The sequence below is a fragment of the Azospirillum sp. TSO5 genome, from assembly GCF_003116065.1.
Classification (GTDB): Bacteria; Pseudomonadota; Alphaproteobacteria; order Azospirillales; family Azospirillaceae; genus Azospirillum.
In genome coordinates, this window is sequence record NZ_LGQY01000028.1 from 114,313 (window position 1) to 165,253 (window position 50,941).

The following is a 50,941-nucleotide window of genomic DNA, read 5'->3' on the forward strand; positions in this document are numbered from 1 at the left end:
GGCCTTCACCAGGGTGGTGTGGTCGGCGTGGTGTTTCAGCGTCCAGGGCGACTTGCCCTTCAGCGCCGTCTCGTAAGCGGCATTGGCCAGACCGGCCCACAGGCCCTTCTGGAAGCCGGGGCGGATGTTGCGCACCGCGTAAAGTTCCGGCCAGACCCAGGACTGCTTCAGCCGCTCCGGATAGGCGATGACCTCCGGGCCATTGTCGTTGCCGCCGGTCAGGTGGTCGAACACCGCCTCGGCCGCGACCATGCCCGACTTCATGGCGGTGTGGTTGCCCTTGATCTTCGGCACGTTCAGGAAGCCGGCACCATCGCCGATCAGGAGGCCGCCGGGGAAGGTCAGCTTCGGGATCGACTGGAAGCCGCCTTCCGACAGGGCGCGGGCGCCATAGGCCAGACGTCGGCCGCCCTCAAAGGTCTGGCGGATCGCCGGATGGGTCTTGTAGCGCTGGAACTCCTCGAACGGGCTCATGTGCGGGTTCCAGTAGTCGAGGCCGACGACGAAGCCGACCGACACCAGATTCCCTTCCATGTGATACAGCCACGACCCGCCATAGGTCTTGGGGTCCATCGGCCAGCCGATGGTGTGGACGATCAGGCCCGGCTTCGACTGCGACGGGTCGACCTCCCACAGCTCCTTGATGCCGATGCCGTAGGTCTGCGGCTGGCAATCGCGGCGCAGGTCGAACTTCTCGAACAGGGTCTTGGTCAGCGAGCCGCGGCAGCCCTCGGCAAAGATGGTCTGCTTGGCGTGCAGTTCCATGCCCGGCGTGTAGTTGCCGGTCTTCTCGCCGTCCTTGCCGATGCCCATGTCGCCGGTGGCGACACCCTTCACCGCACCCTTGTCGTCATACAGCACCTCGGCCGCGGCGAAGCCGGGGTAAATCTCCACCCCCAACTCCTCGGCCTGAGTCGCCATCCAGCGGGCCAGATTGCCCAGGCTGATGATGTAGTTGCCGTGGTTGTTCATCTGCGGCGGGGCGAAGGGCGACTTGTAGGCCTTCGTTTCCGTCAGGAAGAGGAAATGATCCTCTTGAGCCTTGGTGGTGAGGGGAGCGCCCTTTTCCTTCCAGTCCGGGATCAGCTCGTCCAGCGCATGCGGCTCGAAGACGGCGCCGGACAGCAGGTGGGCGCCCACCTCCGACCCCTTCTCGATCACGCAGACGCTAAGCTCCTGGCCGCTTTCGACCGCGCGCTGCCGCAGGCGGATCGCCGCACTCAGGCCCGACGGGCCGGCGCCGACGATCAGAACATCGTATTCCATGACCTCGCGCGGTTCGCGTTCCATCACCACACTCCCCCACCGTCTTGTTTTGGTACTGTTTCCCTCGGGACGCCCTATGGTGTTTTGCGGGCGCGTGCTTGTAGCACGGTTTGCGCCGCACCCAAATTGGGTATCTGGACATGTAAGACCACACGATCTGTGGTAAGGTCAAACGATGATTGACGTATGCGACATCCTAGACGCGCTGCGCTGGCATGCCGACATCGGCTGCGACGAGGCCATCGGTGACGAGCCGACCGACTGGGCCACTCTCACCGCCCGGCCGGCGGCGCGGGCGTTGCCTTCGGGCGCACCCGCGGCCGGCATGGCACCCGGTGCCGCCATGGCGCGCGCGCCCGCACCGACTCGGGCACCCGCCCCTGCGACCCCAGCCGCCGCACGTCCGACGGCCCTCTTCGCCTCCCCCGACCAGCCGCTGGGCGCCAGCGAGGCCGGCATCCAGGCCCGTGCCAGGGCCGGAGAGGCGCAGACGCTGGAGGCGCTGGAAGCGGCCCTGCGCAGCTTCGACGGCTGTCCGCTGAAAGCCACCGCAATGAACACCGTCTTCGCCGACGGCAACCCGCAGGCGCCGGTCATGCTGATCGGCGAGGCGCCGGGCGAGGATGAGGACCGGCAGGGCAAGCCCTTCGTCGGGGTCAGCGGCAAGCTTCTGGACCGCATGCTGGCCCAGATCGGGCTGGACCGCGGCAAGGTCTACATCGCCAACATCCTACCCTGGCGCCCGCCCGGCAACCGCAGCCCGACCCAGGCGGAAATCGCCGCCTGCCTGCCCTTCCTGGAACGGCATGTCGAGCTGGTGCGGCCGAAGCTGCTGGTGGCGCTGGGCGGGGTGTCGGCCAAGACCCTCCTGAACCGGGCGGAGGGAATCACCCGCCTGCGCGGGCAGTGGAAGACCTATGAAGTCGCGGGAACAGCGGTTCCGCTGATGCCGATGCTCCATCCGGCGTACCTCTTGCGCAATCCTATCGCAAAGCGGGAAGCGTGGCGGGACATGCTTGCGTTGCAGCAAAGGATCGGCGAAGAAGGCATCAAGTATTCCCAAGACTAAAAACGATGCCACAGCGCCGGCTAAATCGTTCGTATGACTGCGGTCGTCGTGCAGCACAAATGCCGTCAACCCATGCCGAAAGGCACCTTCCCAACGGGCTAGAGCCTTTTTCCCAGGCTTGTTAAGCTGTTGTAACATCTGCCGAATACCAGCCATGACACATTCCGTGCGAATCCGTTGCTTGCGGTTCGCGCGGTCGTGGGGTATCCCGGAGCCATGCTCCGGATATTTTGCAGTGCAGCATACCGGGTCGCGAGCGCGGCCCCGCTGCGGCGGAACCTTCTGGGGGTGCTGGGTCTCACGGTGGCTTTCACCCTGGGACCCGACGGCGCGGTCGGGTTCCGGCCCGCTTGCGCCGCCCTCATCATCCACGCGCCGGACGGTCACGCCGTCGTCCCGCCCGGCGGGGATTCCGTGCCTGACCCCGACAGCCCCATTTTCGGCGAATCGCTTGGCGATCCGGCCGCGGGGCTCCCCGAAATTGCAGCCCCCGAGTCCACCGACGACACCCCGTCGGCGGCCCCCACGGTGAATGAGGCACCCAACCCTGCGGGCGTCCCACTTCTGCTCGCAGCCGACGCCGATGCCCGCGCCGTCCAGCTGGACGAAGAGGATGCCGCCCGTTACCGCCGCATCTTCGCGGCGCAGGAGCGGGCGGACTGGGACGCCGCCGATGCCGAGATGGCGAAGCTGAAGGACCGCCGTCTGGTCGGCTATGTCCTGCGCCAGCGCTATCTCCACCCCGACCGCAAGGCCAGCTACGAGGAACTCGCCCGCTGGATGCAGGATTACGGCGACCTCGCCGGGGCGGAGCGGATCCACAGCCTCGCCCAGAAGCGCCAGCCCGCCGGCCAGAAGGCGCCGAAGCCGCCACGGGGCGAGGAGCGCGTGCGCCTCGTCGGATCGCTGGAGCGGCTGGGCGGCTTGCGCACCGTCGCCAGCAACGAGGACGATGATGATGACAGCGTCACCGTCGCTCCGCGCAGCCGCACCGTTTCCCGCGCCCGCAGCGACCGCGCGGCGGTGGCCCGGGTCGAGGAGCTGCTGCGGTCCGGCCGCACCGCCTCCGCCCTGAGCCTGCTGGGCCAGGACGAGTTCGGCGGCAAGCTCGACACCGTGCAGTATGACGCCGCCCGCGCCCGCATCGCGGCATCCCTCTTCTATTCCGGCGAGACGGCGCAGGCGCTGACTCTCGCCTCGGCCAGTGCCGCGCGGTCGGGCGACATGCTGCCGGAAGCGCACTGGATCGCCGGTCTGGCCGCTTGGCGGCTGAAGCAGACAGACCGGGCCGCCCGCCACTTTGAAGGCATGGCCGCGGCCGGCCCGCGCTCCCCCTGGAAGGCCGCGGCGGCCGACTACTGGGCCGCCCGGGCGCTGGCCCGCAAGCCGGGCAAGGAGAAGGAGGCGGCCGAGCATCTGGCCGCAGCCGCCCGCTATCCGCACACCTTCTATGGCCTGATCGCGCTGCGCACCCTGGACGGGCTGGAAAAAGTGCATTGGCAGGCGCCGGAACTGACCGGCCGCCAGCTGGCGGCGATGGCGGCCAAGCCGGCCGGCTCCCGCGCCATCGCCCTGCTCCAGGCCGGTCAGCGCGAGTTGGCGGGAATGGAGCTGCAACGCATCGATCCGCAGGGCGACCAACTGGTCGAACAGGCGATGGTGGCGCTGACCGACCGGGCCGGCGTGGCTTCGCTGTCCCTGCGGCTGGGCAACGCGGTGGCCGGACCGGACGGTGCACCCTATGCCGCGGCGCTCTACCCGCTGCCGCACTGGAAGCCGCGCGACGGCTTCGCGCTGGACCGCGCGCTGGTCTTCGCGGTTATGCGCCAGGAATCGCGCTTCGACCCGCGTCTGGTCAGCTCCGCCGGGGCGACCGGGCTGATGCAGATCCTGCCCAGCACGGCCCAGCATGTGCGCGAACGCAACGCCGACATCGGCAGCGACGACGCCAGCCGCGACGCGCTGTTCGATCCGTCCCGCAACATGGAACTGGGTCAGCGCTACCTGTCGGAACTGCTGGGCATGCCGGATATCGACGGCAACCTGTTCCTGGCCGCCGCCGCCTACAATGCCGGTCCGGGCAATCTGGCACGCTGGCGGCGGGATCTCAGCGACATCACCGATCCACTGCTGTTCATCGAAAGCCTTTCCTTCGGCGAGACACGCGACTATGTGGAGAAGGTGATGGCGAACTTCTGGATCTACCGGCTGCGGCTGGGCCAGGAGACCGCGTCGCTCACCGCCGTCGCCGATGGGAAATGGCCGACCTACACCCCGGTGGAGGCCCGCCCGACCGAGGTGGCGACCCGTCCGGACTCGCTGCCCGCGGTGAAGCCGGCGACCCCCGTCGCGGTGGAAACGGTGGCGGAGCGGGGAGAGGCCAGCCCGACACCCTGACCGCCGGCGCCCCCTTGTCGGGCTCCGGCCCGACATGAGGACACGCCTGCCGCCATGCCGAAGATCGACGAGAACCGCCCCTTCCTTCCCGTGAACATCGCCGTGGTGACGGTGTCCGACACCCGCAGCGCCGCCGACGACCGTTCCGGCGATGCGCTGGCGGAGCGGATCGCCGGCGCCGGGCACAAGGTCGCCGCCCGCACCATCGTCAAGGACGACATCGCGGCGATCCGCGCGCAGGTCCAGGCCTATATCGCCGATCCGCAGATCGACGTGGTGCTGACCACCGGCGGCACAGGCGTCACCGGCCGCGACGTGACGCCGGAAGCGGTCGAGGCGCTCTATGAAAAGGCGATCCCCGGCTTCGGCGAGCTGTTCCGCTATCTCAGCTATGCCAAGGTCGGCACCTCCACCATCCAGAGCCGGGCGACCGGCGGCGTCGCCAACGGCACCTACATCTTCGCCCTGCCCGGCTCGCCCAGCGCCTGCCGCGATGCCTGGGACGACATCCTGGTCTGGCAGCTCGACAACCGCCACCGTCCCTGCAACCTCGTGGAGCTGATGCCCCGCCTGCGCGAGCATATGGCGTGAGCGGACCGGCTGGATTCTCGATTGAGGCCCTGCACGATGCGCTGACGCGGCTTCCGCGCCTTGCCGACCTGCCGGCCGACGCGCTGGAGCCTATGCCGCTGAAGGGCGTCGCCCACGACCATGTGCGGCTGCGCGGCCGGCGGCTGGTTGCCCGCATCCCGCGCTGGAGCCAACTCGGCCTCGATGCCTGGACAGCGCTGGACCGGCAGGCCACCGCCTTCCAGCGGGCCGAGCCGTCGGGCCACACCCCGCGCTTCGCCGGCCTGCTGCCGCCGGGAGAGGGGCTGCCGCTGGGCGCCCTGGTGGTGGGCGAGGTGGAGGGACGCACCCCCACCCTGCCCGACGACATGCCTGCCATCGCCCGCGCCCTTGCCGCCCTGCACCGCATGGCGCCGCCGGATTTCTACGAACCGCTTCCCGCCCCGCCCGATCCGGTCGCCGCCCTGCTGGCCCAGGTCGAACGACAGGCGGAATGGTTCGACCGTGCCGATCTGTCGACCGAGGCGCGCGCGCTGATCGCGGAGGAGCTTGCCGCCGCCCGCGCCGGCGACCTTGCCCCGCCACGAGAGACCCCGATGCCGCTGACCGCGGTCGGGGTGGACGTGCATCCCGGCAATTTCCTGATCGATGCCCACGGCAAGGCTTGGTTCACCGACCTGGAAAAGCTGCAATACGGCCACCCGGCCAGCGATCTCGCCCATGCCAGCCTCTACACCTCGACCAAATGGGATCCGGAGGTGAATGCGGAGCTGACCCCGGCCGACGTCGACGCCTTCATCGAAGCCTGGACCATCGCGGTTCCGGGCGACCTCGCCAACGAAGTGCGGCCATGGCTGAAGCCGCTGCGCCGGCTGACATGGCTGCGCACCCTGTCCTGGATGGCCCGCTGGTCGGTGGAGGGCGCCACCCTGTCACCCGGCATGCCGGAACATCTCCGTGCCCACATGGACGCCCACGCCACCGACATCCTGCGGCCGGAGCGGATCGAACAGGTGCGGCGAGAGTGGCGGTAGCGATTGCGAAAAGGGGACTCGCACGAAAGTCTCTTGCCCGCGCCCTGCCGAAGATGATGGGATAGCGACTCGGAAAACGAGGTGACGAGAGCATGACGAGTGTGCGACGCCGGTTGCAGCCGATCTCCCTGGCCGTTCTGATGGCCGGGACCACCCTGGTGCCGGCCTTTGCCGCCGGGCCTGGGGCAGGCCTGGCTGCGGATGACGGCACCGGTTCCGCCACCGGCAGCTATCTGGCCGGCCGCTACGCCCAGCACCAGGATGATTGGACGGCGGCGGCGCGCTTCACCGCACAGGCTCTGGACGCCGATCCGGACGACCCCGCCCTGCTACGCCGCACCTTCCTGCTGCGGTTGGGCGAGGGCCGGATCGACACGGCGATCGGCTACGCCAGCCGTCTGCTCGATGAAAAGGGCGAGCCGCAGATGGCGCTGACCCTGCTGGCCGCCGACGCGCTGGCCAAGGGCAAGCTGGACGAAGCCGACGGCTATGCCGCCCGCCTGCCGACCGACGGACTCGGCCGCTTCCTGACACCGCTGACCCGCGCCTGGCTGGCAACGGCCCGCGGCAAGACGGACGAGGCGCTGACGGCGTTGCAGCCGCTGTCCGGCGTGCAGGGCTTCGAAGCGCTCTACAACCTGCATGCCGGGCTGATCCTCGACCTCGCCGGTCGCAACGACGAGGCGGCAGCCCGCTACGCCAAGGTGACGGAGACGGACGCGCCGTTGCGCGTCGTGCAGATCGTCGGCAGCTTCATGTCCCGCACCGGCCGCAAGGATGAAGCCCGCAAGCTTTACGAGGCCTTCCAGGGCAGCAACCCCGACGGGCTGCTGGTGGAGCCGGCGCTGGCCGCGATGGCGAACGCCCCGTCGGATACCCGCCCGGTCCCCGATGCCCGTTCCGGCCTTGCCGAGGCGCTGTTCGATCTGGGCAGCGCGCTGCATCATGAGAATGCCGACGAGCCGGCGCTGCTGTTCGGCCGCATCGCCCTGCACCTGCGCGGCGATCTGGCGCTCGCCCACCTGATGATCGGCGACATCACCGCGTCACGCGACCATCACGAGGAGGCGCTGGCTGCCTATAAGAAGCTGGAGAAGGACCCGCTTCTGGGCTGGACCGCCCGCATGCGCGAGGCCGACAGCCTCGCCCGCATGGAGCGCAACGACGAGGCCATCGCGATCCTCAAGGATCTGGCCGCCGAACGGCCGGAGCGCACCGACGCCATTACCCGCCTTGGCGACATCTATCGCTACGCCAAGCGTTATGCCGAGGCGATCCCCGCCTACACCACGGCGCTGGAGCGGATCGGCACGCCGCAGGAGCGGCATTGGCCGCTGCTGTACGCCCGCGCCATGTGCTACGAGAAGATCAAGCAGTGGCCGCAGGCCGAAGCCGACCTGCAGACGGCGCTGAAGCTGCGGCCGGACGAACCGTCGCTGCTCAACTTCCTCGGCTACAGCTGGATCGACCGCGGCGAGCATCTGGACAAGGCCAGGGCGATGGTGGAGCGCGCGGTGGAACTGCGCCCGCGCGACGGCTACATCGTCGACAGCCTGGGCTGGGCGCTCTACACGCTGGGCGACTATGAGGCCGCCGTCGCCAAGCTGGAGCGTGCTGTGGAGTTGAAGCCGGTCGATCCGACCATCAACGACCATCTCGGCGATGCCTATTGGCGGGCCGGCCGCCGCAATGAAGCCCGATTCCAGTGGATGCGCGCGTTGCGCAGCGCCGACGACGACACCGACAAGGCCGCCATCCAGGCCAAGCTGGACAAGGGTCTGCCGGAGCAGAAGGCCGCCGCAAAGCAGTGAGTGAACGCCCTCTCCCCAGGTGGGAGAGGGTGCTTTCGTGCCCTACACCTTCTCGACTACATAGGGCTTGTACAGGCTGTCGGTCTGCTGGATGTGCTCCACGAACCAGTCCTTCAGCAGCAGGATCAGGTCCATGCGCAGCATCGTGGGATTGTCCCCGTCGAAATCGCGGGCCAGCTTTTCCACCTCGTCGGCGAAATAGCGGTGAGCGGCGAGGTGGCCGTCCAGTTCGGGATAGCCGCAGCGTTCCATCATCGCCTCCTCCCGTGCGAAATGGACGGCGACATAGTCGCGGAGGCTGGCGAGCAGACTGGACAGCTCCTCCCGGTTGGCGGGGGTGATGCCGCTTTCCAGCAGACCGTTGAACAGGTCGAGAAGGCGCCGGTGCTCGTCGTCGAGCACGGGCACGCCGACGCTCATGGACTTGTCCCAGACGACGTAGCTCATCGCAGCGATCTCCCCCCTCGCGACCCGCGATCGCAGGCGCATCCCGCGGACTGAGGCGGTTGCGGCCGGCCATGGCTGGGTTGTGGACATCTTGACAGGGATCCTAAAACCGGCAACCGTGCCCGTCCAAGCGGCAAATCCCCGCAGGGGGCGCGGCAAGATGCGCATCGCGCCAAACCGTCCCCTGCCCAGCGACAGAGTGACCGATGGCCCTGCTCGACGAGATCGCGGAGAAGAAACGGGCGCTGGACGCCGCGCGTCCCCTGCCGCAGGAGGTCGTGCACGGCATCGCCGACAGGTTCGAGCTGGATCTGACCGTCGCCGCCGCGGCGCTGGAGGAGATTCCGCTCAAGCGCGCGGACGTCAAAGCGATCCTGGAGCGCGGGAGCATCCTGCGCCACCGCGGGGTGGAGGAGCAGCGCTTCGTCCTGAACCACCGCGCGGCGCTGGAACTGATGGCCCGCCTGTCATTCGATCCGTCGGGCGCCGTCACCGAACGCACCGTCACCGCCTTTCATGCCGTGCTCTATCGCGGGATCGAGGATGAGGCCGGGAAGTACCGCGACGGTCCGCCGAAGGACGACCCGGCGGAAACCGCACCCGACCCGGCCAAGCTGCGCGTGTCGATGTCGGCGCTGTCGACCTGGATGCGCAAGTCGGACGCCGGCCCCGACACCGCCTTCGAGGCTCATCACCGGCTGAGCGCCATCCGTCCCTTCCATACCGGCAACCGGGCGACGGCGCTGCTGCTGTGCAATCTGATCCTGAACCGCGCCGGCTACCCGCCGGTGGTGGTCCAGGCCGACGACCGCGGCCTGTATCTGGACCTCGTCGAGCGGGCCTGGTCGGTCGGCGACAAGACGCCCTTCCGCGACCTGATGATGAGATTCCTGTCCCAGAGCCTGGATTTCTGCCTGGAATCGGCGGGCAAAGGCGAAGACGAAGCGGACGGGGACGAGACTCCCTAAACCACCGATCCGGCCGGCAGGCGCAGGCGCGACGGCCGGTCTGGACCGCTGTGGATCAGCAGGGTAATCGGCAGCGCATCGACGCGGCGGGTCTCGCCCGGCTCCGCCCCGGTGCCGGGATTGACCGGATAGGCCGGGAAACAGGACCCGGCAAGGCTGAGGCGCAAGGCCGATCCCGGCGCGAGCGTGGCGCAGGCCGCCCGCATGGCGATGGTCAGCGGACGGGTTGGGTCGCCCGGCTCCACCCGCGCATAGCCCTGGGTCAACGGCAGCACCTGCCCGTCGGGCCGCAAGACCGACAGAACGGCGCTGACATCGAAGGATGGCGCATCGGCCTCCACCCACACATCCAGCGCCACACGCCCGGCCAGCATCAGCGGCTCGTCCAGCGGCAGGCTGGTGTAGGTCGCGACGTCCGGGCGACAGTCGATGGCGGCGCGGTCGGGGCGCCCGGCGGCATCCGGCACCGCATGGCCGCCAACTGTCGGTACCGGCCTGCGCGGGTCGTGCACCACGACGTCGAGCGCCTCCAGATCGGGCATTTCCAACTCCAGCCGCCCACCCTGACGGTTGGCGAGGCCGTCGCTGGCCAGATGCAGGACCGCTTCGGCCGCCGGCAGGTTGGACAGGTCGTGCCAGCGCCCGGTTTCGACATCATGCAGGCGGACCGGACCGCCGCGGTCGCCGCCCTCGCCCTTCAGCACCCGGTCGAACCACGCCAGTTGCAGCGTGTCGAGCGTCGGCGCCTGTCCCGGCGCGGCGGCGGGTCCATCGGCGCCCCAGGGGCCGACGACCAGCCGCACCGGCGCCCTCTGGCTTGCGGCGAAACGATCATAGGCATCAAGCATGCCGGCCAGACGCGGGTCGTACCAGCCGCCGATCTGCAGGACCGACACGTCGGCCGGCATGGCGTCCTGCATCGCCTTGGGCGACAGCGCGGCCCAGGACGGGCCGGGCACCGGGTTGGTCAACCAGTCGTCGTAATGGGTGTAGCGGGCGTAGTCGCGCAGAGCCTGCGGCCGCGACGGGATCTCGTCGTCGATGGGCAGGCTGCGCGCCGCGTCCGACAGCAGCCGGTGCCCGGTTCCGTCCTCGACCCGCCGCGCGGCGTCGGCTGCGGTACGCAACGCCCAGCCCATCGCGTCGGCCAGCCGGAAGGCCCCGCCCTCATAGGCCCAGTCGGAGAAGACGTCCCAGCCGGCGAAAGCCGGCGCCACCGCACGCAGGGCGGCCGGCGCTTCGGCCAGCGCCAGCCATTGCGCCATTCCGGCGTAGCCGCAGCCGTACATCGCCACAGATCCCGACGATCCCGGCAGGGAGGCCGCCCACGCCACGGCATCGGCCCCATCCTCCCGCTCCACCTCGAACGGTCGGAAGCGGCCGTCGGAGGTGCCGCAGCCGCGCACGTCCTGCACCACCACCACATAGCCGCGCGCAGCATACCAGCGCGGATGGGCGTAGTGGCTGGTCAGTGCGGTGCGCCGGCCGCAGGGAACGCGCAGGAGAAGCACCGGCCATGTGCCGGCGGCGTCGGGCCGGTAGAGATCGGCATCCAGCCGCACGCCGTCCCGCGTCCGCATCGACACGGTTTCCGGCGGCCGGACCGGCAGCAGGCTGTGGGAGTGGTGGATCACCGGGGCCAGATGGGTCATGGCTGATCGGGCTCGCTCGATGACGAACAACAGATGATGTGTCGTCGTGGCAAAGCCCATGCCAGAGCTGGGACGGCAATCGGCCTAAATTTTAGGGTCGTAAATCCGGGCATGGAAAGCCCGCGCTCCTTGCGGAGAGCGGGCGGAGAGCGGGCTTTCCCAGCTTTCACGGCCATATCGTGGTCGGCGCCAATCAGCGCGAGACCAAATTCCAACCGCCCATTCCTCAGGCCGATGCCGCTTTCACGGGCAGGCCGCCCAATCAGGCGGCAATCAGCTCGAAACGATCGACATCGACCATGCCGCGGTCGGTGATCTTCAGGTGCGGGATGACCGGCAGGGGAAGGAAGGCCAGTTGCAGGAAGGGCTCGGCAAGCGGACAGCCCATGGCGCGGACGGCGGCGCGCAGGGAGCGAAGCTTCACCTCCACCGTCTCGAACGGCTCCAAACTCATCAGCCCGGCCAGAGGCAGGGCCAATTCGCCGACGACCTGCCCGTTGCGCACGGCGACGAAGCCGCCCTGCAGCTCGATCAGGCGGTTGACCGCGACGCGCATGTCGGCGTCGCTCGCCCCGACCACGCAGATGTTGTGGCTGTCATGGCCGACCGACGAGGCCAGCGCACCGTCCGCGAAACCGAACCCCTGGACGAAGCCGCGGCCGATGTTGCGGTTGCTGCCGTGGCGGGCGAAGACGCAGATCTTCAGCAGGTCGCGCGACGGATCGGCCACCATCCGGCCGCCCACCACCGGGACCTCGATCCGCCGGTGTTCGGTCAGGATCCTGCCCGGCTCCAGCCCGATCACCGACTGTACGGAGCCGCCGGCCGGCACGGCGAAATCCTCCTCGGCTACCGGCTCCAGCTTCACCGAATCGAGGCCCACCGGCGTCACCGGCGGGCGACCGTCGAAGCTGTGCGGCCCGACGATCTTGCCGTTGCGGATGACGCGGTTGACCGCGCAGTCCTCCAGATCGTCGAGCAGGACCAGATCGGCGCGATGTCCCGGCGCCACCAGCCCGCGGTCGTACAGGCGGAAGCCGCGGGCGGCCGACCATGTGGCGGCGCGATAGACATGGGCCACCGGCGCGCCGAGGCGGATGGCGCTGCGGATCAGATGATCCATGTGCCCCTCCTCCGCGATGTCCAGCGGGTTGCGGTCGTCGGTGCAGAAGCCCAGGAAGGGCGAGGTCTCCGGCCCGATGACTTTGGCAAGGGCATGAACGTCCTTCGACACCGATCCGTCGCGGATCAGCACCTGCATGCCCTTGCGCAGCTTCTCCATCGCCTCATCCGCACTGGTCGTCTCGTGGCAATTGCGGATGCCGCAGGATAGATAGGCGTTCAGTTCCTTCCCCGACACCAGCGGAGCGTGGCCGTCGATGTGGCGCCCGTCGAAGGCGGCCAGCTTGTCCAGCACGCCGTCCACCTTGTGAAAGACACCGGGAAAATTCATGAATTCCGCCAGCCCCAGCACGCGGGGATGGTCCATGTGGCGGATCAGGTCCGGCGCCTCCAGCCGGGCGCCCGAGGTCTCCAGCTCCGTCGCCGGGACGCAGGAGGACAGCTGCACGAACAGGTCGAGAGCCGTGCCCCCGGCACTGTCGAGGAAATAGCTGAGGCCCCGCTCGCCCAGCACATTGCAGATCTCGTGCGGGTCGCAGATGGCGGTGGTGGTGCCGCGGGGCAGGACGCAGCGGTCGAACTCCTGCGGGGTGACGCAGGTGGATTCGCAATGGACATGAGTGTCGATGAAGCCCGGAACCACGGTCAGACCGCGCCCGTCGATCTCCTCCACCCCGTCATAGGACTCGTAGGTGCCGACGATGACCTCGCCGCAGACGGCGATGTCGCCCTCCGCGATCTCGCCGGTGACGACGTTGAGAAAGCGCGTGTTCTTGATGACCAGATCGGCCTTCACCTCACCCAGCGCCTGCCCGATGCGCGTCTTCAGATGGTCCCGGCTGACCGACATGTCCCACTCCGCCTGTGGTCTATTCAAAGAGGGAAAGTGGCCCGGCGCGCCGTGCCGTGCAAGCGGCTATCGGCCGGCCTGCCGGCGGAACGGCGAGCGGGCCTGTTCCTGCGCGAAGGCGGCGAGAACCTTGGCGTTGTGCAGTTCCAGCCCTTCCGCCACCGCGCGGCGCATGTTGGTGTGCAGGAACCAGTGGCAGGCATGGGAGAGTTTCGGCAGGAACCCTCGCGCCAGCTTGTGCGGGCCGCCGCGCCCGCCGTCCACCCGGTTCAAACCCCGGGCGATCGCCCGTTCGACAGTGCTGTAATAGCAGATCTCGAAATGGACCAGCTGTGCGCCCTCCCTCGCCCCCCAGTTACGGACATAGAGGCAATCGTCTCCTTCCATGGTCAGCAAGGCGCCGATCGCAACTCCGCCGGATTCGGCGAAGGTCAGCGTCACGGCATCACCGAAAGCGGCGCAGAGCCGCAGGACGAAATCCATCGTCAGCGCCTGACGTCTCCCCCGGCGGCTATGGAGGTCGTCCAGCAAATCCAGGAAAATCGCGACATCGGCCTCATCCACCCGGCTGCCCGGCACGTCGCGGATGCGTACTCCGCTCTCGATGATCTTGCGGCGTTCCCACAGCATCACGCTGCGCCGACGGCTCGACAGGGCGGCGGTGAAATCGGCGAAGTCGCCATATCCCGCGTTCCGCCACTCGTAATCGACGGCATGGCGGGTCAACCATCCCGCCTCCTCGAAACGGGCTCGGTCTTCCTCGTCCGGAAAGCTTACATGGATAGAAGACAGGCCATGATTGTGGGCCAGCGAACGCATAGCCCCCGTCAGTGCATCTGCTACGCCGGACGGCGCTCCCTCCCGCAGCAATATCCTGGGGCCGGTCGCCGGCGTGTAGGGGACCTCGATGACCAGCTTCGGAAAATAGCGCCCGCCCGAGGCCTGAAAGCCGTCGACCCAGGCCTGATCGGGCCAGAACTCGTCCGTGGACCGGTCGCGCAGATAGAGGGGCGCTGCGCCAACCGTCTGGCCAGACGCATCCCTTACGATCATATGGGCAGGGCGCCAGCCGTTGTCCGGGCCGGCCAGGCCGCTGTCTTCAGCCGCACTCAGGTAGGCATGGCGCAAGAACGGCCCCTTGCCGGCGGCACAGGCATTCCATTCCAGTGGATCGACCCCGGAAATTCCGAACACCATCGCGACCGACAACGGTTCATCCTGCCGGTCGCCGTCCTGCGCAACCGGTTCCTGCCTCATGAACATGTCATTCCCTGATCATTCCCCGTCGTAAGGCGGCGCCACCGGAAGCCGTACGCTGACCGTCGTGCCTTCCCCCTCGCGGCTGCGGATGTCCAGCGTGCCGTTCAGCAGATCGACGAAGGACCGCACCAGCGGCAGGCCCAGCCCGGTGCCGCCGGAGCGGCGGGACAATTGGCTGTCGACCTGACCGAAGGGCTGCAGGGCGATGGCGATGCCTTCCGCATTCATGCCGATTCCAGTGTCGGCGACCTCGATCAGGATGCGGCCGCATTCCGGGCGGACCCGCAGGGCGACGCTGCCGCCGGCGGGGGTGAACTTCACCGCATTGGTCAGCAGGTTCAGCAGGATCTGCTTCACCCGCACCGGATCGCCCAGCAGGCGGGGGGTTTCGGGGGCGATGTCCTGGGTCAGGGTCAGCCCGCCCTCCTCCGCCCGTTCGGCGATCAGCAGAAGCGAGCTTTCCACGGCGTCGCGCACGTCCATCGGCTGCGGATGCATTTCCAGCTTGCCGGCCTCGATCTTGGCGACGTCCAGGATGTCGCTGATAACCGCCAGCAGATGCTGGCTCGACTTGCCGATTACCTTGGCATAGTCGAGGTATTTGGGATGGCCGAGCGGCCCGACGATCTCGCTCTCCATCATCGAGGAAAAGCCGATGATGGCATTCAGCGGCGTGCGCAGCTCGTGACTCATGTTGGCGAGGAACTCGCTCTTGGCGCGGTTGGCGAGTTCGGCCTGTTCCTTGGCCTGGATCAGCGCCTGTTCGGCGCGGCGGCGTTCCTGGACCTCCTGCATCAAAGCGCGGGTACGCTCGGCCACCCGCATCTCCAACTCGTCGCGGGCCTGACGCAGAGCCAATTCCGCCCGCTTGCGCCGGGTGATGTCCTGGCCGACGCAGAGAATACCCGCCGGCGCGCCGTCGGCTTCCGGCAGCCGGTTCAGGTTCCATAGAAGCACCCGCTCGCTCATGCAGTCCTGCTCGCGCAGGGCCTGCTCGAAATTGCGGACCTCCATCCCCTCGGCGGCGACCTTGAGCTGGGCGGCAAAGGCGCCGGCCGGCTGCTCCCCCATCATCTCGGTCCAGGGGCGGCCGATGGCGGTGCCGGCCTCCAGCCCGAAGGCGCGTTCGGCATCACGGTTGGCCTCCAACACGCGGCCATCGTCTCCCAGCACAAGGATGATGCTGGCAGCCGTGCGCAGCAGGGAGCGGAAGCGGGCCTCCCCGGCCCGTGCCTCGCTCTGGCGCAGTGCGGCTTCCAACTCGGCGATGCGGCGCTCAAGCCGGCGGACAATGTCGGCCGGGCCGCCTCCCGGCGGTGGAGCCGGCTCGGCGAAGAAGATCGGATCGGTCACGCCGCAGCGTTTTCCGGCTGCATCATGTCGCCCAGCTTCGCCAGCAGGAACTCCAAATCCTCCGGCGCCAGATCCTCGTACTGGGTCAGGATGCGTTCGATGACGCGGCGGCGGTGGCGCTCGCGGTCGCCGGGTTCGCCGTCATAGGGGGTTTCCTTCAGCACGTCGATGGCGATGCGGCAGGCCGGCAGCAGGGCCGGCGGCAGCTTCGCCTTGTCATACAGTGACTTCAGCCCCAGCCGTCCGGCATCGTGGATCAGCAGCCGGGCGTTGGTCAGCGGCACGTTCGCCATGCGCGACATCGCCATCTCGAAGAAGGCGATGTCGCCGGTGCACAGCGAGCGGACCAGCAGCGACGGCGTCAGGCGGCCGGTGCGGGCAAGCTGCGTCACCAGACGGTCCAGCGCCCCTTCGTCGCTTTCGCCGGTGAACAGGGCGACGGTCGCCCGTTCACGGCTTTGCAGGATCAGTTCCGACGCGACCTTCGACGGCAGTTCGTGGTGCGAGACCAGATGCTGGCGCAGCCGTTCCGACACGACGGCGACCAGACGTTCGGCGATGGTGATCGGCAACTTGGAGCGGTGGACCAGCGGGTCCTGCACCGCCTCGCTGGCGCCGAAGCGGTCGATGACGCGGCCAAGGCTCTGCTCGCCGAGTTCCGCCCCCTCGTTGGCGACCAGCGCCGCGACCGCGTGTTCGGACCCGCTTTCGATCAGCGCGTCGGCGACCACGGCCGGCACGGTCGGGCGTTGGGCGATGGCGGTGCTCTTCGCCTCCGCACCCGTCCGCACGATCTCGACCAGATCGGCCGGGGTCAGCACGGTGGAGACGCTCAACACCGGGATCGCCACCGCCTCCACATCGCGGGCCAGGGTCAGGGCGACGTCGCGCGGCAGGGACGGGCTGGATTTCAGATTCTCGGCCAGGGTCTGGCGGACGCGCAGGACTGTGTCCGTGACCATCACGCGGATGATGTCCTCCGCCAGCATGCGCTCCGACTGCGACAGCTCCGGGCTGTCGAACTGCTGAGCCAGCTTGGCGGCCAGATCGGTCCGGCTGTTCGGCGACGGGTCGGCCAAAAGCCGCGCCACGTCCTGTTGGGTCAGATGACCCGACTTGAAACCGTCACTCATGGGTGCCGGACCCTTCCTGCCCTGGTCCGTCTCCATATGGGCCGCGGAACGCAAAACCCGCGCGAATGTGGGCGGAGACTTGTCCACACCGTCAAGGATCTTCCGAAACGGTTGAACCTTCCTTAACGCCCTGCGGTCATAAGCCCATGGCCTTTGGCCATAAGTCCGTAGGAGGAGCGGCTCACGGCATCCCGACGAAGCTGGGCGGCTCCGGCAGGATCGGCCGGCGTCGCCGTGCCCCGCGCAGATGCAGCGCCACTGTTGCGATCTGCTCCTCCACCGAGATGTGGCGCTGCGAGGCGACCTCCAACCCGCGGTCTTCGTAGACATAGGCGTCGGGATGGCTTTCCGCCCAGCGCTGGATGGCGGCGTCGCGGTCGCGCAGCAATTCGACGATGGTCGGACGGAACAGCCGCATCATCGCGGTGATCCAGCGGTTGGCCGGCCAGGACGGCCGGGCATGGTCGATCTCGAAAGCATCGAGCATCGCGATCACGTCGTCGGACTTGTACCAGGTCTCCCCGGTCACCCAGCGGTTGGTGGTGAACAGACGCACCGGTTGGCCGGCCACATCCATGGCGATGCCGATCAGGTGGGACAACGCGTCATTGTCGTTGTCCGGGGCCGAGAAATCGGCCAGCGGCGCCGGCCGCAGGCCCGGCGGCATGCCGTGCGGGCGCAGGAAGGTGTGGAAATGCCCATGCTCCCCATTGGGCCGTTCACCTTCGGGATGGCAGTGATAGTAATACTGGGCATGGAATTCGGCGTCGTAGACGTCACCCGGCGGATAATGCTTCCACTCGTACAGCGTGCCGTGGCCGCGCAGAAGCTCCCCCACCACCGTGTCGCCGGTCTTGGCCAGAACGCGCTGGCACAGGCGCACCTCGCGTCCCGCCTCGGCCATCGCCTCCAACTCTTCCCGGGACACGTCCGACAAATCCGTCATCGCCCGATCCTGCGCTGCGCGAACACCCCTATTACGTACGCGGCTATGCGGGCGTGGCAAGGTCTTTTCGATTGCCGCACCTGCGGTTGCAGCCGGGCCTGCGCTTGGCCGTTCAGCTACCGGAAGGGCGGAAACGCTGCGACAGCGACCATGTCACCAGCTCTCCGGTGACCTTGCCCAGCGCTTCGTCGAAGGCGGTGATCACGTCGGTGAAGGAGCGGCCGCGCACCGGTGCCGACGCCTCGAAGGTCTCGCCGGCCTCGATGGTCCGGCGCGGCATGGCGACCAGCTTGGCCGACAGGCGCACATGCACCCGGTCAGGCATGGCGGCACCCGGCGTGGCGTATTCGGCCTGGAAATCACGCAGTTCCGACTTCAGCACATAGTCGGAGCGCAGCCCCACCGTGTCGCGCCCGACCGAGACGATGCGACCGCTGTCCTCGAAGGTCTGGACGATCAGCCCCTGAACCATATTCGGCGCCCGGTCGGCCCAGGACACATCGGCGAAATAGTCGAGCGAGGTCGGCGTGCGGGCCAGGGCGATGCGCGGCGTGTCGATCCCCGCCGCAGCCGACGGCGTCTCCACCAGCAATTGCCAGTCGGCCTTGGGGCCGGGGGCGACGCTGGCCCGCGGGGTCAGGGTGTAGAGATGCGGCGCCGTCGGGTTCAGCGTCGAACAGGCGGCCAGCCCCAGCAGCAGGGCGGTCCCCAGCATCCTGCGCACGACCGCCCCTGCCGATCCGCTGCGCCCCATCGTCGCCCGCCTCATTTCCCACGCACCTCCACGCCCTGCCGCGTCCCGCCGAAAAGGAAGTTCGACGGGTCGTTCTCGATCCGGGTGACCACCCGCGACAGCTGACCCGACAGATCGCGCAGCTGGGTGATCAGCAACGTCAATTCATACAGGCCCGTGGCGGTGAAGTCGCGCACCGGCTCGCGATTTTCGGCGACGAGGCCGTTCAGCGTGTCAGAGGTGCGCTTCAGCGACCGCAGCAGCTCGCGCGTCTCGCCGCCAAGCTGCTTGGCGGTGCCGTCCACCGTCGCCAGCGTGTCGTGCGTCTGAGCCAGCGTGCGGTCCAGCTGAGGCCCGACCGTCTCGAACCCGTTCAGTGTCCGCCGCGCCTGGGCCATCGTTTCCTCAAGGCCGGCGCTGGCACGGGCAAGCTCGGCACTGATGGTGCGGGCATTGGCCAGGATGTCGCCGATCGCCTTTTGGTTCTCGCCGTTCAGCATCTCGCCCAGCTTGGTGATGACCTCCAGCGAGCGGTTGACCAACTGCGGGGCACTGTCCACCACCGCAGTCAGCGAACTGGGCCGCGACGGGATGGTCAGCACCCCGTCGGCATCGGTGGCGGTCAGCCGCTTGCCCCCCACCGTTCCGCCGGAGATCTGGACATAAGCGCCGCCAGTGATGCCCTGCACCTCCAGCGAGGCGATGGAATCGGACATGATCGGCGTGCCGTTCTGCACCTCGATCGTCACCCGGACCCGCGTCACGTTGTCGGGGTCGAGCCGGATGTCCGACACGGTGCCCACCGGCACGCCGCGATAGCGCACCGGGCTTCCCTGCTGCAGGCCGGTGACGGAACCGGTGAAATAGATGCGGTAGGTCTCGCGCGTCTCGTCCAGCTGGACCTTGGCGATCCAGGCGGTGAAGACCAGCAGGCCGGCGACCAGCGCCAGCACGAAGCTGCCGACCAGGATATAGCTGGCGCGGGTTTCCATGACGTGCCCCTACCCTTTCGCAAGACGCCTGGCGTCTTCTTCATGTCGCCGAGCGTCATTGCGCTCTTTCGCGTCGAGAGCCGCGCGGCCGCGCGGTCCGTGAAAGTAATCGTGGATCCACGGGTGCGGATCGGCCAGATGCTGGGCCAAGGTCCCCACCCGGATCTTCTTGTCGACCAGCACGGCGATGCGGTCGCAGATCGAGGTCAGGCTGTCCAGATCGTGGGTGACCATGAAGACGGTCAGCCCCAGGCTGCGCTGCAACCCCTGGATCAGCGTGTCGAAAGCGGCAGCGCCGATGGGGTCGAGGCCGGCGGTCGGCTCGTCCAGGAACAGGATGTCGGGATCGAGCGCCAGCGCACGGGCCAGACCGGCGCGCTTGATCATGCCGCCGGACAGTTGCGCCGGGTGCTTGGTCCCGGCATCGGGCGGCAGGCCGGCCATGGCGATCTTCACCCGCGCCACCTCGGCGATCAGCGACGGGGGCAGGTCGGTGTGCTCCTTCAGCGGCAGCATCACATTCTCCGCCACCGTCATGGAGCTGAACAGGGCGCCGTTCTGGAACAGCACGCCGGTGCGGGCCTGAAGCGCCGTGCGCTCCTCCCGGTCGAGGTCGGCGGTGTCGTGGCCCAGCAGCTCGATCCGGCCGGCGGCGGGGTCGATGAGGCCTAGAATTTCCTTCAGAAGCACCGACTTGCCGGTGCCGGAGCCGCCGACGACGCCCAGCACCTCCCCCCGCTCGACGTCGAGGTCAAGGCCGTCATGGACGGTCTGCGGGCCGAAGCGGGTGACCAGCCCACGCACGCGGATGACGGGAGCTTCGGCCATCACACACCCAACATGGAGAAGAGGACCGAGAAGACCGCGTCGATGACGATCACCAGGAAGATGCCCTCCACCACCGCCTTGGTGGTCATGATACCGACGCTCTCGGCGCTGCCGGAGACCTTCAGCCCCTCGTAACAGCCGACCATGGCGATCACCAGGGCGAAGACGGGGGCCTTGAGCAGGCCGGCGATCACCGTGTTGATGCCGACCGCGCTGTGAAGCTGGCGGATGAACTGCCCGAAGGTGATGTCCAGTGTGGCATAGGCCATCACCGCCCCGCCGAACAGCCCCATCACGTCGGCGTAGAAGGCCAGCAGCGGCAGGGTGATCATCAGTGCCAGCGCCCGCGGCACCACCAGCAGCTCCACCGGATCGAGGCCCATGGTGCCGATGGCGTCGACCTCCTGGTTCACCTTCATGGTGCCGATCTGCGCGGTGAAGGCGGAGCCGGAGCGGCCGGCGACGATGATAGCCGTCATCAGGATGCCGATCTCGCGCAGGACGGAGATGCCCAGCAAATTGACGACATACAGCTCCGCGCCGAAACGCTTCAGCTGGTCGGCCCCCTGGAAGGCCAGCACCACGCCGATCAGGAAGGACAGCAGCCCAAGGATCGGCAGGGCGTTCAGCCCGGTCTGCTCGATGTGGAACAGGACGGAGGTCAGGCGCAGGCGCGACGGGCGCAGGATCAGCCGGGCGAAGGTGACGGTGACGAGGCCGAGGAAGCCGACGAGGTCGAGGATTTCCTTGGCGGCGCTCACCGTCGTCTCGCCGGTGCGGACGATCATGTCGAGGATCGGGTGATGCTCGCGCTCGATCGGATGCGGCGGCGCCTTGCCGGCATCGCGCACGGCATCGAACAGGGCGGCATGGTCCGGCCGCAGCCCGACCACTGCAACCGTGTGGCCCGCCGCCCCCAAGCGGTCGGCCAGCCGGTTCAACAGATAGGCGCCGACGGTGTCGAGCGCCTCCACCCGCGCCATGTCGAGACGCACCGCAGCACCCTCCTGGGGCGTCGGTGCGCGGTCGAGCGCATCGGACGCTGCGGCGGCAGCATCCAGGGTCCAGCGTCCGGCGGCGGCGATCCGCCACCCGCCGTCCTCCGGACCGGCATCGATCCGGACCTCGTCCGCCGTTCCATGCTTCGCTAAAGTCCCAGCCACAGGCTCCGCCGCACGCATCCGCACATTCACCGGTACGTCTGGCCGGTGCGCCTGGAACGTGGCGGAGCATCGCCGGATGGTCAACCCCATGCGGTAAAATGGCGGCACCGCCAAAGCGTCCATTCCCGGCTTTGCGCCGGGGTGGGCAGCCGCTAGAGTGCCGGGCGGCCGACCGGGCCGTTCATGCCGGCATACGATTCTTTACGGACAAGACTTCCGATGAACTTCAAAGACCATATCCGCGGCGTCCCGGATTTCCCGAAGGCCGGCATCCTGTTCTACGACGTCTCGCCGCTGCTGGCGAACGGCGCCGCCTGGAAGGCCGCCATCGACGAGCTGGCCGAGGCGGTGCGCCCGCACAAGCCGGACCTGCTGGTCGGGATCGAATCGCGCGGCTTCCTGGTCGCCGCCCCGCTGGCGCTGGCGCTTGGCATCGGCTTCATCATGGTGCGCAAGCACGGCAAGCTGCCGGGCGACAAGATCGCCCATTCCTATGACCTGGAATACGGCACCGACACCATCGAGGTGCAGGCCGACGCGGTGAAGCCCGGCCAGCGCGTGGTGGTGCTGGACGATCTGCTGGCGACCGGCGGCACCATGGTGGCTGCCATCAACCTGCTGCGTCAGGTCGGCGCCGACGTCCGTGCCGCCGCCTTCCTGGTGGAGCTGACCTTCCTGAACGGCCGCGACCGCATCGACGTACCCAGCATTTCGCTGATGGCGTATGACGAGTGAGGTCCAGGCTTAAGGTCAGTGGCGGGTGCGCCAGCCGTCGATGCTGAAGCGCCCGGCCCCCGACGCCACCAGTGACAGGAAGCCGCCGATGATGGCGAGGTTCTTCATGAACTGGATCTGCTGCATCTTCATGGCGTCGGGTGCCGCCTCCCAATAGCGGTGGGCGATCAGGGTTGCGGCGACGGTGAAGGCCGCGACCGCCAGCGCCGCCAGCCGGGTCCAGGCGCCCAGCACGATGGCAAGCCCGCCGAACGCCTCGACCAGCGCGCCGATGGGGGCGACGATCGTGGCCATCGGCACGCCCTGACTCTCCATTCCGGCGATGAAGCCGCCGAGCGCCATCAGCTTGCCGAAGCCGCTCTGCACGAAGATGGCGCCCAGCAGGATGCGGGCCGCCAGCAGCAGCGCATCCTGCCAGCCGGTGGCGGCTCCGGTCTCGTAGGCGGTGGCATGGTTCGTCATCGCTCGTCCCTTTCCCAATGGCTTTGGAATGGGACGGCGGCAAGGCGGCGGTTATTCCATGAAAAATGCGGGATCAGGCGGTCCTCCATAGGCTGATGATCATGACGCCGGCGACGGTCAGGGCGGCACCGGCCAGCTGCAGCCAGCCCATCGGCTCCGCCAGCGCCAGATAGCCGAAGACGGCGGCGGCGACCGGGCCGATGGCGCCGCTCAGCGCCACCAGATTGGGGCCGACCCGCCGCAGCGCCTCCGCCGTCATCAGAACCGGCAGCACGGTGCAGACCACCGACATCACCACCGACAGCCAATAGACCGGCAGCGGCAGGTCGAGCGCCGACAGGGGGCGTAGCACCAGGAACTGCAGGATGCAGCACAGGCAGGCCGCCGTCATCGCATAGGCGGTGAAGCGCATGGAGCCGATCCGCTGCACCACCCGGCTGCTGCCGACCAGATAGATCGAATAGAGGAAGGCGCCCATGAAGACCAATCCGGCCCCGGTCATGAAGTCGGGATGGCCGGTCCCGACCTCCGACCACACCACCAGGGCGACGCCGGCGTAGGAGACCACCAGCGCCACGACCTCGCGCAGGCCGATCCGCTTGCCGAGGAACAGGGCCGACAGGATCACGACGATGGTCGGGTAGAGGAACAGCAGCAGCCGCCCCATCCCGGCCGAGACATAGCGCAGCCCGAGGAAATCGCAGAAGCTGGCGGCGTAATAGCCGGTGACGCCCAACGCGACGGTCAGGGCAAGGTCGCGCCCGGCGATCGGCGCGCGCTCTCCCTTCCGGCCACTCGACCACAGAGCCATGGCCAGGAAGAAGGGCAACGCGAAGACCATGCGCAGCATGATCAGCGTGACCGGATCGACATTGTAGCGGTAGGCCAGCTTGATGATGACCGGCCGCAGCGAGAAGGCGATCACCCCGGCGACGGCAAGCCCCAGTCCGACCAGCATCTGGACCGGCGGCAGGAACCGCGTCGCGGCGGCTTCGGAGGGCAGGCTGGACTGGGACAAGGCGGCGGTTCCGGTGATTGGTTGAGAGACGCCGGTCAAGCCGGATCGGCCGCGACGGCGGTGCCGGACATCGGCGTCAGTCCGGTGAAGGTCACCCGCGCCTGCTGGCCGATGGCGATGGAGTGAACGCCGGTCAGGGCGCCGGTGGACACCCACTGCCCGGCCTTCAGCGGCCGGCCGAGGCGCGCCGCCATGCCCAGCGCCACCGCGACCGCCGCGGCGATGCCGCCCGGCAGCTTGGCGGCGCTGCCGACGCCGACGCTCTGGCCGTCGATCAGCACCTCGGCGCGTAGGGTATCGGCGCCCTCGACGCCGCCGACGATCTCCTCGCCGACGATCAGGCCGTTGTTGTTGCCGAAGACGGAGGTCGAGGCGGTGGGGCCGAGCGTGTTGACCGGCGCCAGAGGCCCACCCGCCACCTCGATGGCGGCATGGACGGCGGCGATGAAGGCGGCGGCCTCCGCCGGGCTGTAGTCCAGCTTGTCGGCGGGGGCGTCGGCGGCGATGCGCACCGCGAACTCCGCCTCCACGGCGCCGAAACCGCCGGGAATGACCGGGAAGCTCAGCGGGCCGCCATCGGCGGCCGACACCGTGCGGGCGAAGATCGGGCCGATGTAGCGCATGGCGCCAAGCGTCTCCTCCAACGCCGGCGGCACCCGCGCCACCTTCCAGCCGGCGACCTCGTCGGGCCAGGAGGCGGTCGCCGTCGCCTGGATGGCGTAGGCGGTGGCGAGGTCGGCCGGCAGCGGGCCGGGGAAGTCGGCAAGGCCGGCCGCGCTGCGGCGGGCGGCGACGAAGCGGGCCGCAGCCTCGGCGATCACCGGGTCGGCCAGGGTCGGGGCGCTCAGCCCGATGGGGTGCGTGACGGTCATGGGAAGCTTCTCCGCTGAGGGGCGCCGCGACTGTAGCGGTCTCGGCCGGTACGGGAAAGTGCGCCGCACAATGACAGCCCCCGAAAGGCGGGGTGGACGAACCATCCGCTTGCGGTGACACTGGAACCGTCCTTGCCGCGGGAGAGGCCATGCGTTCCGACACCGACGCCGCAACCAAGCTGCTGTTCCGCCGGATCGAATCGCGGCGCGACGATCTGGTCGCGCTGACGCAAGCGCTGATCCGCATCCCCACCGTCAACCCGCCCGGCGACGTCTATACCGACTGCGCCGAGCTGATCGGCCGGCGGCTGGCGGCGCGCGGGTTCGATGTCGAGTATGTGCGGGCGGAGGGGGCGGCCGGCGACAGCGACCGCTATCCGCGCACCAACGTCGTCGCCCGCATCGAGGCGCCGCGTCCGGGACCCTGCGTCCATTTCAACGGCCATATCGACGTGGTGCCGGCCGGCCAGGGCTGGACCGTCGATCCCTTCGGCGGGGTGGTGAAGGACGGCCGGGTCTATGGCCGCGGCGCCTGCGACATGAAGGGCGGCATCGCCGCGTCGATCATTGCCGTGGAATCGCTGCTGGAGGAAGGGCTGCTGACGGCGGGCGCCCTGGAGATCTCCGGCACGGTGGACGAGGAATCCGGCGGCTATGGCGGCGTCGGGCATCTGGCGAAGCTCGGCTATTTCTCCCGGCCGCGCGTCGACCACGTCATCATACCGGAGCCGCTGAACGTCGATCGAGTCTGCATCGGCCATCGCGGCGTCTGGTGGGCGGAGATCGAGACCAAGGGCCGCGTCGCCCACGGCTCCATGCCCTTCCTCGGCAACTGCGCGGTGCGCCACATGGGCGCCGTGCTGCACCGGATCGAGACCGAGTTGATCCCCCGCCTCGCCGCCAAGCGCACCGACATGCCGGTGGTGCCGGAGGGGGCGCGCCAGTCCACCATCAACATCAACGCCATCCATGGCGGCCAGCGCGAGGACCATGGCGGCCTGCCCAGCCCGATGGTGCCCGACCGCTGCCGCATGGTGATCGACCGCCGATACCTGATCGAGGAGGACCCCGAGGCGGTGCGCGGCGAAATCGTCGCCATCCTGGAGGATCTGCGCCGCACCCGCCCCGGCTTCGCGTACGAGCTGCGCGAGGTGCTGGCCTTCCTGCCGACGATGACCGACGCCGACGCGCCGGTGGTGCGGGCGGTGGCCGCCGCCATCGAAACGGTGCTGGGCCGCCCGGCGCAGCATGTGGTTTCCCCCGGCACCTATGACCAGAAGCATGTGGTGCGCGTCGGCCAGTTGAAGGACTGCATCGCCTACGGCCCCGGCATCCTCGACCTCGCCCACCAGCCCGACGAATGGGTCGGCATCGACGATATGGTGCAGTCGGCCCAGGTGATGGCGCTGGCGACGCTGGACCTGATGGGGGGACAGGAGGGCTTGCGCTTCTGACCGGCGGAGCGGCGGATGGAACAGCGTGGAACAGAGTCCGGCCGATGTTCCATCTACCGGCGCCAGGAGAAAGCGCCGGCGCCGCGGCGGCTCACCGGGCCGGGGTTGAGGTTGGGGTATTCTTCGTACTGGTTGACGGTCCAGGGGAAGACACCCTTCGGGCCTTCGGTTTCGGGGCGAGCGACGATTGCGGCGATGATCTCGGGATCGGGCGGCATGCGTTCGCGCAGGGCACCGGGGATGTCGTCGTCCAGTTCGGGGACGGTGACGGCGGGCGGGTCTTCCGGTTTGGGGGCGGGTTTGGGAGCAGGTTCGGCGGCGGGCTCGGGAGCACGCTTGCCGGCCGGGGCGTCCAGGCCGGCGAAGAGGCCGAGCCGCTCGGCCAGCCAGCGCACCGTCGCCGGGTCGCCGGAGGTCACCAGCCGCTCAATCTGCTCGGCCACCAGGGAGCGAATCGAGGACAGGCGCAGCTCGGCCTCGCGGTTCAGCGCCTGCCGTTCCCACCACACCCTGTGACGGAAGTCCTTGGATCCGTAATAGGCGCGCCACAGCGTGGTGCGGCTGCAGCCCATCGCGCGCGAGACCTGCAGGAAGCTGTTGCCGCGCGCCAGCATGCCGGCGGCCATGATCCATTGCTCGTCATGGAACTGCGATCCGGGGACGAGAGAGCCTTCGGCGGGCACCGGCGGCTCTTCGGCCCAGCAGGGGAAACGGTCGTCGGCGAGAGTGCGGGGATCGACGGGCATGGCGGAACTCCACAAGCGGGGGACTCCCGGGGGAGTTTACAGGAAAATTTTCCTGCAGTGGCGGGGTTTTGCAAACGCGGAGGGTGGCCGACTGGGGAAACTGGCGGTTTGACATTGGCCCGGTATCAAGCTTGCGGTGCTTTAGTGATAACGTCCGCAAAGCGCCAGGAGCGGTCATAACGGCCGATGCTGTTTCACTTCGGTTGCGCCCGGGTTATTGAGGGTACAACGCATTTCCGCAAGGACAGAGAAAGCAAATGACCAACGATAAAGCCTTCTCCGAAGAAGATGCCACTGCGCTGTCACTTGCAGAAAGGCTGCGCGATACTATCAGTCGATTCGTACGTAGCGTGAGGAATGAGACAGATACGCCAACGACATCTCAGTCTGAAACCCTGCTGCTTCTTGAAAAAAGCGGTCCGTTGAGTGTCGCTGAACTAGCGAACAGCCGTAATGTCCGGCATCAAAGTATGCGACTGGTGACCGCTCAGCTTGAAACCGAGGGCTTGGTTTGTAGATTGCCCAATCCAGCGGACGGGCGCAGCCAACTTCTATCGATCACCGAAAAGGGGCGAGAGGGATTGTCTCGCTCCCGCGAAGCCAGGACATCGAAGATCGCCGTTCTGATAGAGGAACGTCTGTCCGAAGAGGATAGACGGACGCTTGAAGCCGCAATTCCTATTATCGAACGGCTTTGCTAGTCCGGATCACGCCTTTGACAGTGAAGCAAGAACATTCGACAGAGTGTTCAAGCCCCAATGCTCAGCATATTTGCCGTCCCGAACACGCACGATATCTATAACGTCGATGGCAACGTCACGTCCTGTCGCAGGAATCCCAGCCAGTGTACCGGAGTGAACGCCGCTGATTGTCTTGCGGGTGGTGACCTTGTCACCCTCGGCGATCTGGTCATGGATTGTCACCCTCAAGCCCGATAGGGCGGGCCGAAGAATGTTCTGGAAGGTGTTCCACATGCTTTCCGGACCGTTAGGCATACCCTGGGGTGCGGCGTGATTGATGAAGTCCGGCGCCATCAATGCGTTGAATGCGGCTTCATTGCCGTTCTGAATGACCTCGATGTTGAAGCGGCGAACCAACTCCTTATTGTCGATCGTCATGCTCGGCCTCTCAAGAACCGTTAGAAGATGTACAGTCAGACTGTATATCCGTTAACTGCTCCGACGCTCGATTGCAAGCGTTCTCGAAGGCTAAAACACCTGATATCGCGAGCCCTGATGACCGCTTCGGGTCAAAAGCGGCCACATGAAGATGTCACCCATCACTCCGCCGAAACCGTCTGCGCCACGGCCGACATCTTCTCCAGCAGCCGCTCCACCTCCTCGACCGGGATGGGGCGGCTGAACAGGAAGCCCTGGTAGCTTTCGCAGGCGAGGTCGCGCAGCAGTTGTAGCTGTTCCTGGGTCTCCACCCCCTCGGCGATCACCGACAGGCCCAGGCTGCGGCCCAGGCCGACGATGGCGCGGGGGACGGAGGAGTCGCTGGCGCCGGTCGACAGGTCGTGGATGAAGGACCGGTCGATCTTCAGCTTGTCGATCGGCAGACGGTGCAGATAGCTGAGGCTGGAATAGCCGGTGCCGAAATCGTCCAGCGCAATCAGGACTCCGCGCTGCTTCAAGGCCGCCAGGGTCGCCGCCGCCGATTCGACGTCGTCGATCAGCGTGCTTTCCGTCACCTCGATCTCCAACTCCGGGCCGCTCAGGCCGTTGGCGTCCAGCGCGCGGGCGACCTTGGCCGGCAGCTGGCCGTCGCGGAACTGGGCGCCGGAAACGTTGACCGCCACCGGGATCGACAGGTCGAAGCGCGTGCGCCAGCGGCGGATCTGGGCGCAGGCCTCGAACAGCACCCAGTCGCCCATCGCCAGGACCAGACCGGTCTCCTCCGCCACCGGCAGGAAACGGCCGGGCAGGATCAGCCCTTCGTCGGGATGGCGCCAGCGGATCAGCGCCTCCAGACCGACGATGCGGCCGGTCAGGGTGTCGACCTGCGGCTGGTAGACCAGGAACAGCTGACCAGCGCGGATTGCCTCGCGCAGGCTGCCCTCCAGGTCCATGCGCTCGCGCGACTTGGCGCCCATCTCCTTGGTGACGAAGCGGAAGCCGTTCCGGCCCTGCTCCTTGGCATGGTACATCGCGATGTCGGCGCAGCGGATCAGACCTTCGGGATCCTCGGCGTCGTCGGGGTAGAGGCTGATGCCGATGCTGGGCGTCACCACGAAATTCTGGCCGCCGACCGCGAAGGGGCTGGCCAGATGCGCAACCACCTTTTCCGCCACGCGGGCCGCGTCATTGGGCTCCATCACCCGGCGGACGACGATCAGGAACTCGTCGCCGCCCAGCCGGCCGACGGTGTCGGATTCGCGCAGGCCGGCCTGGAGGCGGCGCGCCACCGAGCGCAGCACCTCGTCGCCGAAGCTGTGGCCCAGGCTGTCGTTGATGACCTTGAAGCGGTCGAGGTCGATGAACAGAACCGCCACCTTGGTGCCGTCGCGCCGCCCCTCGCGCAGGGCCTGGGCGATGCGGTCGTACAGCAGGACGCGGTTGGGCAGGCCGGTCAGCGCGTCGAAATGGGCCAGATACTGGATGTGCTGCTCGGCCCGGCGCTTCTCGCCGATGTCCTCGGCGAAGGCCAGGACGAATTTCAGCGTGCCGTCGGCGGTGACCGGCTGGAAATGCAGGCTGAAATGGCTGCGCCGGCCGCCCAGCAGCAGGGGCTGGTCGGATTCGAGCTTGCCGCTCTCCCCCTGCAGCGCCGCCTCCAGCGCGAAGACCGAGGCCTGATCGCTGAAACGCAGGCGCAGGTCGGTGCCGAGCAGCTCCTGCCGGGGCAGGCCGGCGGCGACGGCGAAGGCCGGGTTGCAGTCCATCACCAGCCCGTCGGTGCCGACCAGCGCGATCCCCAGCGGCGCCTGGGTGAACAGCTGCTGCCGCTCCGCCTCCTGCAGGCGGAGCGAGGCCGTCATCTCCCCGGCCAGCTCCACCGCACGGGAATGGGTCACCAGCGCCATGCGCAGCACCAGCGACAGCGCGAAGCTGAGAGCCAGCCCGCCGGCCAGCAGAGCGCCGGGCACCCAGACACGCGCGGTGAACAGGCCGTCCGGCAGGCTGTCGTACCGGACGGTCCACACCCGCCCGCCGACCGGCAGTTCCCGCATCAGGCTGAGGACGGGCGTGGCGTCCAGCGGGCGGCGGCTGCGGTAGAGCGGAAACTCGGCATCCGCCGGCGGCACGTCATAGATCTCGATGCCGGTGTCCTGGCGGTTCGCGTCGATCAGCCCGTTCACCAGCGGGCCGATCCTGACCGGGGTCAGCACCACGCCGGTGAAGGACGCGCGCCGCGCCTCCAGCGACGGCGGCAGCGGATCGCCGCGGTAGGTCGCCTGATAGAGGATGAAGGAAGGGCCGACCCCGGCCGCCTGGTCGATCTTCAGCGTGATGGCGCGGGTGGCTGCGGGCTCGCCGCTGTCACGCGCCCGTTCGATGGCGGAGCGCCGGATCGCCTCCGACATCATGTCGAAGCCGATGGCCCGCGCGTTGCCTTCGTTGACCGGGGCGGCGAAGATGTTGACCACGCGCTCCGCCCCCGCCGTCTCCGGCCAGATGCGGAAATCCGGCAGGCCGGCCGCCCGCATCGACGCCACCAGATCGCCGGCCCGGTCGGCCGCAACCGCGCGGGCATAGGCGATGGAGATGATGCCGGGATAGCGCCGCGGCATGTCCAGCGCCTCGACGAAGCGGCTCCACTGCGTCCAATGCAGGTCGGGAAAGGTCATCGCCAGCGAGGCGGCGCTGCGCGCCACCTGTTCGTACACCCGCAGGCGGTCGGCCAGCTGGCCGTGGATTTCCTCGACCCTTGCGGCGAAGCGATGCTCCTCCTCCAGGCGCAGCAGGCGGCCGGAGTGGAGCATGGCCACCACGGACAGGCCCGCACCGGCAATCAAAGCCAGAACGGGAACGGCGACCGGCAAGTTCAGATTGCGGAGGAAGCGACGAAGGGAGGGTTCCGGAGCAGCGGCCGGCGGGCTTTCCGCAAGGGGATCCCGCCCAGGATCGGTCTTGGGATCGGCCTTGGACTCGGCTGCCGGCTCCGGCATCAGAACTCCTCTAGGATCTTCGGGCTGGTCAGAAGGAGCTGTTCGATCATGCCCAGGATCTGCTCGATCTTGGTGCGGGTGGCGTCCAGTTCGTCGGCCATCCTGTCGTCGATGCCGGCTTCCATCAGCATGGTGTCGAAGGTGTGCAGCGTTTCGTTGAAGGCCTTCTGCTCCGCCACCAGCACGTCGAAGGCGCCCAGCGAGGCGGTCAGCGCCAGCGGCGGGTCGCTGACGAAGGAGTGGCTGATGTCGGTGAAGATGGCGATGGCGCTCAGCTTCTGCCGGATGACCCATTGCGGGAAGTTCGGCGGCAGCTCCTTCCCGGCGGCCTCCAGCCTTTCCTGGATCGAGAAGATCAGCCCCTGGATGTCCAGATAGGCCGCCCGGATCTCGCGGAATCGCGGAAAGGTCTTCGGCTTTCCGGCGGCGCGCAGGCGACCCAGGGTGGCGATGTCCTCGGTCAGCTTGCGGGACATCCGAAGCACGACGTCCGTCACCTTCGACATCACACGCCTCCGCTCAACCGACCGCCCCCGCGCATCGTCATCATCGCGTCATCATCGCATCGCCAACATCGGACCGCCTCCCGTGGCGGCTGCCCTGCCAGACTACACCAGTTCCTTCCCCTATCGTTAGTGTTACCGGCGGCCGGGTCAGAAGCCCACCGCCGCAGCCGGCGTCGCACCGCCCGCCAGCCCGGCCTTGTCGAGTTCGTCGAGCAGGGCGATCACCTCCTGGGAGGCGCGCTCCACCTCCGCCACCCCGGCCAGCGCGCGGTCCATGTCGCCGTCGGCGAAGGCGCGGGCGGCGGCCTTGCCGTGGTCGTGGACCCGGCGGTGCGGGGCCTCCAGCCGGACGAAGGCCGAATGGGCGCGGTAGGCCATCGACGACGGGCCGTAATACCACTTGCCCAGCCGGCAGGCCTCGTGGCTCGCCAGCTCGTCCGGGCGCAGGGTCTCCAGCCCGACCAGCATGTCGGCCAGCCGCTTCTTCCAGATGACGTGGTCGACCTTGGCGATCTTGACGATCTTGCCGGGGATGTCCTGTTCCATCAGCTGCTTCAGCTGGTTGCCCAGCAGCGTCTCGACGCCGCGCGTCGCCTGGACGCTGCGCAGGATGGCGGCGCTGTTCGACGCGCTGCTCTCGGCGATGCGGGAGGTGCCGGAGGCCACCTGATTGGCGGCGGCCGACTGCTGGGTCAGGATGCTGGCGATGTCGGACATGCGCTGTTCGGTGCGGCCGATATGGTCGCCGATGTCGGTCATCCGCTCGCTGACCGCGCGGATCGCCGTCTGCCCGGCGGCGACGGCGCGGGTGCCGTCCTCCATCGAGGCGACGATGGCGCCCATCTCCGCCTTCAGGGAGTCGATGCGCAGGCGGATGTCCTCGGTCGCGCGGGCGGTCTGGTTGGACAGGTTCTTCACCTCGCTCGCCACCACGGCGAAGCCCTTTCCGGCCTCCCCGGCGCGGGCCGCCTCGATGGTGGCGTTGAGGGCGAGAAGGTTGGTCTGCTTGGCGATCGCCTCGATGGTGGAGACGATCTCCGCGATGCGTTCGGAGGCGATCGACAGTTCGCCGACCCGCATCGCCGCGCCTTCCACCGCGCCGGCGATCTGTTCCATGCGGACGACCGCCTCGTGCACGGTGCGGCCACCCTCGGCGGTCACCGTCTGCGCCTGTCCGGCCAGGGCGGCGACGTCGCGGCTGCGCGCCCAGATCTCCTGGATGCCGGTCACCGTCTCCTCGGTCGCGGCGGCGATGCCCTGGGATTCGTGATCGACCGCGCGCAGCTGCCCGACCATCTGGGCGTTGGCGACCGCCGCGTCGTTGATCGCCATCGCCACCTCGATGGTCCTGTCCATCAGCGACGACGCGAAGTCGCCCAGCGCGCGGCCGCAGCCCTGCCCGCCCGCACCCGCCGCCGGCAGGCCATAACCGGCAAGCGTCCGGTCCATGTCGAAGGAAACGGCGCGGGCCACCGCCGCCACCGCGCGCCGCGCCATGGCCGGGCGCCAGCGCAGCGCCCCCTGGACCAGGGCCAGCAGGTCGCTGAGCACCACGCCATAGGCGCCGATGTACCAGGAGGAGTCGAGACCGATGCGGCTGTGCGCCTCCCCGGCGGCGCGGCAGCGCGCCTCATGCTCGGGCGAGCCGGCATCCTGGAACATCAGGCGCCAGTGATCGGCCTGCCGGCGCTTCAGCCCGGACAGATCGCCGTGGGCGTCCAGCAGGGCACGGGTTTCCGGCCAGCGGGACAGGTGGGCATAGAAGCGCTCCGACAGGTCCGGCAGGCTGCGGTCGATCAGCCGCCCCATGCTGGCCAGAAGCCCGCGCTCCTCCGCCTCGAGCCCGAAGAAGCCCGCATCGGCCCCTGCCCGGCCACCCGTCCGCCCATCGCCCGCCATGTCGCCCACCCATACAGATGATACGGCGCACAATCAGCATGACGCCGCATTGGATTTGCGACAGTTATATAAAAATTGTCATAAAAAGCAACCCACCATGGTCATAGAATCCGACGAATGGCGGCGAAAGGGCGGGCACAATGGTCGCACCCGCCTCCTTTCTCATTGGATTGCGAAAGACTTGACGGCGTCTGCGATCAGGCTGCCGAGGGACAGCGCGTTGGATGGATGCGGCACGCCGTCACAGGACAGCGGGCGGCCGAGTCCTTCCGCGGCGAAGCGTTCGGCGACGATATCGCTGAACAGGGCATGGACGCCGTAGACCTGCACCCGCTCCGCCCCCAGCACCCGCGCCGCCCGGGCGCAGGAGAAGATCGTCTCGCCGGAGCTGATGACGTCGTCGACGATCACCACCGGCCGGCCATGGATCGGCGCATCGGGGGGAAGCGCCACCGTCACGTCGCGGTCGCCGCGCCGCTCCTTGCGGCCGACGATGCCGGTGAGGCCGAGCGGCCCGGCCACCGCCTCCACCAGCGGGGCGGACTCCTCGTCGGGACCGATGACGACGGTGCCGGGGGTCACGCCGGCGGCCCGCAGATGCGCGGCGATGGGTGCGGCGCCGCTCAGTGCGATGGAGGGGCGGCCGACGAACACCTCGTCCAGCGTGTGGGTGCGGTGCAGGTGAGGCTCAACGCAGACGAAGCGGTCGAAGCAGCGGCCGAGCCACTCGCCGACCACCGTCTGGCTGACCGGCTCGCCGGGCCGGAAGACGGCGTCCTGGCGCATGTAGGCCATATAGGGCGCCACCAGACAGAGGTCGGTCGCGCCCTGGCGCCGCAGGACCGAGGCGGCGAGCGTCAGCTCCACCAGCTTGTCGTTCGGCCGGTCGAGCGAGCGGTAGACGATGGCGCGCTCCACCGGCTCCGGCAGGCGGACGAGGCTCTCGCCGTCGGGGAAGCGGTGCAGCTCGGCAATGTGGCAGGGGATGTCCAGCACCCCGGCGAGACGACGCGCGGCATCGGCCGATTCCGGAAAGCCGTAGACGGCCTTGTAAGTGCCCGTATCGCGGGCCATGCCCCTTCTCCCTCACCACCTTGGACGGCGGCAAGCTTGGCGCAGGCGGTATGGGCGGGTCAATTGTGGCAAAAGGCGGCATGGCCATAGGCGGACAGGCGGGAACCGGGGTCCCGCCATGTCCGCCTAGGCGTCCGGCCGCTTGTCCTCCTCCGCCTCGTCGGCTTCGGAGGCTCGGGGGTCGACATGGATGCTCTCGGCCCGGCGCGCCAGCCATTGGAAGGCGCCCAGCCCGACCACCAGCAGCGTGACAACCCCCAGCAGCATCACCGGATAGACGATGGCGGAAATCTCGCTGGTGCGCGCCTCGAACACCAGGACCAGCCCTTCCAGGCTGGCGGCGATGATGATGGTGGTCAGGAACTTGGTCAGGGTGCGGCGGGCCTCGTCGGCGCGGCGCAGTTCGCGTTCGCGGACGATCTCCTCCTCGTAGAGGTATTTGGCGATCTCGAACACGGCGATGGCCAGCACGATCATCCCCACCCCGTCGAGCATGGCCGAGGTCAGGGCGGCACTGTCCAGCGCCACCATCCCTTCGAACACCGTCAGGGCGGACAGGCCGATGAACAGCAGGGAGAACAGGCTGAGCGTCACCGCCGCCAGCAGATACATCCCGCGCGCCGCCGACTGGAACATCGCCCTACCCTCTTCCGAAGCTGGTCCTTGGCAGCAACAACGCTTGAGGCGGCCGGTCAGCCCAGGCGGTGCCGCCGGATCCGTCGACGCTGCCGGGGAACCTCTTTAGAGTGACGCCGACCTGCCGCCTCCCACCCGGTTTTCATTTCCATGACGCTGCCGCCTGAACCCACCCCCGCTCACAACGCCCCGCACAATGCGGTGGTGGCGAGCGCCGCCTATTGCCAGGGCCGGCGCATCGCCGACGTGCCGATCGCCGATGCCGGCGCCTGGGCCGCAAAGGAGGGTCACTTCGTCTGGATCGGCTTGTGGGAGCCGGATGAAGCGCTGCTGATGGAGGTGAAGCAGCAGTTCGGCCTGCATGAACTGGCGGTGGAGGACGCGCTGCACGCCCACCAGCGGCCGAAGGTGGACATCTATGGCGAAAGCCTGTTCATGGTCCTGCGCACCGCCCGGCTGGAAAAAGGCGAGCTGGTGCTGGGCGAGACCCATGTCTTCGCCGGCTGCGGCTATGTCGTCACCGTGCGGCACGGCGCCTCGACCAGCTATTCGCCGGTGCGGGCGCGGGCGGAAAGCGCGCCGCATCTGCTGAAGCATGGCGAGGACTTCATCGTCTACACCATCATGGATTATGTGGTGGACTGTTACTTCCCGGTGGTGGACCAGATGGCCGCCAAGGCGGACGAGCTGGACGCCCTGCTGATCGCCCGCCCGCCCAGCATGGCGGAGATCGAGTGCATCCACCAGTTGCGCCGCGACCTGGAGCGGCTGCGCCGCAACGCCTCGCCGCTGCTGGAGGTCTGCTCGCGGCTGGAGCGCTTCGATCTGCCGATGATCGACCCGGCGATCCGCCCCTATTACCGCGACGTGCAGGACCATGTGATCCGCGTCAACGAGCAGATCGGCTCGCTGCGCGAGGTGCTGTCCTTCGCCTTCGAAACCAGTATGATCCTGGCCACCGCACGGCAGAACGACGTGACGCGCAAGCTGGCTGCCTGGGCCGCCATCCTCGCCGTGCCGACGGCCGTCGCCGGCCTGTACGGCATGAACTTCGAGCATATGCCGGAGCTTCACTGGCGCTACGGCTACCCGGCGGTGCTGGCGCTGATCATTGCGGTCTGCGCCGTGCTGTATGTCCGCTTCCGGCGGATGGGATGGCTGTGACGGCGGCCCGGCCCCAGACGATATGACGGGTGCTTTGACGGGAATTTGGTGACGGACATGACCGACGCGACGAACACGCTGCACGCCCTGCTGGACACCTATCTGCGCTGCCCGGTGGAATCGGCGCGCACGGAGCTGGAACAGGCGCTCCGCAGCTATCAGACCGACTGGATCCGCGCCCGCGCCGGGTCCGACGCCCCGCCGCTGCCAGCGACAGGGGCGGAGGCGGCCCCCACGCCCGTCAAAAAGGCGATCATGCCCAAGCCGCGCTTCCCCATCGCGTCGGCCGACCTGGAGGTTCTGAAGCGTCTGGCCGACGGCTGGCCCGGCACCACTGCCGAGGTGGCGCGCTGGGCTTGGTTCGAGAATCGCGAGCTGGTGGCGCTGGACCCGAACCCGGCCGGCGAGGGGCCGGAGGTGCTGCGCCTCACCCCGCTCGGCTGGGCCGCCATCGGCAGGATGCCGGAGGATTGAGAGTTCGCAATTTCTTATGAGCCCTGCCGGGAGACGCTTGGGATTTGAACCGGTTCGGACCCGGTCTCAATCACGCGCGTCCCTCAGCCGTCATTCCCGCGAAGGCGGGAATCCAGCCTGCCCATAGGTTTCGCTCGGGAAACTCTGGATCCCCGCCTTCGCGGGGATGACGGCCGAGAGAAGCTTCGAAAACTCACGGCCGGTAACGTTGCGCCCCCTCAATTCACCTGCGGCAGCGCGAAGATCTGGCCGGGATAGATCAGGTCCGGGTTGCGGATCTGCTCGCGGTTGGCGGTGTAGATGGTGGTGTAGAGCATGCCGTCACCATAGGTGCGGCGGGCCAGCCGCCACAAGCTGTTGCCGGGCTGGACGACCACGTTGCGGCCGTCGGTGGAGGCCGCCGGCATGGCGGAAACCTGCACCGGCAGTTCGGCCCGCGCCACCACCTTGCCGCCCTGGGTGACCTGATCGGCGCGCAGGGTGTAGACGCCGGGGTCGATCAGCTTTTCCGGGGTCAGGCGCCAGTTGCCCTTCGGGTCGGTGTGGGCGCTGCCGACGAGGATGTTGTCGAGATAGAGCTGGACCGCGCTGTTGGGCGCCGCCCGGCCGCCCAGCGCCACCCGGCCGGCCGGATCGTAATCCATCGTCTCCACCGACACGCCGCCCGGCGGGGGCGGCGCCCCGTTGTCCGGCACCGGCGGGGCCTGCAGCAGCGAACTGCCGCCCATGGTCGGCGGTGCGCCGGCCAGCCCGTCGCGCGGCACCGCCACCGCGACCGGCGCGGTCGGGGCGCTTTCGGTTGCCGACTCGGCGGCCGGCTTCGGCGCCGGGTCGGGCACCATCACCACGACCACCTTGTCGGCGGGGACCGGGGTTTCGGCGCCCGGACGGGTCTCTGTCAGGTTGAGTTCGCGGGTTCCCGGCGCCAGCGGCTTGTCGGGCAGCATCACCCATTCGCCGCGCTGGTCGGCCTTCGCCGAAGCGACCAGGCTGCCGCCGTCGGTGACCGTCACCTCCGACCCGGGCGCGGCGCGGCCGGCCATCACCGTCGCCCCGTCGGGCGCCACCCGCACCACGTCGAAGCTGGGAGCCGCAGGTTTGGCCTGTTCCGGGGCTTGGGCGGGCTTCACCGGGGGGGCGGGCTTCGCCGATGCGGCGGTCTGGACCGGTGCGGCGGGAGCCGGAGCGGACGCTGGAGCCCCCGGTGCCTCGACCGGCTTGGCCCCCGGCCAAAGGGCGACCGCCGCCGCTCCCCCCATCAGAGCCACGCCCAAAGCTGCGAACAACGCGTTTCGTTTCACCTGAGCACCCATCCGGCGGCCCGCCACAATGGCAGGATGACTGACTATAGCAGAAGGATAGGTCACAAAAGAATCGCGACGTTGGAGCGGAACCATCCGCCAAACGGGCTTGATTGCCCCATAGGATCATGAGTCCACGGCAAAGCGGCGCCTGTTGCGCCGAAGACTCACTCTTTCGCCGGAACCGTCTTCAGATAGGCAGCGATGGCGGCGCGGTCGTCGGCCGTCAGCTTGGAGGTGGTGTTGCGCACGACCTCGCCCATGGCGCCGCCGACGACGTCGCCGTCCGGGGTCAGGCCGGTCTCCAGGAGCAGCGTCAGGTCGCCGTCCGACCAGGCACCGATGCCGCCCTTGCCCTTGGTCCCGGTGATGCCCGGAACCTTGTCGCCGTCCGGCCCGTCCGGATTGCCGGCCAGATAGCGGTCGGAGTCGATCCCGCCCAGCGGGGTGCGCGGGCTGTGGCATTCGGCGCAGTGACCCAGCGCATCGACCAGATAGCGCCCGCGGTTCCAGGCTGGCGGCTTGGCCGGGTCGTCGGGCACCGCGCCGGGGGTCAGGTACAGCCATTGCCAGACCGGCAGCAGAAAACGCCAGGAGAAGGGCGGCGTCAGGTCGTGCGGCTTGTTCGGGGCCGCCACCGCCGGCCGGCTGAACAGATAGGCCTTCAGGTCCAGCAGGTCGCGGTCGGTCATCCGCGTGTAGCTGGCGTAGGGGAAGGCCGGAAACAGGGCGGCGCCGTCCGGCCGCACACCTTCGCGCAGAGCGCGGATGAAGTCGGCATCGCTCCAACGGCCGATGCCGGTCTCCGGATCCGGCGTGATGTTGGGGGTGTGGAAGGTGCCGAAGGGCGTCGCCAGCTCCCGGCCGCCGGCCAGCGGCTGACCGCCGCCCTTCTCGTTGGTGTGGCAGCCGAGGCAGCCGGCGGCGTTGAAGATGTAGGCGCCCCGCTGGACGGCATCGCTGCCGGCATTGTCCGCGGACGCCCCGCTGGTTTGAAGAGGGCCGGCGGCACGCGCGGCGCCGCCCGCGAGGGCGAGCGGCAGCAGCACGGACGCGGCGGTCAGGAGGCGCCGCACCGGTCAGTTCTTCTTGACGCGGAAGTCCTCGTGGCAGCTCCCGCAGGTCTTGGAGGTGGCGCCGAGCGCCTGGGCGATCTGGGCGCGGTCGCCGCTCTTCAGCGCGACGTTCAGCTTCTCGGCCGCCGGCTGGACGGCGCTCCAGTATTTTTGCACCTCGTCCCAGTTCTTCCACAGCTCCGGCTTGGCGGCGCTGTCGGCGACGCCGACGGCGGTGCCTTCGGGGAAGATCTTCTTCGGGTCCATCTTGGACACCGCCAGCACGGCTTCCGCCCCCTTGGCCGCATCCTCGGCGGTGGCGCCCTCGTTCTTCACGAACTTGGCGACCGCGCCCATGCCGCCGCCCATCTTCTTCATGGTCTGCTGCCGGTCCTTCACCTGCTCCGCCGGATCGGCGGCGCCGGCGCTCTGCGCCGACATGCCGAACAGCGCGAACATCAGACCGGCGACGGATGCCGCCGCAAGGACATTGACGACCCGGTTGCTCATGTGGTCCCTCCCGATGATGCCGTGGTTCTAAACGGTGCCTGTGCCGCTGTTGACGCGCCGCCCTCGCCCGATATTCCATGGCATTCGCCAGATTTTTTACGGCCCCGACCCCGATGGGTGACGGTGGCGAGAAAGGTTGACCCGCGATGAAGAGCCTGTCGTCCGTCTGCGTCTATTGCGGTGCGTCGAGCCGCGTCGCCGATGTTCACAAGGAAGCCGCCCATGCGCTGGGCGACGGACTGGCCCGCCGCGGTATCCGCATGGTCTATGGCGGCGGCCGGGTCGGGCTGATGGGCATCGCCGCCGACGCCGCCATCGCCGCCGGCGGCGAGGTGGTCGGCATCATCCCGGAACACATCCAGTCGGCGGAAATCGAGCACACCGGCCTGACCGAACTGCATGTCGTCGACAGCATGCACACCCGCAAGCGCATGATGGTGGAGCGGTCGGACGCCTTCGTCATCCTGCCCGGCGGGCTGGGCACGCTGGACGAGGCCTTCGAGATCCTGACCTGGAAGCAGCTGCAGCTGCACGACAAGCCGATCGTCATCGCCGACGTCGACGGCTACTGGCGCCCGCTGCTGGGCCTGATCGACCACATGGTCGCCCAGGGCTTCGCCCGCATCGACCGCTCCGCCCTCTACCGCGTCGCCGACCAGATCGACGGGGTGTTCGAGGCGCTGGAGGGGATGCCGGACGCCGCCCAGCCGGCCCAGCCCCGGAAGCTCTGATGAAGCTCTGAGGCTCTATCGGCCCTTCCGCCGGTTATCCCCAGACTTCCCAGCTTGTGGATAACTTCTGTGCACAGCTTTTGTGGATGGCTCCCCGCCCTTCACCGAGCGTTCGCGTTCTGTTTCTGATATTGTGTCCTCCATGAGCAACCAGACCTCATCGCTGTTCGATCCCCGCCCCTCCGCCGCGGTCAAGCCGACGGCGGAATACCGCACGCCCCCCAACAACGAGGAGGCGGAGCAGGCGCTGCTGGGCGCGATCCTGGTCAACAACAAGGCCTATGAGAAGGTCGGCGAGTTCCTGCGGCCGGAGCATTTCTACGACCCGGCCCACCAGCGCATCTTCGCCGCCATCACCAAGATGGTCGACCGCGGCCAGATCGCGAACCCGGTCACGCTGAAGGCCCTGTTCGACAACGATCCCGAACTGGCGGTCGAAGGCGGCAGCGCCTATCTGGCGGAGCTGGCGGCCAACGTCGTCACCGTGGTCAACGCCGGCGATTATGGCAAGACTATCCACGACCTGTTCATCCGCCGGCAGCTGATCGAGGTCGGCACCGACATGGTGAACGAGGCGTACCGCCACGACCTCGACATCACCGCGCTGGACCAGATCGGCGAGGCGGAAAAGCAGCTGTTCGACCTCGCCAGCACCGGCGACGTGCAGGGCGGCTTCGTGGCGTTCGGCGAGTCGGTCAAGCACGCCATCACGACGGCGGAGGCGGCCTTCCGCCGCTCCAGCCACGTCACCGGCGTCACCACCGGCCTGATCGACATCGACCGCAAGCTGGGCGGCCTGCACCCGTCGGACCTGATCATCCTCGCCGGGCGCCCGTCGATGGGCAAGACGGCGCTCGCCACCAACATCGCCTTCAATGCCGCCAAGGCGCACATGCGCTCCTCAGGCCAAGAAGGCGGCGTGGTCGGTTTCTTCTCGCTGGAAATGTCGGCGGAACAGCTCGCCACCCGTATCCTCGCCGACGAGGTGCAGGTGCCCGGCGACAAGATCCGCCGCGGCGAGATCCGCGACACCGACTTCCCGAAATTCGTCCAGGCCAGCCAGGATCTGGCGCGCTGCCCCTTCTATGTCGACGACACGCCGGCCCTGTCGGTCGCCGCGGTGCGCACGCGCTGCCGCCGGCTGAAGCGGACCTCGGGTCTCAGCATGGTGGTGGTCGACTATCTCCAGCTGCTGCGCGGCTCGTCGTCGCGCGGATCGGAGAACCGGGTGCAGGAAATCTCGGAGATCACCCGTGGCCTGAAGGCCATCGCCAAGGAGCTGGACGTGCCGGTGGTGGCGCTGTCGCAGCTGAGCCGCGCGGTGGAGCTTCGCGAGGACAAGCGCCCGCAGCTGGCCGATCTTCGCGAGTCGGGCTCGATCGAGCAGGACGCCGACGTCGTGATGTTCGTCTTCCGCGAACAGTATTATCTTGAGCGCGCCGAGCCTTCGCGCCGGCCCGACGAGAGCGACGACAAGTTCAACGACCGCTATCAGCGCTGGCAGCAGCGCCTGGGCGAGGTGCACAACACCGCCGAGGTGATCATCGCCAAGCAGCGTCACGGTCCGATCGGCACCGTCCGCCTCTACTTCGACGGCCAGTTCACCAAGTTCGGCGATCTCGACCAGCACCACCAGACCGACGAGTGACCAGAGTGACGAGCGACCTGAACCCGCGCGCCGGCGCCATCCTGACCGTGGATCTCGGCGCCGTCGTCGCCAACTGGACCCAGCTGCGCGACCGCGTGGCGCCGGCGGAGTGTTCCGCCGTGGTCAAGGCCGACGCCTATGGGCTGGGGGTGGCGCGCGTGGTGCCGGCGCTGGCCGCTGCCGGCTGCCGGACCTTCGTCGTCGCCCAGTTCGAGGAGGCGCTGACCGTCCGCCGCGCGCTGGAACCGGTGGCGCCGGAGGCGCAGGTGTTCTCGCTGGGCGGCCTGCCGGCGGGGTGCGAGGGAGAGTTCATCGCCAACCGCATCCTGCCGGTGCTGAACCATCTCGGCGAGATCGCGGCGTGGCGGGCCTTCGCCGCCTCTCGCGGGGAGGGTCTGCCGGCGGTGATCCACATCGACACCGGCATGAACCGGCTGGGCCTCGGCCCCGACGAGCTGGACATTCTGGCGGCGGAGCCGGACCGGCTGGAGGGGATCGACGTCCGTTATTGGATGACCCACCTCGCCTGTGCCGACGAGTTCGACAGCCCGATGACCGGGGAGCAGCGCGACCGCTTCCGTGCGGCGCTGGCCCGGCTGCCGAAGGCAAAGGCGAGCTTCGCCAATTCGTCCGGCATCTTCCACGGCAAGGACCACCATTTCGACCTCGCCCGGCCGGGCTGCGCGCTGTACGGCGTCAACCCGACGCCGCATCTGCCGAATCCGATGCGAGGCACGGTGCGGCTGGACGCCAGGCTGCTGCAGGTGCGCAACTGCGCGCCGCCGATGACCGTCGGCTATGGCGCCGCCCATAAGGTGACCGGCCCGGCGCGGATCGCCACCATCGGCGTCGGCTACGCCGACGGCTACATGCGCTCGCTCGGCGGCAAGGGGCACATCTTCGTCGACGGCGTCGCCGCCCCCATCGTCGGCCGCATCTCCATGGACCTCATCACCATCGACGTCACCGGCCTGCCGGAGTCGGTGGCCCATGCCGGCCGGCTGGTCGAGCTGATCGGGCCGAACCGGCCGGTCGACACGGTGGCGGCGGAGGGCGGGACCATCGGCTACGAGATCCTGACCTCGCTCGGCCGGCGCTATCACCGGGTTTATGTGGGTGGGTGACCTGCTTTCCCTCTCCCCCCCGGGGAGAGGGTCAGGGTGAGGGGGTGCGTGGCGAGGATTCCCATGAAGGCACGCGGTGCATCCCCCTCACCCTCCCCACGCCTTCGGCGCGGGTCCCCTCCCTCTCCCCGGGGGAGAGAGGGCGAGATCAGCGCAACAGCCCGTCGCCCCTCCCCTGCAAAGTCCAAGGATGACCTAGGCGCTCATCGGTGCTATGACCGCATCGCCCAAACGAGTCTCTAACCAAGGATGCGGGCCGACTGATGGGTTTCCTCGCCGCTACCGGCCGGGCCTTCCTGATCTTCCTGGAAGCGACCGGACGCCTTGCCCTGTTCACCGGATCCGCCCTGTCGCACTGCGTGCGTCCGCCGCTCTATCCACGGCAGATCCTGCGGCAGATGATCGACATCGGCTATTACTCGCTGCCGGTGGTCGGGCTGACGGCGCTGTTCACCGGCATGGTGCTGGCCCTGCAGAGCTACAGCGGCTTCTCCCGCTTCCAGGCGGAGGGGGCCATCGCCACCGTGGTGGTGCTGTCAATCACGCGCGAACTCGGTCCGGTGCTGGCCGGCCTGATGGTCGCGGGCCGCATCGGCGCCGCCATGGCGGCGGAGATCGGCACCATGCGGGTGACCGAGCAGATCGACGCGCTGTCCACCCTGTCGACCAACCCGCACAAGTATCTGGTGGCGCCGCGGCTGATCGCCGGCCTGACCATGGTGCCGCTGCTGGTGGTGGTCGCCGACATCATCGGCGTGTTCGGCGGCTTCCTGGTCGGCGTCTACCGGCTGGACTTCAACGCCGCCAGCTACATCAACCGCACCTGGGAATTCCTGGAACCGCTGGACGTGATCTCCGGTCTGGTGAAGGCGGCGATCTTCGGCTTCCTGATCGCGCTGATGGGCTGTTACCACGGCTACCACTCCAAGGGCGGCGCCCAGGGCGTCGGTGCTGCGACCACCAACGCGGTGGTGTCGGCCTCGATCATGATCCTGGTGTGGAACTACCTGATCACCGGCCTCTTCTTCTCGACCAAGTGAGCGCCAGTCTATGACCACTGTTCCCAAGATCGCGCTCAAGAACGTCTACAAGCATTTCGGCCCGAAAAAGGTGCTGAACGGCATCGATCTGGAGGTGGCGAAGGGCGAGTCGCTGGTCGTCATCGGCGGGTCGGGCACCGGCAAGTCGGTGATGCTGAAGAGCATCCTCGGACTGCTGACGCCGGATTCCGGCTCGATCCAGGTCGATGGCGTCGAGACGACCCGGCTGCGCTCGCGCGAGCGGGAGAAGATGCTGCACAAGTTCGGCATGCTGTTCCAGGGCGCCGCCCTGTTCGACAGTCTGCCGGTCTGGGAAAACGTCGCCTTCGGCCTGATCCAGGGCGAACATATGCCGCGTGCCCAGGCCAAGGAGATCGCCATCGCCAAGCTGGGCGCGGTCGGCCTCACCCCCGACGTGGCGGAGCTGTCGCCGGCGGAGCTGTCAGGCGGCATGCAGAAGCGCGTCGGCCTTGCCCGCGCCATCGCCGACGAGCCGGAGATCATCTTCTTCGACGAGCCGACGACCGGCCTCGACCCGATCATGGCCGACGTCATCAACGAGCTGATCGTGCAGTGCGTGAAGGATCTCGGCGCCACCGCCGTCACCATCACCCACGACATGGCCTCGGCCCGCAAGATCGCCGACCGCGTCGCCATGATCCATCAGGGCCGCATCATCTGGACCGGCCACGCCCGCGACATCGACAATTCGGGCAACGCCTATGTCGACCAGTTCGTCCATGGCCGGGCGGACGGGCCGATCAAGATGCAGATCAAGGCGCTCTGACCGGAACATCGCCGGGAGTCGCGAGTTGTCGGATGGGGGTCCTGCGTGACGCCCGGTCCGTTCAGCCCGTTCCCGGAGACGGCTCCAGTGAGTTTGCAGTCCGCGGCGTCCCAGACCTTCGACATCGACGAGGCGTTCCGCCGCCTGCGGATCGCCGTCGCCCCCTATCCTAAGGCGGCGATGTTCGAACTGCGCGACCGCGGCCATGCCTCTCCGTTCGAGCAGCTGGTCGCCAGCCTGATCTCCGCCCGGACGCGGGACGAGACGACACTGGCGGTTGCCGAGCGGCTGTTCGCCGTCGCACGAACCCCCGCCGCCATGGCCGCCCTGCCGGAGGAGCGGCTGGTGGAGCTGCTGCACGGCGCCACCTTCCCCGAGCCGAAAGCCCGCGACATCCGCGACCTGTCCCGCCGCATCGTCGATGAGCAGGACGGCGAGGTGCCCGACACGCCGGACGGGCTGATGCGCTTCCGCGGGGTGGGGCCGAAGATCGCGGCGCTGACGCTGGCGGTGGGTTTCGACATTCCGGCGCTGGCGGTCGACATCCATGTCCACCGCGTCACCAACCGCTGGGGCTATGTGTCGGCACGCACGCCGGAGAAGACGATGGCGGCGCTGCTGGCGGTGCTGCCGAAGCGCTATTGGGTGGAGATCAACGAACGGCTGGTGCCCTTCGGCAAATGGATCTGCACCGGCGAACGGCCGCGCTGCTCCGACTGCCCGCTGCTGTCGATGTGCGCGCGGGTGGGGGTGACCCAGTCACGGTGACGGTCCGATTGATGCAGATCCTGGCGGGGCGCCGGAGACTTGGCTAGGAAACGGCCGGGTTTCCGCTTTCCGAGGCTTCACGATGATCGTCTACGCCCTGCACTGCGCCTGCGGCCATGATTTCGACCAATGGTTCGACAACATGGCCGATTATGACACCAAGAAGGCAGCCGGCATTCCCTGCCCGTCCTGCGGCGGCACCGAAGTCGCCAAGGCCATCATGGCCCCGCGAGTCGGCAAGTCGAAGCCGGCGCCCGCCCCCGCCTGCGCACCGGGGGGCTGCGGCGGGGGCGGCTGTCCGATGATGATGTGAGGGGGCGGGAGGCATTGTGCCCCCTCCCTAACCCTCCCCCACCTTCGGTGGGAGAGGGGACTGCCGCCGCACCGCATACTTGCCCTCTACCGCCGAAGGCGGGGGAGGGAGGGACCCGCGAAGCGGGAGGGAGGGGGCCGAAGCTCAGCGCCGCCGAGCCTCTGCCGTCAGTCGCGGACCCGGTGTCAGTTCCTCGCGGCGGCGGGGGCTGCCGAAGCTCGGCTCGACGCGGGTGTCGCGCGGGCGGTCGTCGCCGGCCGGTGTGCGGCTGAGCGGATCGACGCCCCGGCCGCTGCGCCACCATGCGAAGCCGATCCCGCCCAGCGTCGCGGCGATCAGCCCGGCGACACCAGCGCGCGCGGCGTTGGACTGCCAGACCGAGGGGGCCGCGCCGACCGCGACCGGCTCCTCCACCGGGGCCGGCTTGCCGTCGGGCGTGGTCGCCGACACCGCCCCGCGCGGCGCGGCCTGCGGGACCGGCCCCTCGGACGCGCTGGCCGATGCGTTGGTCAATGGGCGCGGCGCGCTCTGGTGCGTCGGGCTGGAGGGCGCGGCAGATGAGGCCGGTGCGCTCGCCGATGGACGCGCCGCCGGGGCGGCGTGGCTGGCCGAAGAGGAGGAGGAGGACGACACCGGGGCGCCGCCGAACTGGGCCATGCCGCCGACGCTCTCGCTGCCCGACTCGACCCGGCCGGTCGGGGCGGCGCGCGGCGTCACCTCCTTCTCGTGGCGGGTCTGGCCGACCTGGCTCTTGGACAGGCTGCCCATGGTCGGCGAGGCCTTCTTCTCGCGCTCGCCCATCATCCTGGCGATGGTGGCCTGGTCGAGGTTGCCGGTGGCGGGCAGGCCGACCGACTTCTGATAGGCGCTGAGTGCGGAGCGGGTTTCCGGCGTCATCTGGCCCTTGGCCCGGCCGCCGATGTTGAAGCCCTTTTCCTTCAGGATGGTCTGCGCCCACTGGATGTCGGCGACCGATGCCTCCGCCCTTGCCGGAGCGGGCGTTCCCATGGTCAGAGCCGACACCACCACCGCGACAGCCGCCACCGCGGCGCCACCATGCACCCGCCGCGAAATCCCAGACATTGCCTCTCCCTCCGTCCGTGACGCCAGACCGACTTCAGAGCCACGACACTCCCCCCGAATCGGGGAAACTGGATCGTGTTACCAGATTGCGTCGCTTTTCCGGCGGCGATTTTGGTGCGTCTGCGTTGTCCGCCGCGCAGCGTTGCCGAAAAAGCGCGTTCCCGGAAATGGTGCGCGAAAATGGATCGGAAAGCCCCGGCCGTGGTAGCGTCAAATCGGGGGCGAAAAAGGAGCGAGACGCAAGACATGACCGGGACCGACACCGCACGCCCGCGACTCCTGCCGGCCTTGCCGGGGCTGGCCTGCCTGTTTGCGGCCCTGTCCGTCATGGCCCTGCTGGCCGGCTGCAGCAGCCCGCCCGCCTACCGCGAGTGGACCGCCAGCCCGGACGTGCCGACCGTCGCCTATGACGAATGCACCGGGCAGGTGGACACCACCATGCGCCTGCGCGGCTATCCCCTGCGCCCGCTGCCGGAAACGCCGCAGTTCGGCTATCGCAAGGAGATGTTCGCGCTGTGCATGCGCCGCAAGGGCTATACTGCGGAGTGAGAATAAGCTTCTCTCGGTCGTCATTCCCGCGAAGGCGGGAATCCAGACTTGGCAAGCCTTTGCATTGGAAACTCTGGATCCCCGCCTTCGCGGGGATGACGGCCGATAATAGTCTCTAAAGACTCACGGCTGATGACGACTTACCGGCCGCCGGCGAAATGCAGGTAGGCCAGGGCGCCCGCCAGCGTGCCGATCAGGATCACCGTCAGATAGATGCGCAGCGGCAGGGCGACCGGTTCGGCGGCCTTGCGCTTGCCCTTCGGCTTGCCCGCCGTTGAAGGAACAGGTTTCGGCGCCGGCCGGACGCGGCCGCCCTTGGTGGGGCCCTTGGTGGGGTCGTACAGCTCGATCAGCGTCCAGTTGAACTCCATCCCCTCATAGGCGGAGTCGGCGTTGTAATCGAGCTGGATCAGCCGGAAATAAGCCCGCGGGTTGATGCCGACCATCTGGTCGAAGCGCGCCTTGGCATGGGCCAGTTCCTCCCCGACCTCCAGCGTCTTCCACCCCTTGCCACGCGCCTTCTGGATGGCGAATCGGGTCGGCTGGGGGGGACGGGGGGACGGCATGGCCCCAGTCTACCGCCGCCCTCAGGCCAGCGGAACGGCGTTGTTGCGGATGACCGACGCATACCAGTCGTAGCTGGCCTTGGGGGTGCGGGCGAGCGTCTTGCGGTCGACCTGGACCAGACCGAAATGTCGGCGGTAGCCCTCCGACCATTCGAAATTGTCCAGCAGCGTCCAGGCCATATAGCCCTTGAGGTTGCAGCCCTCGTCGATCGACTTGGCGGCGGCCAGCAGATGGTCGCGCAGGTAGGCGATGCGGTCGCGGTCCTCGACACGGCCGCTCGGGCCGATGCTGTCGGGGTAATCGGCGCCGTTCTCCGTCACATAGACCGGCGGATTGCCGTAGTTTTCCTGCAGTTCGGCCAGGATCTCGCTCAGCCCGTCCGGCTCCACCGGCCAGTCCATGCCGGTCTTGCGCGTGCCCTCCGGCGCCGAGCCGTAGCCGGTGCCGAACAGCCCCTGCGGATCGGGCTGCTGGTGCATGCGGCTGTAGTAGTTGACGCCGAGGAAGTCGATCGGCTGCTTGATGCGTGCCAGATCGTCGGGCTTGGCGATGCGGGCGAACTCCGCCTCCAGCAGGTCGGGGAAGCGGCCCTTGAACAGCGGGTCCAGGCAGGAGCGGTTCCACACCGCATCCCACATCAGCGAGGCCGGATAGTTCGAGTCGAGTCCGCCGACCGGCCAGGACGGCTGCAGCGACAGCACGGTGCCGAGCTGCCAGTTCTTGCCGCCGGCCTTGCGGAGCGCCGCCAGTGCGGTGCCCTGGGCGAGATTCTGGTGATGGATCGCCTTCAGGCAGGTCTCGCGGCCGGTCAGACCGGGCGCATGGCCGCCGGTGCCGTGGCCGAAGATGGCGACCACCGACGGCTCGTTCAGCATCACCCAGTGCTTGGCGCGGTCGCCCAGCCGGGCGGTCACCGCCAGCGCGTAATCGGTGAACCAGCCGGCGATGTCGCGGTTGGTCCAGCCGCCGCGGTCCTGCAGGGCCTGCGGCAGGTCCCAATGATAGAGGCAGGGCCAGGGCTGGATGCCTTTCGCCAGCAGCGTGTCGGTCAGCCGGTCGTAGAAGTCCAGACCCTTGGCGTTCACCGCACCGGTGCCCTGCGGCATCACCCGCGGCCAGGCGATGGAGAAGCGATAGGCCTTCATCCCGGCCCGCGCCATCAGATCCACATCCTCGGCATAGCGGTGGTAATGGTCGCAGGCCACGTCGCCGGTGTCGCCGTTGGCGATTCGCCCATAGGAATGGCTGTAGGTATCCCAGACGCTGGGACCGCGCCCATCCTCGGCGACGGCGCCCTCGATCTGGTAGCTGGAGGTGGAGACACCCCACAGGAAGTCGTCGGGGAAGGACATCGACGGCGCCGCGGTTCCGGGAGCCGCCTGGACGGGCTTGCGGCTCAGCGTCGTGAAGGCACCGGTGCCGGCCGCGGCGACCGCGGTCGCCTTCAGGGCCGTCTTCAGGAAAGTCCGCCGCCGCATCGCCTGCATCTCCACTCTATCCGCCGATCCCGACGCCGCGCACTCTATGCGGTCCGGCGGCGTTGGCAACCGGGGGATTACCCGGAACACCGATTTCAAGGGCCCGCGTCGCCATAGGCGCGGGCCGGATGCTGAGATATAGTGGGGCCATGCAAAATCTTTTCCCCATCCTGATGGTCATGGCGATGCTGGCGGTGGTCGGCTCGCTGTTCGTCGGCCTCTTCTTCATGGCCCGCGGCGGCCGGGGCGACCCCCGCCGCTCCAACAAGGCGATGCGGCTGCGCGTGATGCTGCAGGGTGCGGCGCTGCTGCTGTTCGTCCTCGCCATCCTGACCAAAGGCTGACGGTTCCCCATGGTGAAGCTGACCAAGATCTACACGCGCGGCGGAGACGCCGGCGAAACCTCGCTCGGCGACGGCAGCCGGGTGCCGAAGCATGACCGCCGCGTCGCCGCCTATGGCACGGTGGACGAGGCGAACGCCGTCATCGGCATGGCGCGCCTGCACACCGCCGGCCTGACGGAAGCCGACGCCATGCTGGGCCGCATCCAGAACGACCTGTTCGATCTGGGCGCCGACCTCTGCACGCCGGAGGAGGAGGAGCCGAAATACCCGCCGCTGCGCATCATCCAGGCGCAGGTCGACCGGCTGGAAGCGGAGATCGACGCGATGAACGCCGATCTGGCGCCGCTGACCTCCTTCATCCTGCCCGGCGGCTCTCCGGCGGCGGCGCATCTGCATCTGGCGCGCACCGTGGTGCGCCGGGCGGAACGGCTGATGACCGATCTGGCGCGGCACGAGCCGGTGACGCCGGCGGCGCTGAAATACGTCAACCGGCTGTCCGACCATCTGTTCGTGCTGAGCCGGGTGGTGAACCGCAACGGCGCGGACGACGTGCTGTGGGTGCCCGGCGCCAACCGCTGAGTCGTTCCGGCGTCCACGTCCGGGCCGCGACAAAGGCGCGGCCACACGACGCCGCCGGCGCATCCGGCGCGTCATTGACAGTGGTAATGCCAGATCCTATGGTCCGTTCGCAACCACAGCAATTTTCGCGGTGTTCGCCGTAACAGGCGCGCGCTCAGCAGCCAGGGTGAGTTATGAAAGTCCTCGTCCCCGTTAAGCGAGTGGTCGACTACAACGTGAAGATCCGCGTCAAGGCGGACGGCAGCGGCGTCGAGACCGCCAACGTGAAGATGAGCATGAACCCCTTCGACGAGATCGCCGTCGAAGAAGCCGTGCGCCT

49 protein-coding genes and 1 pseudogene (1 of these 50 cut by a window edge) are annotated in these 50,941 nt (G+C 68.4%); 22 read left to right on the forward strand and 28 right to left on the reverse strand.

The window, feature by feature from the left end:
• Positions 1-1,290: the 5' portion of an electron transfer flavoprotein-ubiquinone oxidoreductase gene (locus TSO5_RS08160; protein ID WP_109151125.1), read on the reverse strand. The gene continues 360 nt to the left of window position 1, outside the view; only the first 1,290 of its 1,650 coding nucleotides appear in the window; its start codon is at positions 1,288-1,290; the stop codon falls past the left edge of the window.
• 151 nt (positions 1,291-1,441) lie between these two features.
• Between TSO5_RS08160 and TSO5_RS08165 the strand changes: the two genes are divergently transcribed.
• From TSO5_RS08165 to TSO5_RS08185, 5 genes are all read left to right on the forward strand, one after another.
• Positions 1,442-2,335, forward strand: a complete 894-nt coding sequence (locus tag TSO5_RS08165; RefSeq protein ID WP_109151126.1) for a uracil-DNA glycosylase — start codon at positions 1,442-1,444, stop codon at positions 2,333-2,335.
• A gap of 414 nt (positions 2,336-2,749) precedes the next feature.
• On the forward strand, positions 2,750-4,732 hold the full coding sequence (locus TSO5_RS08170; protein WP_247870643.1) for a lytic transglycosylase domain-containing protein: 1,983 nt from the start codon (positions 2,750-2,752) through the stop codon (positions 4,730-4,732).
• Positions 4,733-4,786: 54 nt separating this feature from the next.
• Positions 4,787-5,323, forward strand: a complete 537-nt coding sequence (gene moaB / locus TSO5_RS08175; RefSeq protein WP_109151128.1) for a molybdenum cofactor biosynthesis protein B — start codon at positions 4,787-4,789, stop codon at positions 5,321-5,323.
• Positions 5,320-6,336 carry an aminoglycoside phosphotransferase family protein gene (locus TSO5_RS08180; protein WP_247870644.1) on the forward strand — a complete coding sequence of 339 codons (1,017 nt, stop codon included), beginning with the start codon at positions 5,320-5,322 and terminating at the stop codon, positions 6,334-6,336. The genes moaB and TSO5_RS08180 overlap by 4 nt, the downstream gene beginning before the upstream one ends.
• 92 nt (positions 6,337-6,428) lie before the next feature.
• Entirely contained in the window at positions 6,429-8,147 is a 1,719-nt protein-coding gene (locus TSO5_RS08185) for a tetratricopeptide repeat protein (RefSeq protein ID WP_109151129.1), read from the forward strand.
• Between the two features lie 42 nt (positions 8,148-8,189).
• On the opposite strand, the gene TSO5_RS08190 is transcribed toward TSO5_RS08185, so the two are convergent.
• Positions 8,190-8,594, reverse strand: a complete 405-nt coding sequence (locus TSO5_RS08190; protein ID WP_109074271.1) for a bacteriohemerythrin — start codon at positions 8,592-8,594, stop codon at positions 8,190-8,192.
• A gap of 206 nt (positions 8,595-8,800) precedes the next feature.
• Here TSO5_RS08190 and TSO5_RS08195 point away from each other — a divergent pair, with 206 nt between their 5' ends.
• Positions 8,801-9,562 carry a Fic family protein gene (locus TSO5_RS08195; RefSeq protein ID WP_109151130.1) on the forward strand — a complete coding sequence of 254 codons (762 nt, stop codon included), beginning with the start codon at positions 8,801-8,803 and terminating at the stop codon, positions 9,560-9,562.
• Here TSO5_RS08195 and TSO5_RS08200 read toward each other — a convergent pair.
• The 10 genes from TSO5_RS08200 to TSO5_RS08245 all read right to left on the reverse strand — a co-directional run bounded on the left by TSO5_RS08200 (position 9,559) and on the right by TSO5_RS08245 (position 21,594).
• Positions 9,559-11,214, reverse strand: coding sequence for a CocE/NonD family hydrolase (locus tag TSO5_RS08200; RefSeq protein WP_109151131.1), 1,656 nt, complete (start codon positions 11,212-11,214; stop codon positions 9,559-9,561). The genes TSO5_RS08195 and TSO5_RS08200 overlap by 4 nt on opposite strands.
• A gap of 262 nt (positions 11,215-11,476) precedes the next feature.
• Positions 11,477-13,186: an adenine deaminase gene (ade, locus tag TSO5_RS08205; protein WP_109151132.1), complete on the reverse strand. Its 1,710-nt coding sequence runs from the start codon at positions 13,184-13,186 to the stop codon at positions 11,477-11,479.
• A gap of 66 nt (positions 13,187-13,252) precedes the next feature.
• Positions 13,253-14,443: a GNAT family N-acetyltransferase gene (locus tag TSO5_RS08210; protein WP_158282383.1), complete on the reverse strand. Its 1,191-nt coding sequence runs from the start codon at positions 14,441-14,443 to the stop codon at positions 13,253-13,255.
• A gap of 18 nt (positions 14,444-14,461) precedes the next feature.
• Positions 14,462-15,799, reverse strand: a complete 1,338-nt coding sequence (locus TSO5_RS08215; RefSeq protein ID WP_247870645.1) for a PAS domain-containing sensor histidine kinase — start codon at positions 15,797-15,799, stop codon at positions 14,462-14,464.
• Entirely contained in the window at positions 15,796-16,932 is a 1,137-nt protein-coding gene (locus TSO5_RS08220) for a DUF2336 domain-containing protein (protein WP_109074625.1), read from the reverse strand. Before TSO5_RS08220 ends, TSO5_RS08215 begins: the two co-directional genes overlap by 4 nt.
• Before the next feature lie 181 nt (positions 16,933-17,113).
• A complete protein-coding gene (locus TSO5_RS08225) occupies positions 17,114-17,878 on the reverse strand; it encodes a hypothetical protein (protein ID WP_109151134.1) in 765 nt (254 codons plus the stop codon).
• 112 nt (positions 17,879-17,990) lie between these two features.
• Positions 17,991-18,647: an ABC-type transport auxiliary lipoprotein family protein gene (locus TSO5_RS08230; protein ID WP_247870646.1), complete on the reverse strand. Its 657-nt coding sequence runs from the start codon at positions 18,645-18,647 to the stop codon at positions 17,991-17,993.
• Complete coding sequence (locus tag TSO5_RS08235) at positions 18,644-19,603, reverse strand: MlaD family protein (RefSeq protein WP_109151136.1); 960 nt, start codon at positions 19,601-19,603, stop codon at positions 18,644-18,646. Before TSO5_RS08235 ends, TSO5_RS08230 begins: the two co-directional genes overlap by 4 nt.
• A 9-nt stretch (positions 19,604-19,612) precedes the next feature.
• Positions 19,613-20,431 carry an ABC transporter ATP-binding protein gene (locus TSO5_RS08240; RefSeq protein ID WP_109151171.1) on the reverse strand — a complete coding sequence of 273 codons (819 nt, stop codon included), beginning with the start codon at positions 20,429-20,431 and terminating at the stop codon, positions 19,613-19,615.
• Positions 20,431-21,594 (reverse strand): MlaE family lipid ABC transporter permease subunit, encoded by a 1,164-nt coding sequence (locus tag TSO5_RS08245; RefSeq protein WP_247870647.1) that lies wholly within the window; start codon positions 21,592-21,594, stop codon positions 20,431-20,433. Before TSO5_RS08245 ends, TSO5_RS08240 begins: the two co-directional genes overlap by 1 nt.
• Positions 21,595-21,813: 219 nt before the next feature.
• On the opposite strand from TSO5_RS08245, the gene TSO5_RS08250 reads away from it, so the two are divergent.
• The gene (locus tag TSO5_RS08250) at positions 21,814-22,329 is read left to right on the forward strand and encodes an adenine phosphoribosyltransferase (RefSeq protein ID WP_109074629.1); all 516 of its coding nucleotides are present in this window, start codon (positions 21,814-21,816) and stop codon (positions 22,327-22,329) included.
• A gap of 15 nt (positions 22,330-22,344) precedes the next feature.
• Here the strand turns inward: TSO5_RS08250 and TSO5_RS08255 are convergent, their stop codons facing one another.
• The 3 genes from TSO5_RS08255 to TSO5_RS08265 form a co-directional block, all read right to left on the reverse strand.
• Entirely contained in the window at positions 22,345-22,791 is a 447-nt protein-coding gene (locus TSO5_RS08255) for a DoxX family protein (protein WP_109151138.1), read from the reverse strand.
• A 73-nt stretch (positions 22,792-22,864) separates the two neighbouring features.
• On the reverse strand, positions 22,865-23,809 hold the full coding sequence (locus tag TSO5_RS08260) for a DMT family transporter (RefSeq protein WP_247870648.1): 945 nt from the start codon (positions 23,807-23,809) through the stop codon (positions 22,865-22,867).
• A gap of 35 nt (positions 23,810-23,844) precedes the next feature.
• Positions 23,845-24,681: a 2-keto-4-pentenoate hydratase gene (locus tag TSO5_RS08265; RefSeq protein ID WP_109151140.1), complete on the reverse strand. Its 837-nt coding sequence runs from the start codon at positions 24,679-24,681 to the stop codon at positions 23,845-23,847.
• Between the two features lie 149 nt (positions 24,682-24,830).
• On the opposite strand from TSO5_RS08265, the gene TSO5_RS08270 reads away from it, so the two are divergent.
• Positions 24,831-26,135, forward strand: coding sequence for an acetylornithine deacetylase/succinyl-diaminopimelate desuccinylase family protein (locus TSO5_RS08270; protein WP_109151141.1), 1,305 nt, complete (start codon positions 24,831-24,833; stop codon positions 26,133-26,135).
• 53 nt (positions 26,136-26,188) lie between these two features.
• Here TSO5_RS08270 and TSO5_RS08275 read toward each other — a convergent pair whose 3' ends face one another.
• Positions 26,189-26,881, reverse strand: coding sequence for a hypothetical protein (locus TSO5_RS08275; protein ID WP_109151142.1), 693 nt, complete (start codon positions 26,879-26,881; stop codon positions 26,189-26,191).
• Between the two features lie 257 nt (positions 26,882-27,138).
• Here TSO5_RS08275 and TSO5_RS08280 point away from each other — a divergent pair, with 257 nt between their 5' ends.
• Positions 27,139-27,582, forward strand: coding sequence for a MarR family transcriptional regulator (locus TSO5_RS08280; RefSeq protein ID WP_109151143.1), 444 nt, complete (start codon positions 27,139-27,141; stop codon positions 27,580-27,582).
• 6 nt (positions 27,583-27,588) lie between these two features.
• Here the strand turns inward: TSO5_RS08280 and TSO5_RS08285 are convergent, their stop codons facing one another.
• From TSO5_RS08285 to TSO5_RS08310, 6 genes are all read right to left on the reverse strand, one after another.
• Positions 27,589-27,999, reverse strand: coding sequence for an ester cyclase (locus TSO5_RS08285; RefSeq protein WP_109151144.1), 411 nt, complete (start codon positions 27,997-27,999; stop codon positions 27,589-27,591).
• A 161-nt stretch (positions 28,000-28,160) separates the two neighbouring features.
• A complete protein-coding gene (locus tag TSO5_RS33625; RefSeq protein ID WP_109151145.1) occupies positions 28,161-30,992 on the reverse strand; it encodes an EAL domain-containing protein in 2,832 nt (943 codons plus the stop codon).
• On the reverse strand, positions 30,992-31,498 hold the full coding sequence (locus TSO5_RS08295) for a hypothetical protein (RefSeq protein WP_109151146.1): 507 nt from the start codon (positions 31,496-31,498) through the stop codon (positions 30,992-30,994). The genes TSO5_RS33625 and TSO5_RS08295 overlap by 1 nt, the downstream gene beginning before the upstream one ends.
• A gap of 147 nt (positions 31,499-31,645) precedes the next feature.
• On the reverse strand, positions 31,646-33,397 hold the full coding sequence (locus TSO5_RS08300) for a methyl-accepting chemotaxis protein (protein ID WP_247870649.1): 1,752 nt from the start codon (positions 33,395-33,397) through the stop codon (positions 31,646-31,648).
• Between the two features lie 162 nt (positions 33,398-33,559).
• On the reverse strand, positions 33,560-34,471 hold the full coding sequence (gene prs, locus TSO5_RS08305; RefSeq protein ID WP_109151148.1) for a ribose-phosphate diphosphokinase: 912 nt from the start codon (positions 34,469-34,471) through the stop codon (positions 33,560-33,562).
• 126 nt (positions 34,472-34,597) lie between these two features.
• Complete coding sequence (locus TSO5_RS08310) at positions 34,598-35,107, reverse strand: hypothetical protein (RefSeq protein ID WP_109151149.1); 510 nt, start codon at positions 35,105-35,107, stop codon at positions 34,598-34,600.
• A 150-nt stretch (positions 35,108-35,257) separates the two neighbouring features.
• Here TSO5_RS08310 and corA point away from each other — a divergent pair, with 150 nt between their 5' ends.
• Complete coding sequence (gene corA / locus TSO5_RS08315) at positions 35,258-36,271, forward strand: magnesium/cobalt transporter CorA (RefSeq protein WP_109151150.1); 1,014 nt, start codon at positions 35,258-35,260, stop codon at positions 36,269-36,271.
• Positions 36,272-36,328: 57 nt separating this feature from the next.
• Positions 36,329-36,745 carry a hypothetical protein gene (locus TSO5_RS08320; RefSeq protein WP_109151151.1) on the forward strand — a complete coding sequence of 139 codons (417 nt, stop codon included), beginning with the start codon at positions 36,329-36,331 and terminating at the stop codon, positions 36,743-36,745.
• A gap of 218 nt (positions 36,746-36,963) precedes the next feature.
• On the opposite strand, the gene TSO5_RS08325 is transcribed toward TSO5_RS08320, so the two are convergent.
• The 3 genes from TSO5_RS08325 to TSO5_RS08335 form a co-directional block, all read right to left on the reverse strand.
• Positions 36,964-38,031 (reverse strand): LysM peptidoglycan-binding domain-containing protein, encoded by a 1,068-nt coding sequence (locus TSO5_RS08325; RefSeq protein WP_247870650.1) that lies wholly within the window; start codon positions 38,029-38,031, stop codon positions 36,964-36,966.
• A gap of 182 nt (positions 38,032-38,213) precedes the next feature.
• Positions 38,214-39,122 carry a cytochrome c gene (locus TSO5_RS08330; protein WP_109151153.1) on the reverse strand — a complete coding sequence of 303 codons (909 nt, stop codon included), beginning with the start codon at positions 39,120-39,122 and terminating at the stop codon, positions 38,214-38,216.
• Between the two features lie 3 nt (positions 39,123-39,125).
• Complete coding sequence (locus TSO5_RS08335; RefSeq protein ID WP_109151154.1) at positions 39,126-39,611, reverse strand: cytochrome c; 486 nt, start codon at positions 39,609-39,611, stop codon at positions 39,126-39,128.
• Positions 39,612-39,757: 146 nt separating this feature from the next.
• Between TSO5_RS08335 and TSO5_RS08340 the strand changes: the two genes are divergently transcribed.
• From TSO5_RS08340 to TSO5_RS08370, 7 genes are all read left to right on the forward strand, one after another.
• Complete coding sequence (locus tag TSO5_RS08340) at positions 39,758-40,342, forward strand: TIGR00730 family Rossman fold protein (RefSeq protein ID WP_109151155.1); 585 nt, start codon at positions 39,758-39,760, stop codon at positions 40,340-40,342.
• Between the two features lie 142 nt (positions 40,343-40,484).
• The gene (locus tag TSO5_RS08345; RefSeq protein WP_109073576.1) at positions 40,485-41,990 is read left to right on the forward strand and encodes a replicative DNA helicase; all 1,506 of its coding nucleotides are present in this window, start codon (positions 40,485-40,487) and stop codon (positions 41,988-41,990) included.
• Positions 41,991-41,995: 5 nt separating this feature from the next.
• Entirely contained in the window at positions 41,996-43,114 is a 1,119-nt protein-coding gene (alr, locus tag TSO5_RS08350; RefSeq protein WP_109151156.1) for an alanine racemase, read from the forward strand.
• Positions 43,115-43,377: 263 nt separating this feature from the next.
• Positions 43,378-44,154, forward strand: coding sequence for an ABC transporter permease (locus TSO5_RS08355; RefSeq protein ID WP_109073578.1), 777 nt, complete (start codon positions 43,378-43,380; stop codon positions 44,152-44,154).
• 10 nt (positions 44,155-44,164) lie between these two features.
• Positions 44,165-44,941: an ATP-binding cassette domain-containing protein gene (locus TSO5_RS08360; protein ID WP_109151157.1), complete on the forward strand. Its 777-nt coding sequence runs from the start codon at positions 44,165-44,167 to the stop codon at positions 44,939-44,941.
• Positions 44,942-45,028: 87 nt separating this feature from the next.
• Positions 45,029-45,709, forward strand: a complete 681-nt coding sequence (gene nth, locus TSO5_RS08365; RefSeq protein WP_247870651.1) for an endonuclease III — start codon at positions 45,029-45,031, stop codon at positions 45,707-45,709.
• 82 nt (positions 45,710-45,791) lie between these two features.
• Positions 45,792-46,022, forward strand: coding sequence for a DUF1178 family protein (locus TSO5_RS08370; protein ID WP_109151158.1), 231 nt, complete (start codon positions 45,792-45,794; stop codon positions 46,020-46,022).
• A 144-nt stretch (positions 46,023-46,166) separates the two neighbouring features.
• Here TSO5_RS08370 and TSO5_RS08375 read toward each other — a convergent pair whose 3' ends face one another.
• A complete protein-coding gene (locus TSO5_RS08375) occupies positions 46,167-47,105 on the reverse strand; it encodes a peptidoglycan-binding domain-containing protein (RefSeq protein WP_109151159.1) in 939 nt (312 codons plus the stop codon).
• Between the two features lie 246 nt (positions 47,106-47,351).
• Between TSO5_RS08375 and TSO5_RS08380 the strand changes: the two genes are divergently transcribed.
• Entirely contained in the window at positions 47,352-47,654 is a 303-nt protein-coding gene (locus TSO5_RS08380; RefSeq protein WP_109151160.1) for a hypothetical protein, read from the forward strand.
• Between the two features lie 140 nt (positions 47,655-47,794).
• Here the strand turns inward: TSO5_RS08380 and TSO5_RS08385 are convergent, their stop codons facing one another.
• Positions 47,795-48,220, reverse strand: coding sequence for a hypothetical protein (locus TSO5_RS08385; protein WP_109151161.1), 426 nt, complete (start codon positions 48,218-48,220; stop codon positions 47,795-47,797).
• A 21-nt stretch (positions 48,221-48,241) separates the two neighbouring features.
• Positions 48,242-49,699 carry a GH1 family beta-glucosidase gene (locus TSO5_RS08390; protein ID WP_109151173.1) on the reverse strand — a complete coding sequence of 486 codons (1,458 nt, stop codon included), beginning with the start codon at positions 49,697-49,699 and terminating at the stop codon, positions 48,242-48,244.
• Between the two features lie 149 nt (positions 49,700-49,848).
• Between TSO5_RS08390 and TSO5_RS08395 the strand changes: the two genes are divergently transcribed.
• The 3 genes and pseudogenes from TSO5_RS08395 to TSO5_RS33285 form a co-directional block, all read left to right on the forward strand.
• Positions 49,849-50,043 carry a twin transmembrane helix small protein gene (locus TSO5_RS08395; protein WP_109073584.1) on the forward strand — a complete coding sequence of 65 codons (195 nt, stop codon included), beginning with the start codon at positions 49,849-49,851 and terminating at the stop codon, positions 50,041-50,043.
• 9 nt (positions 50,044-50,052) lie between these two features.
• Entirely contained in the window at positions 50,053-50,622 is a 570-nt protein-coding gene (locus TSO5_RS08400) for a cob(I)yrinic acid a,c-diamide adenosyltransferase (RefSeq protein WP_109151162.1), read from the forward strand.
• A gap of 173 nt (positions 50,623-50,795) precedes the next feature.
• Positions 50,796-50,941: pseudogene (locus tag TSO5_RS33285) on the forward strand (electron transfer flavoprotein subunit beta/FixA family protein); the annotation flags it as partial.

What these genes read in the sequence shown, in the direction of transcription:
- TSO5_RS08275 (WP_109151142.1), bottom strand. Translation starts at nt 26,881, where the DNA reads ATGCCCGTCGATCCCCGCACTCTCGCCGACGACCGTTTCCCCTGCTGG.
- TSO5_RS08240 (WP_109151171.1), bottom strand. Translation starts at nt 20,431, where the DNA reads ATGGCCGAAGCTCCCGTCATCCGCGTGCGTGGGCTGGTCACCCGCTTC.
- TSO5_RS08370 (WP_109151158.1), top strand. Translation starts at nt 45,792, where the DNA reads ATGATCGTCTACGCCCTGCACTGCGCCTGCGGCCATGATTTCGACCAA.
- TSO5_RS08375 (WP_109151159.1), bottom strand. Translation starts at nt 47,105, where the DNA reads ATGTCTGGGATTTCGCGGCGGGTGCATGGTGGCGCCGCGGTGGCGGCT.
- TSO5_RS08200 (WP_109151131.1), bottom strand. Translation starts at nt 11,214, where the DNA reads ATGACCCATCTGGCCCCGGTGATCCACCACTCCCACAGCCTGCTGCCG.
- TSO5_RS08165 (WP_109151126.1), top strand. Translation starts at nt 1,442, where the DNA reads ATGATTGACGTATGCGACATCCTAGACGCGCTGCGCTGGCATGCCGAC.
- TSO5_RS08285 (WP_109151144.1), bottom strand. Translation starts at nt 27,999, where the DNA reads ATGACGATCGACAATAAGGAGTTGGTTCGCCGCTTCAACATCGAGGTC.
- TSO5_RS08310 (WP_109151149.1), bottom strand. Translation starts at nt 35,107, where the DNA reads ATGTTCCAGTCGGCGGCGCGCGGGATGTATCTGCTGGCGGCGGTGACG.
- TSO5_RS08320 (WP_109151151.1), top strand. Translation starts at nt 36,329, where the DNA reads ATGACCGACGCGACGAACACGCTGCACGCCCTGCTGGACACCTATCTG.
- TSO5_RS08385 (WP_109151161.1), bottom strand. Translation starts at nt 48,220, where the DNA reads ATGCCGTCCCCCCGTCCCCCCCAGCCGACCCGATTCGCCATCCAGAAG.
- TSO5_RS08265 (WP_109151140.1), bottom strand. Translation starts at nt 24,681, where the DNA reads ATGACCGTCACGCACCCCATCGGGCTGAGCGCCCCGACCCTGGCCGAC.
- TSO5_RS08230 (WP_247870646.1), bottom strand. Translation starts at nt 18,647, where the DNA reads ATGAGGCGGGCGACGATGGGGCGCAGCGGATCGGCAGGGGCGGTCGTG.
- TSO5_RS08295 (WP_109151146.1), bottom strand. Translation starts at nt 31,498, where the DNA reads ATGTCGAAGGTGACGGACGTCGTGCTTCGGATGTCCCGCAAGCTGACC.
- TSO5_RS08195 (WP_109151130.1), top strand. Translation starts at nt 8,801, where the DNA reads ATGGCCCTGCTCGACGAGATCGCGGAGAAGAAACGGGCGCTGGACGCC.
- TSO5_RS08250 (WP_109074629.1), top strand. Translation starts at nt 21,814, where the DNA reads ATGAACTTCAAAGACCATATCCGCGGCGTCCCGGATTTCCCGAAGGCC.
- TSO5_RS08190 (WP_109074271.1), bottom strand. Translation starts at nt 8,594, where the DNA reads ATGAGCTACGTCGTCTGGGACAAGTCCATGAGCGTCGGCGTGCCCGTG.
- TSO5_RS08395 (WP_109073584.1), top strand. Translation starts at nt 49,849, where the DNA reads ATGCAAAATCTTTTCCCCATCCTGATGGTCATGGCGATGCTGGCGGTG.
- TSO5_RS08380 (WP_109151160.1), top strand. Translation starts at nt 47,352, where the DNA reads ATGACCGGGACCGACACCGCACGCCCGCGACTCCTGCCGGCCTTGCCG.
- TSO5_RS08355 (WP_109073578.1), top strand. Translation starts at nt 43,378, where the DNA reads ATGGGTTTCCTCGCCGCTACCGGCCGGGCCTTCCTGATCTTCCTGGAA.
- TSO5_RS08210 (WP_158282383.1), bottom strand. Translation starts at nt 14,443, where the DNA reads ATGAGGCAGGAACCGGTTGCGCAGGACGGCGACCGGCAGGATGAACCG.
- TSO5_RS08340 (WP_109151155.1), top strand. Translation starts at nt 39,758, where the DNA reads ATGAAGAGCCTGTCGTCCGTCTGCGTCTATTGCGGTGCGTCGAGCCGC.
- ade (WP_109151132.1), bottom strand. Translation starts at nt 13,186, where the DNA reads ATGTCGGTCAGCCGGGACCATCTGAAGACGCGCATCGGGCAGGCGCTG.
- TSO5_RS08335 (WP_109151154.1), bottom strand. Translation starts at nt 39,611, where the DNA reads ATGAGCAACCGGGTCGTCAATGTCCTTGCGGCGGCATCCGTCGCCGGT.
- TSO5_RS08400 (WP_109151162.1), top strand. Translation starts at nt 50,053, where the DNA reads ATGGTGAAGCTGACCAAGATCTACACGCGCGGCGGAGACGCCGGCGAA.
- TSO5_RS08235 (WP_109151136.1), bottom strand. Translation starts at nt 19,603, where the DNA reads ATGGAAACCCGCGCCAGCTATATCCTGGTCGGCAGCTTCGTGCTGGCG.
- TSO5_RS08185 (WP_109151129.1), top strand. Translation starts at nt 6,429, where the DNA reads ATGACGAGTGTGCGACGCCGGTTGCAGCCGATCTCCCTGGCCGTTCTG.
- TSO5_RS08220 (WP_109074625.1), bottom strand. Translation starts at nt 16,932, where the DNA reads ATGAGTGACGGTTTCAAGTCGGGTCATCTGACCCAACAGGACGTGGCG.
- moaB (WP_109151128.1), top strand. Translation starts at nt 4,787, where the DNA reads ATGCCGAAGATCGACGAGAACCGCCCCTTCCTTCCCGTGAACATCGCC.
- corA (WP_109151150.1), top strand. Translation starts at nt 35,258, where the DNA reads ATGACGCTGCCGCCTGAACCCACCCCCGCTCACAACGCCCCGCACAAT.
- TSO5_RS08300 (WP_247870649.1), bottom strand. Translation starts at nt 33,397, where the DNA reads ATGGCGGGCGATGGGCGGACGGGTGGCCGGGCAGGGGCCGATGCGGGC.
- TSO5_RS08360 (WP_109151157.1), top strand. Translation starts at nt 44,165, where the DNA reads ATGACCACTGTTCCCAAGATCGCGCTCAAGAACGTCTACAAGCATTTC.
- TSO5_RS33625 (WP_109151145.1), bottom strand. Translation starts at nt 30,992, where the DNA reads ATGCCGGAGCCGGCAGCCGAGTCCAAGGCCGATCCCAAGACCGATCCT.
- TSO5_RS08255 (WP_109151138.1), bottom strand. Translation starts at nt 22,791, where the DNA reads ATGACGAACCATGCCACCGCCTACGAGACCGGAGCCGCCACCGGCTGG.
- prs (WP_109151148.1), bottom strand. Translation starts at nt 34,471, where the DNA reads ATGGCCCGCGATACGGGCACTTACAAGGCCGTCTACGGCTTTCCGGAA.
- TSO5_RS08225 (WP_109151134.1), bottom strand. Translation starts at nt 17,878, where the DNA reads ATGACGGATTTGTCGGACGTGTCCCGGGAAGAGTTGGAGGCGATGGCC.
- TSO5_RS08390 (WP_109151173.1), bottom strand. Translation starts at nt 49,699, where the DNA reads ATGCGGCGGCGGACTTTCCTGAAGACGGCCCTGAAGGCGACCGCGGTC.
- TSO5_RS08270 (WP_109151141.1), top strand. Translation starts at nt 24,831, where the DNA reads ATGCGTTCCGACACCGACGCCGCAACCAAGCTGCTGTTCCGCCGGATC.
- TSO5_RS08345 (WP_109073576.1), top strand. Translation starts at nt 40,485, where the DNA reads ATGAGCAACCAGACCTCATCGCTGTTCGATCCCCGCCCCTCCGCCGCG.
- TSO5_RS08280 (WP_109151143.1), top strand. Translation starts at nt 27,139, where the DNA reads ATGACCAACGATAAAGCCTTCTCCGAAGAAGATGCCACTGCGCTGTCA.